This window comes from Parablautia muri (assembly GCF_009917485.1).
In the GTDB taxonomy this organism is placed as follows: Bacteria; Bacillota; Clostridia; order Lachnospirales; family Lachnospiraceae; genus Suilimivivens; species Suilimivivens muri.
This window is the reverse complement of record NZ_QZDT01000007.1, coordinates 115,343-170,447: the sequence shown is the minus strand read 5'-3', so window position 1 is coordinate 170,447 and position 55,105 is coordinate 115,343. Positions and strand designations below refer to the sequence as shown.

Below are 55,105 nucleotides of genomic sequence, written 5' to 3'. Positions count from 1 at the left end.
GGCGTAGACAGCGCACAGGGCGAGAATGATTTTGCGCCCTTGCGTAACATTTTTAACGAATGGCTGGTGAGAGATACGAGCAAGAAAATCAGAGCCGTGAAGCGGTCAAAAGGCATGAGTGGGAAGCCCGTCACAAGCAAGCCCGTGTACGGCTACCTCATGGACGAGGACGAAAATTTCATCATTGACGAGGAAGCCGCCCCCGTGGTAAAGCAGATTTACAGCCTATGCCTTGCCGGGAACGGTCCGACCAAGATAGCCCGTATGCTCACAGAGCAGGAAATCCCCACGCCGGGAACGCTGGAATACCGCCGGACGGGAAGCACACGCCGCTACCACCCCGGCTATGAGTGCAAGTGGGCGGCGAACACCGTGGTGCATATCCTTGAAAACCGGGAATACACGGGCTGCCTTGTGAACTTCAAGACCACCACCCAATCCTACAAATGCAGCAAGATTATCTACAACAGCGAGGACAAACAGGCAATCTTTGAGAACCACCACGAGCAGATAATCGACAGGGACACATGGGAGCGTGTGCAGGAGCTACGCAAGCAGCGCAAACGCCCTAACCGCTATGATGAAGTGGGCTTGTTCTCCGGCATACTCTTTTGTGCCGATTGCGGCAGCGTCATGTACCAGCAGAGATACCAGACGGACAAACGGCGGCAGGACTGCTACATATGCGGCAGCTACAAGAAGCGCACGGCAGACTGTACGGCGCACTTTATCCGCACCGACCTGTTGACCGCCGGAGTGACCGAGAACCTACGGAAAGTCACCAGCTACGCCGCCAAGCACGAAGCCCGGTTTATGAAGCTGTTGACCGAGCAGACCGAGGACGGGAGCAAACGCCGCAACGCCGCCAAGAAGAAAGAACTGGAAGCGGCAGAAAAACGGATTGCGGAACTCTCCGCTATCTTCAAGCGGCTGTATGAGGACAGCGTGACCGGGCGCATATCGGACGAGCGTTTCACGGAATTGTCGGCAGACTACGAAGCCGAGCAAAAGGAACTGAAAGAAAAAGCCGCCGCCTTGCAGAGCGAGCTTTCTAAGACGCTGGAAGCCACGGCAAACGCTGAAAAGTTTATGAAAGTGGTACGCAAGTACACCAGCTTTGAGGAACTTACCCCTACCCTGTTACGGGAGTTTGTGGAGAAAATCGTAATCCACGAATCGGAAGCCCTTGACGGGAAACGCCGGGGGAAGCTCCGCAGACAGGAAATCGAAATCTATTACTCTTTTGTCGGCAAGGTAGAATTGCCCGACTAAAGCCCGACCCGTCCGGCAGTCAGCCGGACAGGGAACGGCAAAATTTTTTACATTTCTTTTACTTCTTTATCTCACATGAGTAAAATAATTGGGCGTCACGTAAAATTCTCCCGCAAGGTTTGCCACCGTCAAATCGTCCGCCAGATTTTCATGAATCCTGCGCTTTACCTTCTTTACCAGCTCGTGCACCTCTCCTTCTTCCCCTGCGAGCAGCCGATCAAAAAACATAGCCGTTACCTTAAGGGCATGTTCACGTTCCGCACCGGAAAGCGCTTTCATCAAAACGCTTAACTGTTCGTTGGCGCTGCCTCCTGTGTCGGTAAAATAAGCAAAGTATACGGAGGATGCCAGCTCAAAGCAGCAGCTTCTGGTATACTTGGCGGAAAGGTTATAGGATTCCACCGCCATGCCAAAACGGTCGAAAATATGAAACAGTTTTTCCCTCTCTCCAATACTGCACACCATAGCCGTGCGGAACTCCTGGAATACCTCCTGAAAGATATCCTCCTGTTTTCTGTTTAGATCCATGGTATAAATCTGCTCAAAAGCCTCTCTTTCATGCTCTAATACAAACACCGCATCATTATAAGAAACAGACAGATTTTCAAAACCGCTTCTGACACTCCCCCAGACAATTCTTGGTTTTACTTCCAGCTCATCGTTTAGAATATCCACAAGCTGCCTTGCAAGTTCTTCCTCCTTCTTTTCCTTATCACAGAAAAAGGAAATCACAATCCGGCTCTTTTCGTCCGTAAAGGTAATTCCCCTTTTTTGTCCATCCACCATCCCTAAGCAAATCTGCCTGATTGTCAGCATACGGAATCTGCTGCTCTCCGCATCCTCCTCCCCATGGACCTCCGGCATCAAAAAACCGATCCGCATATCCTGTTCCCTGTCAAAATGAAATTCCTCCAGAAATTTATCCAGCCCTTCCTTTACTTCCGGCTTGCCCAAAATAAGCCCGCACATAAACTGCTCCAGGGCCATCTGCTGCCTGACTCCCTGGGCGCGGCTGCGGCTCATGTCTTCCTCCTTATGTTTTCTATCCTTTTCCAGGCATTCCACCTGCTTCAAAATACTTTTTTTCAATTCCTTCTCGTCAATGGGTTTTAAAAGAAAATCGTGCACCCTCAGCTGCAGGGCCTGTCTCGCATATTCAAAACGGTCATATCCGGTCAGGACAATGATGCGCATTCCCTCATTCTGCTTTCTGATTTGTTCCACCAGCTCAAGGCCGCTCATTTCCGTCATACTGATATCCGTAATCATGATTTCCGGCTGGTATTCTTTTATCACGGCTGCCGCCTCCATTGCAGAAGCCGCCGTATATACCTTTTCTATATCCATGCTCTCCCAGGGCATGGCATTTTTAATACCCATGCGTATCATTTTTTCATCATCTACAATCAAAATTTTATACTTCACTTCCATCCTCCTGCAATTCTTTTGGAAGACGTATCTCCACACATACTCCGTTTTTCTCATTGGCCCGAAAGGCAAGCCCGTATTCTTCCCCAAACATTAATTCTATCCGTTTATTGATATTGGAAATCCCATATCCCACATCCCAATTATGGCTGGAAATATTCTGATTTACGTAGGCCAGTTCTTCCTGTGTCATGCCAACACCATCATCCTTCACCGTAAGGCAAATACCCCTATCTGTCTCATAAATGGCAATTTCTATGGTTCCCTTTTTCCCTTCCTTAACACGAATTCCATGATAAATACTGTTTTCCACCAGGGGCTGCAGGGTCAGTTTGGGTATCTTAATAGGAAAATACTGCTTTGGCACTTTCACCGTAAAAGCAATAATATTATCATACCGCATATTCTGGATAATCAGATAATTCCGCACATGCGCAATCTCTGTTTCCAGCGTAATGATATCTTTCCCTTCGCTTAAGCAGATTCTGTAATACTGGGCCATTGCCTTCACCATAGTGGAAATTTCCTTATTTCCCTCCGAAAGCGCCTGCCAGTGAATGCATTCCAGGGTATTATAAAGAAAATGGGGCTGTATTTGGGACTGAAGGGCGTAAAGGTGCATTTTGTCAAACTGTCTTTGTTCCTCCTTCACCTGCTCCATAAGGACATCAATCTCATCCATCATGATATTAAAGCCATCCGCAAGCTTTCTCCCATCGCTGTCCATATCCTCCACATGAATACGGGTCCTTAAATTTCCCTTTGATACATCATTCATTTTGGAAACAATTTTATTCATAGGGGAAAACAGCTTTTTAGTAATATTCCGGGCAAGGGCAAGGGCCGTGCCTGTTGCCACCAGCATCACCGCCAGCAGAATCAAAATCGTGCCAAAGCAGTCCTGGTAAAGAGAAAGGGCCTCCACCTCATTCACCATATAAAAATTCCAGTCCCGCACCTTCTGATAGCTGATCAGTCTTCCCCCATGCCAGAACCGGCCCTGGTCTCCTTTGATTTGCCCGGCAAAGGCAATTTTCTCCCCAATCTGGCTTTCATCCTGGGTAGATACAATATTTCCCTCCACATCCGTAAGATAAAGATTGGAGCTGTACATGGAATCTTTCTGATGGAACCTTTTTAAAAGGTCGTCATCCAGATTGACAACGAGCAGCCCCCTGCTGTTTACCATTTTCGTAACCGAATAAACCGGAAAATATAAAGTCAGCGTATATTTCCTGCCGTTATGATAGCGGTTGGAAAAGCTGACCTTAAGGGTTCCCTTCGTTTTTGCCTGCATGCTTTTCTCATAGTCATCCTCATAAACCTTCTCAAAACCGCTTTCATTGATATTGACATTCCCATTGTACAAATAATTCCCCACCCGGTTATTGAGCACTGCAATGAAATTGGCATTGTACTGCATATAAAGCATATTTAAAAAAGAACTATATACATTTCCCATCTCCCCATATAGTTCCTCTTTGCTTGTGCTTTCACAGTATTTCTGTACATGGGAATCCAAGTTACAGGCCGTAATCAGGGACTTATACTGCTCTAAATTATTGGCGCAGTCCTGGGCCATGATAGTAAGCTGATCCGTCACATACTGGCTGTTCTGCTCCGTAATTGACATAACAAAAGAAAAAGTGGAAACTACAATCGCTACAATTGTGATAGCCGCTATCGTCCAGACAATGACCACATTCATCTTCTTTTCGAAATTCCAGCTTTTTTCCCACTTTTCCTTAAAAGACATCATTGCTTTTGCCCCCCGTTTCACACACCCATGCCGCCTTCCGACTGCTCAAATAGTGGTGAAAAACACGCTTTTTGCGTTTTTCTTGTGTGAAGATATTTGCTTCGCAAATCTTAAAAGTTCTTAGATGGCGTTTTTTTGACATCTTAGTACTTTTCTTCACACTAATCCCCATGCATATCGCAAGCCTGCTTGCGATACTGCTTAAATAGAAGATTGATAAAATCAGCCGCCAGTATGATTTTTCAATCTAACCTCCATGATTCCGCTTTGCGGAATCTCAAATCGGTGCGGAGAATGCCCGTATTTTAGGCATTCTCCTGTGTGAGACTTAGTGTATTTCTCCACGAAACAGCCCCTGCTGTGAGTGGCTAGAAGTACTTCTCACACTATTTTCATTAAAACATGACGCGGCACCGGACGCAAGGAGGTTTTTATCCTTTTACCGCCCCTGCCGTCATACCCTTGACCAGCTTATCCTGGGCAAAGATAAACAGGATGATCATGGGCAGAACCGTCAGCGTAAGCACGGCCATAATCATAGGCGTATTCATGGAATACTGCCCCTGAAAATCCCAGACTGCCAGCGGAAGGGTCCTGTTTTTCGGTGACTGTGTAAGCGTGTAGGCAAAACTGAACTCGTTCCAGATGTTCACGCCATTATAAATAGCCAGTGTGGAAAGACCCGGCTTTGCCAAAGGCAGCATAATGGTAAAAAACATTCTGTATTTATTGCAGCCGTCAATTTCCGCCGATTCCTCTATCTCCTTTGGTATGCCCGCCATAAAGCTAGTGAGGATGAAAACCGATATGGGCAGCGCAAAAGCAACGTCCGGCCCTATCATAGCGCCAATGGTATCATACAGCTTTAAGCTCTTTGTCATCTGGAATACCGGAATCAGCGTAATATGTATGGGAATGGCCATACATGCCACAATTGTTGCATAGACAAAACCATTTAACCTGAATTTAAATCGTGCCAAAGGATAGGCCGCACAGGCGGAGATAAATAAAATCAGCAGCAGGGAAACACACAAAACCAGCACACTGTTTCCAAAATACCTTACGAAGCCTCCGCTTAAAACCTCCTGATAATTAGCCGTGTTAAATTTATCAGGCAGTGCAAAAACGCCCTTTGTCAACATCTCAAATTTTCCCTTAAAGGAATTGATCACCATAAAGAAGAAGGGAAGAACCGCTGCGGCCAGGGCTGCAAGCGCCAGCACTATCGCCACGAACCAGCAAATCCTGCTTTTTATTTTGGTAGCTCTGTATTGTTTATCCATTTTCCGGCCCTCCTATTCATCTTCCTTTTTCCCGTTAATCAAACGCATGGTTACAAGCGACAATAAGGTAATTAAAATAAACATTCCCGCTGCAACTGCGGAACCGTATCCCATATTGAACTGTGCAAAGGCATTCTTGTACATATAGGTTGCCATCAGCTCCGTAACCGTTCCCGGACCGCCGCCGGTCATAACGTAAATCAAATCAAAGTATTTCAGGGAGCCCACCATGGACAGTATCGCCGCACTCTTAAGGGTAGGCATTAAAAGCGGCAGAGCAATCTTCCAGAAATACTGGCTCTTAGTGGCCCCGTCAATTAAGGACGCCTCAAAAACATCCTCTGAAATGCTGGTATATCCCGCCATAGCATATACCATATAAAAAGGAATGAACTGCCATGCAATGACAAAAATAACCGTCATAAGCGCCGTATTCTTGTTGCCTAAAAGATCAATATTTCCTCCTCCAAAAAGCTGTGAAACCGCACTGATCATCCCTCCATTGGCCGCCAGGGCATAAGTGAACAAGAATCCAATCGCCACGGAAGACATCAGCATAGGGATAAACCACAAAATCTTGCATATGGTTGCCTTTTTCCCCACAAACTCAATAAAAGTTGCCTCCGCAAGACCAATCGGAATCTGAATGATAATGGACATGATCATAATGACAATATTGTTCCGGAATGCAAACCAGAAATCTCTGTCTCCTATCAGTTTCGTCCAATTGGAAATCCCCACAAAAGTCCTCTCCGATGCTATCCCGTTCCATTTATAAGTACTGATCATGAAGGAATCTACAATGGGATAGAAAATGAAAACCGTCAGAAGCAAAATAACCGGGAGCAGGAAAACGAATGCCGCAATATTCGTGCTTCTCTGCCTGCGCCCACTCAGTGTATTGGATTGATTTTTCATACTAACCTCCATGATTCCGCTTTGCGGAATCTCAAATCAGTGCGGAGAATGCCCTTATTTTAGGCATTCTCCTGTGTGAGACTTAGTACTTCTCACACTAATCCTCCATTCTTGCCATACGAAGCTTTAAAAGTTCTTAGGCGGCGTCTTTTGACACCTTAGAACTTTTCTTCGCACTATCTTCTACTCTGCCAACAGCCCGCAAATTTGGGCGTAAGCACAAATTTGCTGTGCGAAGCTTTAAAAGTTCTTAGGCGGCGTCCTTTGACGCCTTAGAACTTTTCTTCGCACTGTTACAGAAAGAGGGGGAAACCTCCCCCTCTTAATCCCCCGTTTTTATTCAGCAAGATCTTCTTCCATCGCCTGCTGCATCTTCTTATTTGTATCTTCCGGCGTCATTGTAAGGCCAAATACTTCCTGATTTCCATCCAGATGTGCGTTTGCTACAGCCGGACTTAAATACTGGTCATACCACAGCTGTACTGCCGCCGCCTGATTAGAAGCCTCTATCATAGACTTGGAAATAGGGTCTGTTATCAAGTCTTCCACACCTTTAACCGGAGGAATAAGGCTTGCGCCAACCATGTATTCAACTGTCTCATCGCTTGAGAGATAGGTTGCAAACTCGAAAGCCGCGTCTAATTTTTCATCCGTACAGTTAAAGGAAATGAACTGATCTCCCATGGTGCCGCACAGGATAGAAGGATCCGCATCAGAACCGTCCACTGCCGGGAAGGAGAACCAACCAACCTTGTCATAGAAATTGTTGCCCGCTTCATCGCTGTCCGTCTTGAAAGAAGCTGTCTTCCAGGAACCAATCAGGTACATAGCCGCTTCTTCCGTGTAGAAGAACTGGGTTGCCTGACCGTCATCCTCGCTCATGGAGTTAAAGCCTTCCGGGAAGTAACCTTTGTTGACCCATTCCTGAATCTTCTCGCCTGCATAAACAAAGCATTCATCCTCAAAGCTGCCTTCCCCTGACGCTGCCTTCTGGAACGGTTCCAAACCGCCTTTTCTTGCAGCAAGACACTGGAAGTACATAGAACCCGTCCACTTCGGTCCGTTTGCCAATGTAAAGGGCAGGATTCCGTTTGCAAGGAATGTGTCGCATGCGCTTTCTAACTCGGATACCGTTGTAGGCACGCTTACGCCATATTGTTCAAACAAGTCCTTGTTGTAATAAATTCCGGCAATAGAAATATTTTTTACCGGGATGGCATAAATCTTTCCATTGTAGCTTGCCTGTTCAATGGCGCCTTCCATGAACCTGTCTTTCAAATTGTACTTTTCATATAAATCATCCAGCGGCTGCGCATAGCCTGAATATATGTACTCATTCATAGGGCCCCCTGACCAGGAAGTATACATATCCGGGCATTCTCCTGAGCTCATGGCAATGACAAGTTTTTCTTTATATTTGTCATTTTGAGTGGGAATGTTTTCAATTGTATAACCGCTTGTGGAATTTTCTTCAAACTGGCGGATTGCCATTTCGTAGGTTTCCTTATCCGCTCCTTCTGTTCCCACATTCCAGAATGTGATGACCTTATCGCCGGAGGCTCCACTGTCTGCTGAACCGCTGTCCCCTGTACCTGCATCCGCCGTACCTGTATCTGCCGAACCGCTGTCTTCCGCAGCACTGTCAGCTCCTCCATTATCAGTACCTGCCCCTGCGGTATCACCGCCGCCGCAGGCTGCCAGTGACAAACACATAACGGTTGACAGTCCTAAAGCAATAATTGATTTCCATCTTTTTTTCATAGTAACTTCTCCCTTCTTTTTGATAGAAACAGGTAATTACAAAATAATCTCCTTTTGCAATCACCTGTTGATGTAAAAAGCATATCAAAAATTTCTTTTGTTATCTATTTAATAATCTGTCACAATTCTATAAAAATCTTACCAGTTTTATCTTTGTTTTATACATACTTTCCAGAACGATTTAAAAGCAATTACATCATATTTGTATCTATGGACAATCCGGAAATCAATTATCATTTCTTAAATTGACAGACGTTTATAAAAAGGGGATAATCTACTTGTCTTTTTGCGCGCGGGAACAAATCGTGACATAGGGTGTCAGGTTTTGTTTGGTATAATGCCCGTAAGAATTTGAGCGTCTGCAATGCAGACGAAGGAAGGTTTATCAGATTTGTGCTTACGCCCAAATTTGTGGGTTGTTGGCTAGAACGGAGGATTAATATGTTAGAATTACCAGAAAGCTATACCATATCCGGTCAGATACAGGAGCTATTGACAGGAAAAATCATAAGCTATGTTGAGGTATTACATACACCTCACAAACTTGCGTTCCTTCAGGGCGATGTTAAAAGCTATAGAGATTTATTGGAAGGGCAGACTGTCAAAGGTGCCACATATCATGGCGGCCTGATTGAAATGGATACCGAGGATTGTATGATAGCGTTTGGCGATGGCGCGTATCCCAGATATTATGAAGATAAAAAGAAATTTCCTAAAAAGCATCAGTTAGCGATTTATTTTGATGATGAGACAGCTGTTTTTGTGTCTATACAAATGTATGGATTTATCTTTGTATTTCCGAAGGGAAAATGTCCGGAAGACCACTATATATCATCCGCCGGAAAGACAGATCCACTGTGCAATGAATTTACATTTGAATATTTCCGAAGCCTTTATCCGGGTAACCGCAAAAAATTAAGCGCAAAGGCATTTCTTGCCACAGAACAGAGAATACCAGGCCTTGGGAATGGTGTATTACAGGATATTTTGTGGAATGCCGGAATTGATCCGCGCTTTGACATGAGAGAAGCTTCTGAAACTGACTTTATGGCGTTATATACTTCCGTAAAGAAAATCTTAAAGGAAATGTGTGAACAGGGCGGACGGGACACGGAAAAGGACTTATTGGGACAAACCGGGAAATATATTACCCAGTTAAGTAAAAAAACATTGTTTGAGCCATGTATCAAATGCGGGCATGAAATCCATAAAGCAAATTTCATGGGTGGAACCGTGTATTATTGTGAGAATTGTCAAAAGAAGTAAGGAACGGCTAAAAAATTTCGGAGAATACCCGAAATACGGGCATTCTCCGCACAAATCATTGAATCCTTATCCCCACACCTTAATCCGGTTCACACCTTCCTTAAGGTCTGCAAAAGGCCCTGCCAAAGCTGCGCCATCCCATTTACGGCCCCGGTAGTCACTGTCAAAGAAAATTTCCTTTCCATCCGGCGTCTCATAAGCGGCTTCCACAATCCGCACCATGCCAAACGCCCCGGAGCGAAGTTCTCCCTTTGCCGCTTTCAGCATACCAGGCGTTGCCGTCATTTCCAGGTAAGTTCCATCCTCTTCCTCTAAGATACGCACCTTAGGATTTTCAGCGGAAAGGTAATAATTCTCCTCCCTCTCAAAAGGCTTTGCCCCATTTAAATAGCAATTATCGTTAATGTATACCGGCTGTTTCACCAGCAGATACATTTCCAAATCCCCAACGCCCTTTGAGAGCACCTCCTCAATGTATTCTTCCAAAGAAGTGGTACTTCCCGCATAACCTTCCGTTCCGCTGGTTGACTGCTGCGTGTAAGTCTTTACGCCTCCAAGGAAGATATTTCTCTGCAGCCTGTCGTCACCGCCATAAACCACCGTGGTTCCCGCCACTTCAGTCGTGTGAGGATAATGATAAGGGGTCGAGCGGTCCGGCACCGGCTCCCTACGCATGGTTCCGCAGCAAAGATTATGCACATATGCGCCGCCCTGTGCAATATTATCAAAATTATATTCCGATGCAAAAATATTGTTATCCACAATATAAGGGCCGTGGGTCACTTCCACCATCAGATCCCTGTCGTTGTTATAATACAGGTTCTTGCTCACCCTGGCTCCCTGGGCCTGCCAGTCTAACCATGTCCCGAGAGTACAATTATGAATATTATTATGATGTATTTGGACATCAATTGCCGCGTGAAGTTTGATACCTGCAATCTCATAGCCAAAATACTCGTGCTTCACCGCAATGTTGTAAATATGGTTTCCGTAAATCTCACTGAATACACAGCCCATATGTCCCACGATTCCATTCTGTCCGCAGTCATAAATCACATTGTTGCGGACAATGTGGGAGCCAATTGTCTCCTTGCTCCATCCAATATGCCGCGCCCTGAAAACCGCCTCCATCTGGTATTGATAGCCTGGCTTTCTGCGTGTTCTGGTACAAAGGTTGTGCCCGGTGGATTCCTCCTTTCCAAGGCTGATACCGCTACACTTTGCATCGTGGATTATATTATTTTCAATCACCCAGCCCTTGCTCCAATTTGCGCCAAGCAAACCCGGCTGGTCAGCTGTTGGCGGCGTCCATGGACATGCTGCCTGGGCCATCTCAAAGCCTGAAACCGTGATATAATTCCTTCCTGTCTTTACCGGGTAAAAACAGCATTTACGCACGTTTATTTCCGTAAGTTCCCTGTTAGGGTCGGCTCCCTGAAAGTTGGCGTAAATGGTGGTATTTTCCTCATTCGCTTCACAGTACCACTGATAAACGGAATCCTCCGGGTGAAGCAGCGGCTCTGCATGATTTGTCCATGGGGGATTTACGCCCTCTGTGCGCATCACCGGGTTTTTTACCTCCTCAAGGCTCTTTGCCTCATAAAAGGATTTTCCATTCAGGTATACGTCCCCCGTATGTAAAATGTCCCCCTCCGGCGCCACGAACCAATCGCCGCCCAGGATTTCTTTGTAAGGGTTATAGTCTCCAAACATACTGTTAGGCAGCACTGCTTTCCAAACGGTTCCCTCAACCTTTTCCCAATTGGTGATCCGCTCGGAGCCTTTAATCACTACCTTTTCTCCTTCCGCCGCCCGGTACGTGATACGGCAGATTTCACTACTGCCCCCATTTTCCGGTTTCACCCACTCCCGGTATTGGCCGCCATGTACAATGACCGTATCTCCAGGCATTGCCATTTGGGCCGCTCTTTGAATTGTGGCAAAAGGTTCACTGACGTTTCCAGCGCTGTTGTCACAGCCGTTTTTGGCTACATGATATTCTTTTCCCATGGTAATCCTCCATTCCCTGCCGACAGCCCACAAATTTGGGCGCAAGCTTATTGCGTAAAACTTTGTTTTCTTTTTTCAAGTATACTCATCCCTCCGCCTCCTCTCAAGACGATTATTGGGGGATTTTCCTAAAAAAAATGTCCTGTTTTATATCGGCCATTGGCTGATTAAAGTAAATCAAACAGGGAAAGAAGATTGGAGATTTCATCCCGTCCAATTTACACGTTCTATAGGAATGTGTTCTCATAGAATGTGTTCCTATAGGACACATTCCCGCGGGCTTTACAGCAAATGCAAAGCCCTGGGCTGAATAGTTGCTGCTTTAAGATGCAATATTTTATTAAACTATTCCATTAGAAAAATCATTACAGTATAATGGAGTCTAACAAACGCGGTCTCGCTTTGCGAGTCAGCTGATTGAATCGAATGCTGCCATACCTTGTAAGTCAGCTTATGATACAACACTTCCATGCTTCACAAGCCAGCTGATTGTAATAAATCGGAGGTTATAAAATGAAAAGATTTTGTGAAAAGATGAATTGGAAAATATTAAATCTAGCCTTTTGGATTGAAATGATTTTATCCTATCTTTTACCTTTTAGGATAACAGATGGTTCTCAGTACCAAGTGGGGTTTCCCATACCATTTATATTTATAAATACTACAGAATTTCATATAAGTCCTTTTATGTCAATGCATTTTAATCCCTTCGGGCTGTTATTTAATGGAATCATAATTTATCTGTTGATTATCTGTTGTATAAAGGGGTATCAAAAACTCAAAAGTAATTAAGATTCCATCGTCAAACCCCCGCCGCAGAAGGCGGGGCATCCAGCTGTAGCAGTTACTCTCCGGCGCCGCAAGGCAAATACGACAAAGTCAACAATCCTGGCGGCAAGCAACATCGTATTGACCCTCGCGGCAGCCGCCAAATATCTATGAGATGCTTCGCATCTCTATAAGCACGTCTACTTGGCTCGTTGCCCGCGGAAAGAAACACCACAACAGGTTCCCTAACCGTTTGGCCATAGGCGGAACTGCAGTCCTGCTAATCAAACACCACCGGCTTATCAATAAATTCCGTCTTGATCACGATATATGGATAAGAGGGCATATTTTTTTTTGCCACCGCCGTATCCGCCGGGTCAGGTCCTATCAGCGTTGTGTCCACATACATAGCATTTTCCGTAAGATAAAGATCATTGACTGTAATGCTGTAACCGCCGCTCACCTGTTCTCCATATCCGATGCAGATATACAAAAAACCATTGTCCTGATAGGTAACTTTAAAAGCGCTCCCCTTTTTTTCTTCTATAACGTTTTTGAGCTCCTCCGGTATATTTTCCTCTGCCAGTACCGTAAACTCCAAATCTTTTATCTTTTCTAAGGGTTCCTTTTCCTTTGCACATCCTGTCAAAAAGCACAATATAAGTGCCGCCCCTAAAATACCGGCGCTCCATCTCAAACCTACATACCGCCAAAAAATACCTTTTACCGAATTTCCTATATGGCTTTTCTTAAAATTTTTTTTATGCTCTTTCATATGCACCCACAAATATACTCTTTTTCCTTACTAATTTATGAGAACACAGAGGAAAGAATACCACCCTGTTTATATTTACTTTTCTTCCCGCATCCTAATTGAATATGTACATTCTGCGGACAAGCCCTTCGGTGCATTGAACTTCCACATACAGATTGACGGACTCGTACTTTTTAATCAATCCGATATTTTCCATTGGTAACCGTTTAGCATCAAAGTATATGCTTTTTCCCTGAATCATCTTTGTCGTGAAGTCCCAGGATTTTTTTCTCTTTTCTGTCCTCATCTGTGATTCTTAAATATCTCCTGACTACGCACAAAAGAGCCACACTGATTACGGAGACAAAGTCCTGATAAGGTGTGGTATCGCCCACAATCATATGTCGTGCCACTAAGAAAATCAATACTTCTATTACATTTTCGGAGCTTGGCCGGCAAAGCATCTCCAAAAACTCAATGCCAATAACCAACATAAAAATCTGTTCCAGATAATGTTTGAATTCACTGGTATCTGTAAAAAGCTTTTCAAAAGTACCTATATTCCCAACAATACTGCCTATATTGAACACAATACCCACCAGCACCAATGCTGCCGCTATTACATCCAATATTCCACATATGATATGCACATACCTTTTTAACTTTGCCAATCTTCCTGACGATTCCCTCATATAACCCTTTCCTTTACGTTCAATCCCTGGATACAGTTCCTTATCTGTCATGGGCTGACCTTGCAAACAGAAGAAACATAGGGAAAATTTCCAGTCTGCCTGTCAGCATCGCAGCGGATAAAACCACCTTTACCCAATCGGAATAAACGCTGAAATTTGCCATTGGCCCCACACGGTTTAAACCTGGCCCAATGTTGTTAAAACAGGATAATACCGCTGTAAAGTTCGTGGTCAAATCCAGTCCGTCCAAAGAAATAACCAATGTAAATACGCACACCAGTATCATATACGCCGCCGCATAAACCCTGGTGGAACTTAATGTCTTCTTATCAACGGGCTTGCCGTTGTTCCGAACGGTAACAATCTCTCTGGGGTTTATGATCTGCCGTATCTCCGCAAAAAAAGATTTAACCAAAATCAAGACCCTTGATACCTTCATACCGCCGCCTGTTGAACCCGCGCATGCGCCTATGACCATCAATAGTACCAGCAGATGCTTGGAAAACTCCGGCCAATATTCAAAATCTACCGTTGCAAAACCCGATGTCGTGATGATACTTGCCACCTGAAAAAGCGACTGTCTCAGCGCATTCCCAAGCCCTCCTGCATAATGGAAAATATTCCACGCAATAGCCAGCGTAGATACTGCCACTATCCCCAGATAAGTCCTCACTTCCTCATCAAAAAAAGCTTCCTTAAACTTTTTCAGCAAAATCAAATGATATACGCTGAAGTTCACCCCAAACAGCAGCATGAAAATACTGAGTATCATTTCCACCGCCAGGCTGTTATATCCTGCAATCCCGGCGCTGGAAACCGCAAATCCTCCGGTTCCCGCCGTGCCAAAAGCAATACAGAAGCTGTCAAAAGGCTTTAATCCAAATAGAAAAAGCAGTATCGCCAGAACCAGCGTCATGATGCCGTAAATACCATAAAGTATCATGGAAGTTGTTCTCATTCTGGGTACAAGCTTTCCTGCCGTGGGTCCCGGGACCTCCGCCCGCACAAGGTGCATGGAATTGTCATTTTCCATGGGCATAACCATCATTACAAAGACCAGCACGCCCATGCCGCCAATCCAATGGGTAAAGCTTCTCCAAAATAAAACCCCGTGCCCTAAGTCCTCAGGTCTTGCCAGAATAGAAGCGCCGGTGGTTGTGAAACCTGAAACAATCTCAAACAAAGCGCTGGGAAAGCTTTCAAAGCCTCCGCCTATATAAAGCGGTATTGCGCCGATCAAGCTTATGATAATCCATGCCGATGCTACAATAAAGTAACCGTCTCTGCTGCTCATTCTTCCCTCGGACTGCTTTACCCGGGTAAACGCTACCCCCACAATCCCGGCGCCGATTATGGTAAGCAAAAATCCGATTGCATCACCGTCCCCATATATCAATGAAACAAGCAGGGCCGGCAGCATCAGCATAGCCTCTGTTACGATAATTTTTCCTGTTGTCTTTACTATAATTCTTTTATTCATGGAACTTAACGCCTTTCACACTAACCCCATGCCGCTTTTTTGCTGCGGCATAAATCTGTGCGGAGAATCCTCTATTGGAGCATTCTCTTATGCAAGAACACTTTGCTCTGTAATCTTAGAACTTCTTTGCGAAACAGCCTTTGCTGTGTGCAATTAAAAGTTCTTCTCATACTATTCTGCAAATATATCTTCAAGACGCGCTATCTGTCTGTCAATCGTTGCTACAAGCGCTGAATCTCCGGGCAGAAGCATATCATCGCCTCTTGGTATAATGGTTTTTCCATCCCTGATAATACAGCCCAGCAGAATATTTCTCTTAAGCCTCAAATCCTTAAGAGAGATATTCAAATTCTTATCCTTTTCATCTATCTTAAATTCAATAAACTCAATTTTGCCATCCATCAGACGGTAAAGAGATTCCACCGCATCGTTATCCTCCGCATTCAAAAGGGAACGGCTGTAACCCAATATACGGTCCGCCGCTACATCCTCCCTGGAGATGGTACAAATCCTGCTGCCTGTCTGGAACACCTTCAGCCTTGATTTTGCATTGATACGGGAAACCACTTTATTGATTCCCTGGGACTCTGCATACATAGCCGCAATCAGGTTATACTCGTCATTTTCCGTCATGGCAATAAATGCATCCGTATTGGAGACATCGGATTTTGACATTGCGTCAAAATAAGTAAGCGCATCATCGCATATCACAGCCACCCCCGGTACCGCCCCGGAAAACTCCTCAGCCAGCCCGCGGCTTTTCTCCATCACAGTAACCTTCGCACCCTGCCTTAATAAAACCTCGGTCAGGTATCTGGAAATCCTTCCCCCGCCTGCAATCATAACAGACTGCAGGGGCTTGATGGGCAGCTTTAACTTTTTGAAGGACTTGCGAAACTCCTCCGCCGCACCGGTCATATACAGCACATCCCCTGCCTGCAAAACAGTATCGCCATTGGGGACAAATGCCTCTCTGTTCCTGACCACCGCACAAATCAAAAGATTAATGCCCATATTTTTATTAATTTCTATCAGCGATTTTTCGGCCAGCGGAGAGTTCTCACTCACTGACATCTCCACCAGTTCCGCCCTGCCTCCTGCAAAAACCTCCACCCTGGTAGCCAGCGGGAAACGGAGCAGACGGTATATTTCCATTGCTGTTGCCAGCTCCGGGTTAATGATCATCGAAATTCCCAGCTTATCCTTATAAAAACGATTCTGCTTGGCATAGTCCACATCCCTGATACGGGCAATGGTATGCTTAGCTCCCATCATATGCGCTGTCATACAGCTTAATATATTCAGTTCATCCGAATTGGTTACCGCAATGAAGATGTCCGCCTTGTTTGCATTTAACTCCTTTAAAGTGCCAAAAGAAGCTCCGTTTCCCTGAAAGCTTATGACATCCACCGTGTTGCTCATGCTGTCAACCACGCTTTCTTCCCTGTCAATCACGGTAAGCTTATACCCATCCCGGGCCAAATGTACGGTAAGCGCTCTGCCTATTTCCCCTCCGCCTACTATAAAAATTTCCATTTTGCTGCGATTCATCTTAATCCCTCGTACTGTCAATTCCATAAGTTCAAGAACCGGCACAAATTTAAACATTTTTACAGACTTTGCCTCAAGTGCAAAATCCTGGGCTGAACTGTTACTCTTTTCCCCTATTATTCATATGTTTTAAAAATTTTTTAAGTAAAAATGAGAGGCCTCCACCTCCCCTTCAGCTTTATAAAGCAATTACATTGTACCCACTTTTTCACAGGAATACAACCTCTATTTCTAATTTCATCCTAATAATTTAGCAGCAGTTGTTACTTTAAACAGGTCAGGACTGCACAAGGTGCAAAACAGAAAAGAGGCCTTCACCTGACAGATGCCGGCAAAAGCCTCGTAGCTTTATTTTACTGTCGCACTTTTATATGCACTTCTCTAAGCTGCTGCTCCGTCACCACATTCGGCGCGCCGCACATCAAATCCTGGGCTGTTCCGCTCATGGGGAAAGGAATGATCTCTCTGATATTTTCCTCATTTCTAAGCAGCATGATCATTCTGTCCACCCCTGGCGCCATGCCTGCATGTGGGGGCGCTCCGAACTGAAACGCATTGTAAAGGGCGCCAAACTTCTGCTTTAGCACTTCCTCATCATAACCTGCTATCTCAAAGGCTTTCACCATTATATCAAGATTGTGATTGCGCACCGCACCTGAGGATAATTCCACACCATTGCACACAATATCATACTGATATGCCAGTATTTCCAGCGGGTCCTTTGTATTTAACGCCTCTAAGCCTCCCTGGGGCATAGAGAAAGGGTTGTGGGTAAATCCAATCTGTTTGGTCTGCGGATCTCTTTCAAACATGGGAAAATCATTTACAAAACAGAAGCGGTACGCATTTTTTTCACAAATGTCAAGACGCTCTCCTAATTCATTTCGAATCTGACCAGCCAAATTTGCCGCCCTATCCTCCTTATCTGCAATAAAGAAAATGGTGTCTTCTTTTTCCAGGCCCGCAAGCTCTCTCATTTCCGCCTTCAACGCATCCGGAATAAACTTGTCAATAGGGCCCTTGTAGGACAAATCTTCCTGTACCTCCAGATAGCCTAAACCTGCCATACCTATATCCATGGCAAATTTCAGCAGCTTTTCATGGAAACCTTTGGATTGATGACCATGGATCTTGATTGCCCGGACGGTTTTATTCTGAAAAGGCTTAAAACTGCAGCGGCTGAAAAATTCCGATAAATCTATGATGCGAAGCGGATTGCGAAGGTCCGGTTTATCCGTGCCAAATTCCAGCATCGCCTGTTTATAGCTGATGACTGGATAGGGCGCTTTTGTCACTTCGTATCCTTCCGGTGCAAATTTTTCAAATGCTGCAGTAAGCACTTCCTCTCCTGCTTCAAATACATCCTCCTGGGTTGCAAAGCTCATCTCAAAATCCAACTGGTAAAATTCCCCCGGGGAACGGTCCGCCCTTGCATCCTCATCCCGAAAGCAGGGGGCAATCTGGAAATATTTATCCACTCCGGAGACCATAAGCAGCTGCTTATACTGCTGAGGCGCCTGGGGCAGCGCATAAAACTTCCCCTTGTGATGCCTGGACGGCACAATATAATCTCTTGCTCCCTCCGGGGAGGATGCGCACAAAATCGGCGTCTGCACCTCCATAAATCCCATCTCTATCATTTTTTCACGAAGAAACTGGATGACATTGGAGCGGAAAATCATATTATCTATTACTTTCCGGTTTCTAAGATCCAAAAACCGGTATTTAAGACGTAAATCCTCCCTGGTTTCCTTTGATGTGACAATCTCAAAAGGGAGCTGTCCGTACACCTTTCCCAGTATTTCTACGCTATGGGCTTCAAGCTCTATGGTTCCTGTAGGGATTTTAGGATTATATGTCTCCGCATCACGCTTTTCAATTTTTCCCCTGATGCTGACACAATCCTCCTTATTGATGCCTTTTAACAAAGAGGTATCCCTCATAACCACCTGCAGTACGCCATACATATCCCGCAGGTCAATAAAGGAAACGCCGCCATGGTCACGTATATTCTCCACCCAGCCGGCAACCTTCATTTCTCTTCCGATTTCGTTTTCACAAATCCGGTTCAAAGTGCATTCACGGTACAATGTTGATAATTTCATAATCTCCTCCATTTCCAGGGCGCTTTTACCCATAAACTTATTGACAGCTCCTTATATAAACCTTACGTCCTCCTTCCCGTAAAAAACCTTCCATGGGATAAAAACGCGGGCAAGCCCGCCTTACTTTCCATGTTCGTCTGGCGGCGGACGTTCCGATAAGGCAAAAAAAACGTCCCGAATTGATAAAATATCAATTCAGGACGAATCACTCTCTGCTTTCCCATATGGGCCAATTTCGAAATCAATCCGCGGTGCCACCTGATTTACTGCAAGCAGTCTCTCTGCATCATATATAATCCTATTAGGCTGATGGAGCTGTTTTTCACATGGATTCATTCTGCCGGCTTTCCACCATCCCGGCTCTCTGAAAGCGATAATCCACGCTACTGCTCTCCGTCTTCGCCATTTCCTTTGTTATAATAAAGTAGAATATTGCATTTGTCAATTATTAATTTTCGTCAACTTACTTTTCACAGGTTAGCCAATGAACAACATGGAAAAGGCAAATATTTCAAAAGGAACCCTTAGAAAAACGTCACGCATTTATGCGTATGGCTTAGGTGAGGTTCTTTCGAACCTAGCGTCTGCTACGTTTTTACAGAGCGAAAGCGCGGTAACGCCTAAATATTTGTTTTTTCCAAGCGTCCTCTGGCTGACCTGTGAAAAGTAACAACTTTGCCCATAATCGGACAAAGAAAATGAAATTGCACTTGGAAAAATACATCGTCTCATGTATAATATTATAGATAGAATTTATTGTTCTACCCAATACAAATATATAAGGAAAGAAAGTGAGTACAACATGAAAAGTCAAAACAAATGGGTGAGAGCTGCAATCCCCGCACTGTTACTTCACTGCAGCATAGGTACCGTTTACTGCTGGTCAATTTTTAGCCAGGAAATAGCTGATTACATAGGCTTTTCCAAAAGCGCTACCGAGTGGGCATTCAGCTTTGCCATCTTCTTCCTCGGTATGTCAGCTGCTTTTTTGGGCAACATCGTGGAAAAGGATATCCACAAATCATCCCTGATTGCGGCAATCTGTTTTGCATCAGGTATGGCAGGCACAGGTTTATTTATCTGGTACGGCGGGGCGCATCCCGGAAGTATCGTTGCACTGCTTGGTATTTACGTTTGCTACGGTTTTATTATGGGTGTAGGTCTTGGTACAGGCTACCTCTCCCCTGTCAAAACGCTGATGCTCTGGTTTGAAGATCGTAAAGGTCTGGCAACAGGACTTGCGGTAGCCGGTTTTGGCGCAGCCAAAGCAATTGCAAGTCCCATTATGCAAGCCCTGCTGGATTCTTTAGGAGACGGCGGTATTTATAAAATGTTTCTGATTCTTGCAGTTGTTTATTTTGCTATGATGTTTGTAGGCCATTTGCTTTTGGCTAAGCCGGCTGGCTGGCATGAACCTGCTTCTACCGAAAAAGGCGCCCGCGCAATCGATGTCATCAAGGCAAAGCCTACCACTTTCATTGGAATCTGGATTATGTTTTACTTGAATATCACCTGCGGACTTGCTTTGATCTCTCAGGAAAAAATGATTGTTAAATGTATCGGACTGGTTGGAATTGTAGGTATTCTTTCCTCCGTCACCGCTGTTTTCAATGCCGGCGGCCGTCTGGGCTTTTCCGCATGGGCTGATACTTTTAAAGACAGAAATACCATTTACAAAATCATTTTTGTTCTTTCCATTGCAGCTACCGGACTGGTTATCCTTACACGCGGTATCACCAACATGGGCGAAAATACATTCCTGATGATTCTGGTACTGATTCTGCTTTTTGTTGTAAACGCAGGATACGGAGGCGGTTTCAGTAATGTACCCACTTTGCTTTCCGATCATTATGGAATGCAAAATATCAGCGCAATCCATGGCATTACCCTTTCCGCATGGGCCTTTGCAGGTCTTACCGGAAACCAGATGGCTTCCTTTATCGTAAATAAATTTGGAACCGAAGTAGAACTGGCACATCCTCTAGCTGACGGATCCACAGAGATTATTATGGTAAATCCTACCGGCTATCAGACAGTGCTTTATGTGACCATTGTTCTTTATATTATTGCCGGTATTGTATGCTTTACAATGGTTGGGAAGAAATCTGATAAGAGCAAATAAAGCGTGACTTAGGTTTGATATACCCTGACAAATAGCGCCGCATTTATGATTGAATCCATCATAAATGCGGCGTTTCTTTTTTACGCTTTATTCATATTCCGCACGGCTCGGTGTAGACTCAACCGGAAGATTCCCCTTAACTTCCTGCTGCCCTGATGCGGTTGGTATAACCCTGCAGCCCTTTGCAGCAAGTGCAAAGCACTAACCTGAGCGGTTACTTCGTCTTACATAGCCTCATGGAATGTTCTGGAAATAACATCCGCCTGCTGCTCCGGTGTAAGCTTAATAAAGTTTACTGCATAGCCGGATACGCGGATGGTAAGCTGAGGATAGTTTTCGGGATGCTTCTGTGCATCTAAAAGCATATCTCTGTTTAAAACATTGACGTTCAAATGATGACCGCCTTTTCCTGCATACCCATCCAAAAGATTTACTAAATTATCAACCTGTGCTGTGTTTGTTGCCATAATAATTGCTCCTTTCCCCAATATGCTTTGTGGTTATCAATATTATTTATCTGTTGTGGTTCTATCATATGTTTTTTTTCTGAAAAAATCCGTAACCTTAGTTACACTTTTAAAATTTTTATGTATTTTTAGAGAAACAATCTTCCTACGCTAACCATACAGCATTTCCACCGCATCCTTGTCGCAAATCCTGATTTTTCTCCTGTCCACCTCTATCAGACCGTCCTTCTGCATCCGCATAAGCTCTCTGGACAGCGATGGTCTTGCTACTCCCAGAAAATCGGCTAACTGCTCTCTGTTCATGTTTAGCTTCACAACGCATTCTTCATCCATAGAATCAATCAGCCAAATAGCAAGCCTCTCCCGCAGGGATGAAGTGCTTACAATATGCAGTTTCCGCGTAATATTAAAATTATTTTCAGATAAAATTTCCAGCATATTTTGTGTGAGCTGTTTATGGTGGTCACATGCGTTCGAGCAAAAATGATAAAAAAAATCCCATGGCATCTCCATCACCGACACATCTGTAACTGCTACCGCGTCATACCAATAATGTTTTCTGTCCCCAAACAGAAAAATCTCCCCAAACACATTACCGGCCTCCACCAAATACAGCACATCCCTCTTGCCTGAAGTAAAATCTTTACAAATCTGTACCTCTCCTTCCAGAAGTAAAAACAATCTGGAAGGCATTCCTCCCTGCTCAAAAATATAAGTACCGGCAGGGTATTTTTTCATAATGGACTTGGAGCATTTTAAAATACGCTCGGTTTCTTTTTCCGTAATGGAATGAAATAATTTTGAGGATTCAATATTCGCCACTTTATATCACTTCTTTCTACATAAAATAAAATCCTGGTTGCATAAGGCACATATTTTCCAAAGTCCACCTGTTTTTCATCAAAAATCCTTTAAACCGTCACCCAATCATTCTTCCGGAAGTGTCTGTATTTGCCTAAGGCAATCCAGGAACCGCTCCCCATATTTTTCCACCTTATATTCACCTACTCCTGAGACGGTCAGCATTTCTTCCCTTGTTTTGGGCTGAATGATGCTCATGTAGGTTAAAGTCTTATCCGAAAACACAATATAGGGAGGTACCTTTTCCTCCCGGGCAATCTCCATCCGCAGGGCGCGCAGTTTCTCGAATACACTCCGGTCTGCAGCTTCATTTTCAATCCTGGCTTTTCCTGATTTTACTTTTACCTCCGGCTCCTTATCCTTTGCCATCTTCATCACAATAGGCTCGTCTTCCTCAAGCACCGACCTTGATTTTTCTGTGAGTTTAACAATCATATATGCATCATCTGTTACCGCCAGATACTCATGCAATAACAGATAATTCATCACCTTGTGCAGCTTATAAGTGGGCACTTTTGAAAGCATTCCATAGTAAAAGTTTTCGTTCATGTGGTAGTTGCGGATTTTTGCTGTAGACGCCCCGTGAACCGTATCAATAATCACGCTCGCTCCATAACGCTGACGCGTGCTTCTCACACATCCAATCAGGGCCTTCGCCCAGTCCGTCACTTCCACTTTTTCAAACTGTGTCAAACAATTTGAACAGTTTGAGCAATAATTCTCTCCATATTCTCCAAAATATCTTAAAATATAATCCCTCAGGCACTCATTGGTGAAACAGTAAAAAGTCATCCTCCGAAGTCTTTCCCGATCCCTCTCCATAACGGTCTGCCTTACCATCTCATCCAATTCCTGATTATCCTGATTGTTCTCAATGAAAAACTGATTGGTAACCACATCCTGCCCGCTGTACAGTAAGATACACTCTGCCGGCTCTCCATCCCGTCCTGCGCGCCCGGCCTCCTGATAATAAGACTCTAAATTCTTGGGCATCCCATAATGAAGCACAAATCGGACATTCGATTTATCGATCCCCATGCCAAAGGCATTGGTGGCTACCATCAAAGGTTTCCTGTCGTAAATAAAATCTTCCTGGCTATTCTTTCTCTCCCTGTCGCTGAGCCCGGCATGATACTTTGCCGCCCAAAAGCCGTCCTGCACAAGCTTTTCCCAGACCTCCTCCACCGCCTTTCTGGTCAGGCAATAAATAATTCCGCTGCTTTGAGGATGATTTTCAAGATAGTTTTTCACTGTCCCATACCGGTTCTTAGGCGCCATTACGCCAAAATACAAATTCTTTCTGTCAAACCCGGTTGTCACAAGCGCCGGATTTTGGAGTAGCAGAATATCAATGATATCCTCCTTTACCTCCCTTGTCGCCGTGGCCGTAAAAGCGGCCACCACCGGCCGCGCCGGAAGCTTTTCAATAAACTCCGTAATTTTTAAATAACTTGGGCGGAAATCCTGGCCCCACTGGGAAACGCAGTGGGCCTCATCCACTGCCACCATAACAATGGATGTATGCAATGCAAAATCTAAAAATTCCTCCGTCAAAAGCCGCTCCGGCGCTACATAAATAATAGGATATCTTCCCTCCTTCGCATAAGCAAGGGCTTTCCTGTACTGTCCCATGGTGAGGGAGCTGTTTAAATATGCCGCATGGAGCCCCGCCTGGTTTAAACCTTCTACCTGATCTTTCATCAGCGAAATAAGCGGCGAAATCACCAGCGTAATTCCATCCATCAAAAGAGCCGGAATTTGATAGCATATGGATTTCCCTGCTCCGGTAGGCATAATGCCAAGCACGTCCCTTCCCTCTAAAATACTGTCAATCAGATACTCCTGCCCTTCCCGGAAGGTATCATACCCAAAATATTGTTTTAACAGCTGTTGCTTATTCAAATTAAATTTCATCTTCCGTGCCTATTCCTCCATGTCACTGCTTTGTAGCATTAAATCCAACTGAACATGCCCTATTGCCTGTTTCCTGCAAATCTCACAAAGTAGCTCTCCGCTTGCTCCTGTGTTAATCCGAACCGCCGTGCCAGCTTTAAAAGAATTCTGTCTTTCAGGATTCCTTCTTCCAGATTGTCTAAAATCAATGCTTCAATTCCTTTCTCAATTCCTTTCTTCTCTCCATCATGCCATATCATTTCACCCAGCACAGTCATACGAAACACCTCCTTAATCTCACTAAGCTCATTCTCCTTAAGGAACTTACAGGCAAAGGCATACAAAACTGATTCCATACACTGCTTCTCCTCTTTAGACAATCCTTTTCCAGCTATATTGAGAAACTGTCTATATTATATGTCAAAAGCAAATTTCAGGCAATGTACTGCCGTTTTTTTTACCGCAAATACTTTTCAAAAAAACATAAGCTATAATTTATTTTAAATGGAATTACTGTCCGAAACAGACAATTTGATTATAAAACATACTTGATAGAATTATGATAGAAAATATAGACAGATTTCTCATTTCCATCGCCTGATGCAAAGTTATTTTAGCAAAAAATGAAAGAAATGGCAACTTTAAAAATTCGTGGAGGCCTTGCCCCCCTCCCCACCCTATTGTATAATAAAACAGGTGTCGGTTCCGGGAGGAGTGCGGCTTAGACCGTATTGCCGGTGTCTCGGTTCACTTTTATGTCTATCCCGGAGGAACACGCGGCAGCCGGCGCCTTTCAAGTATATCATTTTTACTGCCAAATAATTTTCCCCTCATTTCAAGCGCATTATTTGGCAAGATTCCCGATTTTACCAGTCTATCACTACTTTAAATAAATCCCCGTCTATTTCCACCTTCATCACGCCTCCCTGCAGCTCTACAAAGCATTTGGCAATCGCCAGTCCAAGGCCGCTCCCTTCCGTATTTCTGGAGCTGTCCCCACGCACAAACCGTTCTGTCAGATCCTGGGGCGGAATGTTAAGCTCCGCCGCGGACATATTCTTTAATTCGATATGGATTCCCGCTTCTGTTTTTTGGGCGCTGACATAGACCCTTGTGTGGGGCATTGCATATTTTAGGATATTCACATAGAGATTCTCAAATACACGGTAAGTTTTCTGGCTGTCAAGCTGCAAAATCACTTTTTCCTCAGGCATCCGGAACCGGAAAAACAAATCCGCATCTTCCACCTTGTCTTCATATTCCAAATAAACCTGCCGCATCAGATGACAAATGTCCACGTCCACAGGATTGAGCGTGACATTTCCGCTGCTTGCCTTGCTCACCTCAAACAAATCCTCTATCAGAAATTTCAGCCGGTCAGATTTTTTGGAAAGTACCTGTAAGTATTCCTTTCTTTGCTCTGGCGTAATGTTTTCTTCTCCTAAAAGCTCAATATATGTGGTGATAGCCGTAAGGGGCGTTTTCAGGTCATGGGATACATTTGTAATCAGATCCGTTTTCATTTTCTGGCTCTTTACCTCCTCATCCACCGCCGCCCTAAAGCCATTCTGGATTTTGGAAAGTTCTTCCTTGTAGGATTCAAACACCCCCCAGTCATCCTCGAACTTTGTTTGCAAATTGCCGTTTGCAACAGACCTGGCAGCCGTAAGAAGTTTTCCGTACTGTTCCTGTATTTTGTTTACATATTTTTTCAGTCCAATATAAAGGACTGCCGTATAAATCACCAGCACAATCCAGCCGAACATCCACATCACGCACATTACGGCCAGAAGCAGGAAATTGATCAAAACCAGCTTTCTGACAGTTCCCTCTGTCTCTCCTCCCAAATCCACATGCAAAACTTCTTCCTTGAACTGATTTGCTTTTTTCCTGGTTTTGCCAATCAACCAACCTATTATATGAATAAGCAAGGAGCGCTCCTTTATAAATTCCCTAAGCCCCAGATCAAAGACCTCGCCAAAGGTGGTAATCAGATAAAACCAGGCTCCAAAAATCAGCGTAAGCGCAAACACATTGATGCATCCGCCCAGCATAAGCATACTTTCTTCCGTCACAAAATCAAGATATTCGGCTAATATTCCTGTAAAAAATCCATTGTTGGAGAAATATACCAGTTCCATGATTAAGAATTCCAATCCCCAGATCATACAGCTTATCGCCGGCAGACTGATCTCCAAGTGCATCTGCGCTCCTGACATCCGATGAAGGCAGTACCCCTTTATTCTACTCAGGAAAAGAGCTGTAATTGCAAGCACGGCAAGGATAATCTGGTATATATTTACCGCACCTGCCTGGACGTATGCCCACCACATTTCGTTCCGGTATGTCCGCAAAAAGCTGTCATCCTTCCATATGGCCATAAGGTCGTCCTTCTGCTGCTGCGTGCAGGCATAAATAAAGGTCATATCCCTAGGCCTTTCGTCAATGCGGTAAGTCAGCTTTTCCTGTCCCACATTAAAGTAAACCGTATTGGCATTCACCAGATTGTAACGATAGCCATACTCCGACAAATAATTTGCAAGCCATTTACCTGACATAATGCTCTGCGTGTTTTTTAAAAGCTCGTCAGGTTTTTCATCTCTCACGAAAATATCTTTAAGATTTCCCGCTTCGTCATAAGCCATCATCACATAGTAGACGTAAGGTACATCCTCGTCCTCACGGCTTTTATCTTTATAAAGGGCTTCAATACTTCTGCCCGTATTTTTTATAATCTCCCCTGTTTTATGGTCCACCACACAGTAATCTATATTCTTGAAAATGACATTCATAGCATGGCTTTCCCATTCTTCCATTATAGCGTCTACGGCTCTTGCCAAAGCATCCTTATACTCCTCAATCGTCCTTTCTCCCAAAACCTCATAAATATCGCCGGCTTCCTCCCCTGAAAATTCTTCCTCCTCGGGAAATTTTTCTTCCTCCGTTTTGAGATACAAGTCTGCAAAGCTAACTTCCTCTTTCCGCACCTTATCCAGCATATTTTTATAAAGGACAAGGTTACCCCTATAAAAATACTGCAGCAATTCTCCACTTCTTGAAGGAGCCGTATAATTATTAGCCGCCTGTTTTTCAAAAACAGGGTAACAAGCCATAAACCCTGCCACAGCCAGCATCACCGCTACCCCTGCTGCAAGAAAACTAAATTTTTTACTGCTTTTCGATTTTGTATCCAACGCCCCACACCACCTTTAAGTATTTTGGTTCCTTCGGATTGATTTCTATCTTTTCCCGAATTTTCCTGATATGCACCATAATAGTATCCGTATTGATTGCCTGCTCATTCCATACCCTCTCATAGATTTCCTCGGCGCTAAATACCCTGCCCGGATTTTTCATAAGCAGCATCAAAATTTTAAATTCAAGAGGCGTTAGTTTCACGGGCCTGCCATCCACGCTGACCTCCACGCTCTCCTCATTTAACTCCAGTCCTCCAATCACATGAACCTTCTTATTCTGGCTTTTCTCCCCCACCGCCTCCAAAAATTTCCCATACCTTCGCAAATGGGAGTTGACCCTGGCAAGCAGCTCCATGGTGGTAAAGGGCTTGGTCACATAATCATCCGCCCCCATATTCAATCCCATGATTTTATCCACTTCCTCAGACTTGGCTGAGAGCATGATAACCGGAAATTCGTATCTTAACTCCCGCACCTTCATCATCATGGTAATCCCGTCCATTCTAGGCATCATAACATCCACAATGGCAAGATGTATCTCCTCCTGTTTGATTTTTTCAAGTCCCTCCACTCCGTCTGCGGCCTGAAATACAATGTATCCCTGGTTTTTTAAATAAATCTCAATTCCTTCCCTGATTTCCTTATCATCCTCCACAATTAAAATATGATATGTTTCCATTCTCCCTTGCCCCATTTCCGTTGTTTGTAAATTTGATTTCAATGTCTTAACTCCATGAAAAATGCCGCATTTAAGGCGCTTTCAAGGTATCCTTAGTGTGAAGCTTTCGTTGTTCTTAGGCGGCGTTCTTTGACGCCTTAGCGTTTTTAATCTTTTCTTCACACTAACCAGAGTATACCATATTTCTGCTTCTTCCTCCAAATCTCCTTCTCTCTTTCAGCGCCCTTCCATAAATAGCCTCGGTGTAAGCCGCCACTGCCGCCCTGGCAATCCTTGCGCTGCTGTAATGTGCTGCTGTCCTGACAGCTCCCTGCCGCAAAAAGTCAATTTCCTTCTTTTCCAGAATATCCATCAGCTTACCTGCAAACTCTGCCTCAAAAGCCTCTGTCATATACCCGTTTTGCCCGTTTACCACCACGTCTGTTGTGCCGCTGCCGCGCAGCGCAAGCACCGGCGTCCCCGCCGCCATGGACTCTAGCAATACAATCCCCTGTGTTTCCGACAAGGAGGAAAACAAAAATAAATCCGATGCATGACAATAATTTTTCACATCCTCATTGGGTATCTTTCCTAAAAAGATGATTTCCTCCAAAAGCCCCAGGGCAGCCGCTCTTTTTTCCAGATTTCTTTTCTCCGGGCCATCTCCGATAAACGCCAGGCGGAAGCTGCTCCCACAAGCCTCCTTAAACAGTCTCATGCTCTCAAGCAGAAATTCCAGGTTCTTTTCCTTCGCAAGCCTTGCCACAGTGCAAAACAGATACTTTTTATCTCCTGCCAGCTGCTGCCTTATCTCCCAAGCCCGGTGCCCATCCGGATAAAAACTGTCCTCTTGAAGGCCGGTAGGCACCACCTTTACCGGCGCCTCTAACCTGATTTGCTCCAAATATTCTTTCATCATAGGCGTTGGCGCAAAAACCATATCGCAGCGCCTTCCATAGCTCCTCACATATGCCGGCATTATCCTTTTTAAACCGGAAAGACCCACATAATGCAGATATTGTTCATATCGGGTGTGATAAGTAAACACCAGCGGTACATGATATTTCCAGGATAAATACCGCGCGGTGCGTCCAATCAGCATAGGGTGATGTACATGAATCACATCAAAGTTTCCCTCCCTGAAGCTGCGCTCTATTTTCAAATCCAGACTGTCCGGCACGGAAAACCCACATACCACGCCCTGCAAAAGTGCTCTATACCTTACCACATCTTCTTCTTCCTCCTGCTCCTCATAAGATGGGGCAAAAACCACTACCTCATGCCCCAGCGCCCGCAGGCTTTTCGTCAGTCTTTCTATGGAAACAGGCACCCCTGCTATAAACGGTTTATAATTGTTTGTCATCATTGCGATTTTCATGTTAACACCATGCTCCCTTCTCCACCTAAAATTTATACTCATAGCGTGTGTTTGAAAATTTTTACATGAAGTAATTTAAAACGGCATCTCCCATAAAATACCCTGCCCCTACAAAAAACAGATTCCATACCAATATGCCCAGCGTGGAGCTCACCGTATACTGGACCAGATTCATCTTTGATACCCCTGCCGGTATGGAAACCAATGTCCTTACCATGGGAATCAGCTTACTGCAAAAAATACCAACGCTCCCTTTTTTTCGTATCCATGCAAGCTTTTCCTCTATCATCGGCCTTTGCTTTGGAAATTTGTTTAAGTATTTTTGTAAAAACAGTTCGCCGCCTTTGTATCCCAGATAATACAAAATCAGGCTGCCGGTAAGTCCTGCCGCCACTGTGATAATAAGCGCCGGTATAAACGCTATATTCCCCTTAGCCGCCCATATGCCTGCAAGCGGCATGATAACGCCTGCAGGAAATCCCGGCAAGTTCAAATACTCCAACAATACGATCACGAAAATTGCAATTCCTCCATATCTTGTAAAATATTGCATGATTACATCCAGCGTCATTTCACTCCTCCATTCTGTCAAACATCTTGACCTTAAGCATTCGTTCAAATATGATGCACTATAACCATCAAGCCAGGTCCCACACAACGGTCTGTCTGCCCTTCACAGAACCTTTACCGGCCGGACAAAATGATTACCATTTGCTCTCTATAACGGATTATGAAAAGAGATTACCTCAAAAACCTAAATAACTTCCTGCATCATTTCTTAAGAACTTCTAAATTTTGCAGAAAGAACAATGGAACAGGCAGGGGGGCTTACCATATTTCAGTTGTGGAAAATGACAAAGTATGCCACACTTCGCGGAACATCTTTATGTGAACAAGCGCTATCATGCTTGTACGTCAGCTTATTGTAAAAAGAACGGACAGCCGGTAAAACCGGCTGTCCGCTTATATCGCCTATCCTTTCACACTTCCGCTTGTCAGTCCTGCTACAAAAAACTTCTGGCAAAAAATAAAAACAGCTAATATAGGCAGCAGACTAAAAACTGACAGCGCAAATACATATCCCCATTGGGTAAATTGATGTTGTCCAAAAAAACCGGATATTGCAATCGGAATGGTGCGTTTTATATTATCATTGATTACCGTATTGGCCCATGGAAATTCTTCCCAGGCCGTAAGGAAATTAAAAATTGATACGGAGGCAATCCCAGGTTTCGCCAAGGGAATAATAATCCTCCCAAACACTGTAAGAACACTGCCGCCGTCCATATAGGTCGCTTCGTCTAATTCCCTTGGAATGTTTTCCACAAAGCCTTTGATCATAAAGGTGGAATAAGGAATCGTCCATGCCGTATAAAAAGGAATCAGTCCTGCCAGTGAATTAATCGTTTTTAGTTTTACCGCTAACTGATATTGGGGAATGATAAGCGTGAGCCCGGGAATAATCATCGTAAGTACAATAAAGGAAAACAAAAAATTCTTTCCCGGAAATGCAAAACGGGCAATTACATATCCCAATGCCGAAGCAATCAGTGCGGCCAGCAAAACTGTACAGACCGCCACAAAAATACTGTTGAAAAAGTTGATATAAAATTTCCCCTGTCCAAGAACATAGAGATAATTTTCAATCGTAATTTCATCAAAGCCAGGAAGGAACCGGGGCGGATATTCATATAGCGCACCATTTGGCTTTAGGGATGTACTTACCATATAAACCATTGGCAGCACAACAACTATGAGCGCACCGACCAAAAAAAGATGCAGAATAACCTGGATAATGTTTTTCTTTTTCATACTCGCCTCCTAACTTTTTTGCCGCATCATCCGAAACTGGACCAGCGCCAGCGCCGCCAGCACAACGGTTATAATAAATGACAGCGCTGCGGCATAGCCAAACGCCCCTGTACTGAATGCTTTATAATACATCCATGTAAGAACCACATCCGTTTTATGCCCCGGCTCTCCTCCTGTTATCATTTTTATGGAGGTAAATACATTAAAACCTCCTATGGTCAGCATCACAAGGGCAAACAGTATTGTTCCTTTAATGCAGGGAAGGGTCACATGAAAAAGTTTCTCCAGCGCATTTGCCCCATCAATGGCAGCAGCCTCGTATAAATCTGTTGGTACTGTCTGAAGGGCTGCAAGAAACACAACCATATTCCAGCCAATGCCTTTCCAGATGCCAAGGAACATAGAGATCCAAAGTCCGCTCCACCTGGTATCCAGCCAGCGGATATTTTTTGCGGTCACATGGATTACATTGACAAGAAAACAGTTAAGCAGGCCTTCCGTGTTAAAAACATATTTAAATACCAGCGAGGCGATTACCCATGATGTAATCACCGGAAGATAATATAACACCCGGTAGCCTACTTTAAAACGAGTGACCTGATGAATCAGAAAAGCAGTTAAAAATCCAAGAATCATCTGACCTGGTACGGTCACAAAGGTATAGACAATTGAATTGATAAATGCGGTTCGGAAATAACTGTCTTGAATCACTTCTTTATAATTTTCAAGGCCAATAAACTTCTGGCCGGAAATACTCCCAAAATCCCACTCAAAAAAACTCATAACAAAAAGCTTAATAATAGGATATACCGTAAAAATGCCGAATATCAGCAGCCCTGGTAAAAGCAGCAGTCCAATTTGAAATTTCCCTTTCCTGGAAGTTTGCATATAGATCCTTTCTTTATGGGGCGTAACAGTTCAGTCTGGCTGAATCGTTACTATGGGGCCCTTAGCCGGCCCCATTTGACTTTTAAACTTGCATCTTATATAATTATTTTAAGTTATTCGGCCAACATCCCATCGAATTTCACAGCCAATTCATCCATTGCTTCTTTTGCAGTTTTTTCTCCATTCATGACTGCTGTTACGGCAACGGAAAGCTCGCTGTCCATTTCTGACCAGCATGCGGTGGTCGGACGGGATTTGGCTGTAGTGATAGCATCGACAAACGGTGCAAAATCGGCTTCTTTAACGGTGTCAGATTCCAGAGCCTCTTTATTGACCGGAATCTGTCCGCATTTAGCCATTTCTTCCTGAGCAAAGGGGCTGGTCATGAATTTCATAAATTTCCATGCGGCATCTTTATTTGCACTGTTGAACATGGAGATATCTTCACCGCCAAGGACTGATATGGAGCCGCTTTTGCCAGCCGGAATTGGGGCGGTTGCATATTCAAACTCAGGGTATGCGCCTTCCATTTCAGCAATTTTCCATGGTCCTTCCAGCAGCATCATGTATCTGCCGGTACCGAAGCCATCTGTCATAGGGATATCTCCGCTGTTCCATCCGGTGATAGTTTCCTCCGCATAGAGGTCTGCCAGCGTCTGGATTGCTTCTATTGTTTCAGGGCTGTTGATATAACCGGATGCTTTTGTTTCGTCCTCATTGGTAATGGCTCCGCCCATACTCCAAATAAAGGGGCATAAGTTCCACCCGGCTAAGGCCGGTTCATTATAGCCCCACACCTGTTGGCCGTTTTCATTGGTGCCGGACAGCGCTTTTACAGCTGCTGCAAATTCATCCATGGTCTTAGGAACATCAATTCCAGCGTCATTCAGCGCCTGTACATTGTAAAATAAAATTTTAGAATTCGTATTGAGAGCTAAACCATAGGAATGTCCGCCAATGCTTGCGGTGCTCATTGCGCTGTCAAGTAACCCGGCAGCCGTATCACTATAATCGGGCATTTCCTCATCAAGGGCAACTAAGATACCCATTTTTTCAAATTCAGGTATCCATGCACTGTCTAATCGGCCCACATCGGGAAGGGTATCGGACTGTGCGCTTATCAGTATTTTCTCATGAAGGTCGCCCCATTCGTGGGATACTGCATTTACTTTAATGCCGGGGTTTTCTTCCTCAAATTGGGGAATCAGCACATTCATCAGCGTATCATTTTCAGCAGACTGTGCGCTGTAATGATGCCAGAAGTCGATAGTTACTTCTTTTTCCTCCCCATCGGATGGATCTGGAGCAGATGTATCTGTGTTTGACATCACCTGGTCTGTTACATTGGTAGTTTCCTGACTTTCAGAGTCGTTTTCCGTTTGTACTGGCGCAGAATTACCGCATCCTGCCAACGCCGCCAAGCAAGTCGCAGTTGTGAGTAAAACCGCCAGTACTTTTTTGCCTTTCTTCATTGATTAGTACCCTCCTTTTTCTTTATTACCTTAACAGCATATGGCTGCATTTCCACAAAAATTGCCGCCTTATAAGCTGTTATGTCCTGATTGTAAAAGCGCCCGGTCAAAGGCTTTGCCTGATATAACTCCTCTCCGGTCGATAACAGCTCCACATATTCCCCGGTTTCCAGCATGGGGCAGAAAATTTTCTTTTGTCCGGAGCTGTTGTTAAACAAGGCATAGATTATTTCACTAGTTCCTTTTTCCTCATAATATCTGATAAATGCAAAAACCGATTCCTCAGAATCCGCCAAAATTGTCCGGTATGAACCTTCTCTGATGCAGCAATAGGTTTTTCGAAAAGAAATTATTTTCTGATACCATTGAAAAAGATCTTGATCCGCCTGTCCGTCCCATATCATACACCTTCGGCAATCCGGATCGTTTTCGCCGGTTATTCCGGCCTCATCACCGTAATAGATTGCAGGCGAACCCACAAACAGCATCTGGAATGCTGCGGCCATCTTTAAGATTCTTTTATCTCCTCCGCAAATATGTAAAAATCTTTCCGTATCATGGCTGTCCAGGAGATTGTACAAAAGCTGACAGGTTTCCTCCTTATACAAAGCAATTATGGTGTTGATGCGGTTGTCAAAAACTTCTGTAGAGATTTCTTTTCTGCCGAAATAATCCCAAAGAGCATCACGGAACAAATAATTCATCACACTATCCAGCTGGTTTCCTTTCAGCTGTCTGCCGCCATATCCCCAAGTCTCTCCAATTAATATACATTCAGGATATTTTTCCTTTAAGGCCAGCCGCGCCGTTTCCCAGACACCAATGTCCACCTCGTCCGCCACATCCAGCCGCCATCCATCAATCTGATACTCCCTGAGCCAGTAATCCATTACATCTATAATATAGTTTCGGACTTCCGGATTTGCCGTATTTAATTTAGGCATATAAGGATAGGCGCCCACACATTCATAGCGATCCTTGGAAATGGTTACAGGGAATTTTTCTATCAAAAACCAGTCCAAATAATTTGATTGCTCCTGATTTTTCAGGATATCCTGAAAGATGGGGAAATTCACTCCCGTGTGGTTAAAAACACCATCCAATAAAACTCTGATCCCCTGTAAATGGCACTGCCTGACCAGTTCCTTAAATTCCTCATTTGTTCCAAACATTGGGTCGATACGGAAATAATTCGTGGTTGCATACTTATGGTTAAAATCCCCCTCAAAGACAGGATTCAGGTAAATGCATTCCACGCCCAACTCTTTCAAGTAAGGGAGTTTTTGACTGATTCCAGCCAAATCACCTCCCATATAGTTTTCTCTGGTTGGCACAGTGCCCCATGTTTCTGAATTTACCGGGTCGTTGCCATAATCTCCGTTATAAAAACGTTCCGGAAATATTTGATAATAGATTGTGCCTCTGGCCCAACCGGGAGTTGCGATTACGTCATTTCCATTTGCATACAGATATTCAAAAAATCCGCTTTGCGGTGGCATATTCCCGATTCCATAAGTTGAAAAATACCATATTTCCCCATGAATATCTTCTAAATAAAAATAGTATTTCTGATATCTGGCAACTTTCTTAAAAGTAATTTTGCCCTGGAAATAATCAAATAATCCGTCTCTGGCATAGCATTCCATGCTCTGTTCTTTTGTAATTCCATCGTCCCTGTTCCAATAAATAATCTTGCATTCCCGTAACTCTTTTTTGGCAGTTCGTATCCTGAAAACCAATTGATTTCTGGCCGTTGGATAAACAAAATCCTCTGTATTGCCATGCAAAACTGCCTCTTTGTTCACACGTTACCACCTCTTTCCCGTAGATTTCCTTGCAATAATTTTGGTTTCGATTAAAATAGATTCCTCCTTTCTGTCCTGATGTTTAATCATATCAAATAATGTACTGGCCGCCCGCTCCCCCAGAAGATAAGTATCAATATCCACAGCAGTGAGAGGCGGGTCAAGGTATTCGGCCAAAGGGTAATTGTCAAAAGTGATTATACCAATCTGTTCCGGTACGGATATATTTTTTTGTTTCAATTTTTGCAGTACATGATATGCAACCATATTATTCGTACAAATTATACTGTCAGTTTCCCGGTATGTTTCTAAAAGTAATTTTATCTTATCTGCAATCTCCGTCCTGTTTACGCCGCTTTCTATAATGTCGTTTTTGGATGGGGATAATCCGTTAATCCGAAGTTCTTCCAAAAATCCCCGGATTCGCTTTTGCTCAAAAATGGTACCTTTGTTTTCTACAAAAAGGACCGGATGACGATAACCGCATTGCAAAAGATGATTTACTGCAAGCCGTCCGCCTTCTTCGTTGTCCATATCTACCCAATTACGACCTATATAGGATTCATCCGGCTCGCCCATAACGACAAAAGGAAAATGGTTTGCAGTCAAAAGGCTTATTAAATCTTCCGTAATTCCGGATACAGGTAAGATAATTCCGTCTATCTTGTGTTCCAGAACCAGATTTCTAACCGCATTACCTTTTTCACGCTCCGTATGATTGGTAATCAGAAGGTTATACCCCAGGCGCTGGGTCACCTCCTCAATAGCGGTGACGGATTTAATAAAAAAGGTATTGGCATAAGCATCACTGTTTCCTGCATCCATTACAAGGCCTATCGTAAAAGTACTGCCATTGACAAGGCTCCTTGCCTGAATATTGGGGTGGTAGTCCAGCTCTTTCATAGCCGCCGTGATTTTCTTTTTCGTTTCTTCGGATATGGCGGCCGTTCCGTTAATCACTCTAGATACGGTAGATGGGTTTACGCCTACTTTTTTTGCAATGTCTTTAATTGTAACTGCCATAAAATTCTCCATACTGCCAACCTCCCGCATATTAGAGTATTGGCACAAATTTGTCCGTAAAATTTTTTCACAGCAATCTTTTTACGCAAACGTTTGCGTTGGACTGTAAAAATATAAATGCAAACGTTTGCATTTATGTAATATACTATACCTGATAAAATGACATTTGTCAATGAAAAATCTTTACTGAAGTGGAAATATATAAACATTTGCGATAATGCCTTAATAAACCACAAATGAAAATGTCTCAAAAAATGGTAAAATATCCTCCATAAAAGATAAAAAATTGGATAAGCCTATGACAACAGCAGATTCATTTATCAAAATTTATAATATTTTAAAGTCTAATAGATTGAATTTAAGGAGCGTGAATTACACCATTGAAAAATCTACACATATGCCTTTAACGACTACTGAGTATGGTATTAAAAGTCATTTGGATTATGGCGCCAATGAAGGGATTTATTTGGATTTGTGGATCCTAATACATACAGACAGTGATGTAAAGGAGCAAAAACTGGGAACCTTCAATACGCTTGGCTGCGCACGTAAAACATGATTCGGTAATTGTATGTGAAAAGCAACGAACTGTTACGAGTAATCATCCTTTGTAAGCAGGAACCATTGATAATATCTCGCAATTCAAGTATAATATAAACAGTGCAACAGGAATTTCTACGATTTGAGAAAATCTTGCTATGATAAACGTATACAGAGGAAAGAAATAAAGATGGAAGACACTAATTTAGCACAGGCGGTTAAGGCAACACATGACTCAAGTTCCTATGATACAAATGTTAAGTTCCTGCTTGCAGATAAGCAAATACTGTCACGGATATTAAAATATGCTGTTCAGGAATTTAAAGATATTTCCATGCTGGAGAAACTACTTTCCCAGACAAGCGCGGGTGAAAAGAAACGCATTCTTACAGAGGAATACGGAATGATAATGACAACCGAACTGGAAGGGAGAATACAAACTATGTGCAATTTATCTGAAAATATCAAAGGGCAGAGTATTAAAACGGAACGGCTTAATGCCATTGAAAGGATGATTAAAGCCGATGCTACAAAAGAACAGATCATTTCTTTCGGCTATACTGAAGAAGATTTTGCGGAAGCAGAAAGTCTTTTATGCACAAATGCATAGGAAATATGCAGTCTGCCAAAAATAATCCTTGCTTTTTCTCAGGTTTGTGCATATAATCATCTACAGAAACTTAACAACCTCACAATACTGCCAGGCAGACAAAAATCTTTTGATTTCCCAACATGTCAGGCATATTGTGACCAATACGAAAACATGCAGAGTAGATTTGTGTGCGTTAAGTGCCGGTTGAACAGGGAGTTGTCAGCCGGACGAAAAGAATGGTCAGAATCGTCCAGTTCTTGCGGTACACAGGTCGCATCCCGCTGCAATTTGAGATGTTATCTCCTATTGTAGTAGTATGAGTTCTGCAAAGGAGGTAATTTTTTATGCAAAAATTAGCAACTTTGTTCACTCAGTCTTACCAGGAAATAAAACAGCTCCGCACAGTGACTATCTGCGGGCTGATGGCTGCAATTGCCATTGCGCTGAGCGCTTTTACTTCTATTGAGATTGGGAACTACATTAAGATTGGCTTTTCCGGTATTCCTAACCGGATAGTGGACTGCCTTTTCGGCCCTGTGGTGGGAGGATGCTTTGGCGGCGCGCTGGATATCATCAAATATCTGGTGAAGCCCACAGGCGTATTTTTCCCCGGCTTTACCTTTGACGCCATATTGGCCGGTCTTATTTTCGGCAGTTTTATGTACAAAAAGCCTTTATCCCTGCCAAGAATTTTAATCGCCAAGCTAACGGTAGTACTTGTCTGTAATATATTCTTTAATACGCTGTGGATATCGCTTTTGTATGGAAAAGCATTTATGGCTCTTTTACCTGCCCGTCTGCTTAAGAATGCCGTGATGTGGCCCATTGATTCCCTGATTCTTTTTATGGTCATTCAGATGCTTCATGCATCAGGAATCTTTAAGATTATTCGTCATGAACGCCCATGATGAACGAGAAATGAAATGATTACATATTGTAATTGGGGAGCTGATAAAAACAAAAAAACTTACAAATTTTACTTAACAAACCCTTAATTCATATCAAAAGCCGGAAACTACAAGATAGTTTCCGGCTTTTTTCTTTTCTCTTTTCCCCTGCTATCCTTCCAAACCGGAACCCGCATATTTCCCGGTGGCCGCTTTGTCATTTATGAAAGCTTCGTTTCCCGTATATTCTTCCGAACCGGCAGTACAAAGGAAGGAGACACGGACAGCTCATCAATTCCCATCCTGATAAATGTCTTTGTCAAGGACAGATCCGCCCCAAGCTCTCCGCAGATTCCTACCCAGCACCCATGTTTATGCCCGTTCTCTATAGTCATCTGAATCATGCGCAGCACCGCCGGATGGTGAGAATCATATATGTTATCCAGCTTCATATTCTGCCTGTCAATGGCCAGCGTATACTGTGTCAGATCATTTGTCCCAATACTGAAGAAATCCACTTCCTCCGCCAGCAAATCGCTGATCATGACCGCGGCAGGGGTTTCTATCATAATGCCCTGTTCAAATTCTCCGTAGGGAACCCCTTGTACATCCAGCTCCTTTTTAACATATTCCACGATTTCCTTTATCTGGCGCACCTCGTTTACCGAAATAATCATGGGATACATAATAGCAATGTTGCCGAATGCACTGGCCCGCAGCAGCGCACGCAGCTGAGTTTTAAATATTTCGATACGGTCTAAGCAGATACGGATTGCACGGTATCCCATTGCCGGATTGTCCTCATGGTCCAGATTGAAATATCCAATCTGCTTATCGACGCCAATATCCAGGGTCCTTACAATTACTTTCTTCCCGGCCATATTCTGAGCAACCGTCTTGTATGCCTGGAACTGACTTTCCTCGCTTGGATAATCCTCGGCCTCCAGATACAAAAACTCACTTCTAAATAACCCGATACCGGCCGCATCATTTGCAAGTACACTTGCCACATCCTTAACGCCGCCAATATTGGCATACAGCTTTATCTTTTTTCCATCCAGGGTAATGTCTTCTTTGCCCTTTAAGCTCTGGAGCATTTCTTTGCTTTTTTCTTCTTCTTCCTTAAGCGCCTTAAGCTGCTCTAAAGTTTTCTCGTCAGGTTCAATATACATCACCCCTTCGTTTCCGTCCACAATAGCCAGCTTGTCGTTCCATTCTTCCTTAATATCCACACCAATCAGGGTCGGAATATTCATAGTCCTTGCCAAAATTGCCGTATGGGAATTGGAAGAACCATAGCGGGTGACGAATCCCAGCAGTTTATCTTTGTCCATTTGCACGGTTTCGCTTGGCGCCAAATCATCCGCAACCACAATCACAGGGTCTTTTCCTAAATCGCCGCTGCTTTCCTGACCGGCCAGTGCATTGATGATTCGTTCGGAAATATCCTTAACATCCGCTGCCCTGGCCTTAAAATAGTCGTCTTCCATTTCGGCAAACATTTTGGCAAAATTGTCTCCTGTAGTGGCCACCGCATACTCTGCGTTTACCTGCTCCGATTCAATGATATTCAGAATGGAACCCACGTAATCCCCATCCTCCACCATCATTGCCTGCACTTCAAAAACACCGGCGTTTACTTCCCCCACTTCCTTTACCGCTTTCTGGTAAAGTACATTTAACTGACTGACTGCTTTCCTTTTTGCTTCCTCATAACGCACTTTCTGCGCGGCAACATCCTCCACCTTCTCACGCTTTACCAGCAGCTGTCCTTTCCGGTAAAACAAGATTTTACCGATTGCGATTCCTTTTAAAATAGATTTACCTGCTACCTTCTCCATGCCAACCTCCGCATTGCTTTTTATTTACTATCTTACAAATAGCTTTTAAAAGGCTCCAAAGAGGCGGCTAGCGAAATCTTTGCCCCAATCGCATCCGCAATCACCTTACCGCCCGCCTCGTTTGGATGCAGGCCGTCTCCCAAATGCAGTCCGCCTTTCATGAAATGTGTATTCTCCGGCCTTCTGACCACCTCGTCCAAATCCACAAATCCCTCCGCCAAATCCTTATGGGCGCGAATCAAAGCATTCAGCTCCTGCCTGATGCTTTCCGGCCGTCCCATGGCCTTTTCACTGTCATTTGCAAAGGGCATGACCGTACTGATACAGACCTTGCTGTTTTTCTCATGGGCCAGCTTGATCATGGACTTAAGCCCTTCAAAAATCATTGCCCCGGTAGGCCTCTGCCCTTCCAGGCCAAAATCCATCCAATGGGTACAGTCATTTATCCCCTCCATCAAAAACACAAGCTCAGGTACCATATCCCCATATACGTCTTCTTCAAATCTGGTCCGCCCCGCTTTTCCAAAGCATCTTCCACAGCCCGGCATATCTTTTACATAACTGGCGTCATACAGAACCCGGTTTCCTCCGATTCCGCAGTTAACCAGCGCAATCTTCCCCGGATACTTTTGGTAAAGAATGTCCTGCAGGGGGTCAAAATAATAGGACATATGGGTTATGGAATCTCCAAAACATGCTGCCACCGCCAAATCCTCCTTTGTCAAAATCTGCACACCGCTTATGCCAAAGGCCCCGTTGCAGACATGCTCATCATAAGCAAAAAAGGGGAACATCTCCAAGGTTGACCTTCCTGACAGCTCCGTATCTTCCGCCCGGTTTCCCTGAAAGAAGCTGCTCTGCCACCCCTTAGCGCTCCAGGTCTGGCATAAGCTATAAATCTCATGTCTCCCCTTAAGGTAAACAGACACCGCCAAATCCTCGTTTGCTTCTATGGAAAACGGGATGCTGTCACTGTAAAATGCCTGTCCGGCAGGCACCTTGATCTGTGTATTTCCCTGGTAAGTCACCTTTACACTTTCGGTAATCTGACCACTTTTTTTATCAACCCTTCCTACATTGACCTGTTCTAACAAAAGCGCATACTGGTCATACAGATTGGAAAATTTAATTTTAACCGCACTACCACCCACATTATTTTTAATACGGATTTTCTGGGTAATATCTTCCGCCGCGCCTATCCGGGCGCCAAAATCAATTGGGATGTAACCCCATATTTTCTTCCAACTTTCCATTTTTCCTCCATTTCCAAATGCTCCCTAAACGTTTCCTTATTTCTTATCCCTTACTCATTATCCCCGCAGAGAACCACGGTGCTTAACGTCTCCCCAGGCAGTGTAATTTTCCATAAATACCCCTGCATGCGAAGCGCTACAGGCAGCTGGCTCTTTTGCTGATTCAGCAACACGATTCCCACTGTGCCGTCCGGATTTTTTACAGCTGTGCCTTCTACCTCATGTCCATACACACTGATTCCCATACGCCTTGCGCCAGGCCGGATGGTTTGTGCAATCTGGCGAATGTACTCATAGCTTACCGTGCAAGTATAGCTTCCGTCCTCCTCCGCAATCATCGGCGCGGCAAAACCTCCGGGCACATGCCTTGGTCCCCCTGTTCGGTCCACAATCATATTCCAGTCGATCCACCGGTTCATTCCATGATTGATATCCCCGATGATATCATGGGCATAGTTTTTTGCATCCTGGAAATCCACTTCCAGGGGCGTTAATTTTAAAAGCTCCTGCACTTCCGGCGGCAGTCCCGCCCATTCTTCCCTGGGTAAGTCAAAAGCAATTACTTTGCCCGGAATATGCAGTCCACAGCTTTCCGAGTGCATCAAAACCTTGTCCGGATACCTTCCCCCAAGCAAAGACAGGGCCTCGAAATGGTCTCCCGTATACCAATGATAGGCAAAGCCTTCAATCATATCTGCGGCCTCTCCTTTCATCACCTCGTCAATATGTTCAACCATTCTCTCCTTATTGTGATCCCAAATATAAAGGCCTATCTTTTTATCCAGCCCGGCTTCTTTCATAGCCGGATACAGATGGCCTTCCAGAAATTCCCTTTCCTCCTCCCCCGTCCAGACACAGCTGTCCCAGCTGGTGACGGCATTGGCTTCGTTCTGGATGGAAAGCATCGTCACATTCAGTCCCTCCGCCAGATAAGCTTGTATAAATTTTACCAGATATTTTGCCCATGAAGCATAATACTCCGGTTTTAACCGCCCGCCAAAGCAGCGGTTAGGTTTGGTCAAATCTACGCTGCTTTCTTTTCCGCCATAAACGGCAGCATCATTTTTCTTGATTTCCGGGGGCGTCTTCCACTGTACCGGAGGCGACCAGGGGCTCAGCAAAATAGAAACCGGTTCCTTAGAGAGCTCCATTGCCTCCTTCACCACAGGAATAATATGCTTTTTATCCCGGCTGATAGAGAAGGTAGTAAGCACAGGGTCCTTAAGGGGATCTTTCACCGCCTGGTATTCCTCCAGGGAATAATCACAGCTGTCAATGTGGATTCTCACAAATTTTGCATTCACTCCTATATCTCCAAACCAGCGCTCTAAGGCTTCTTTTCTGATTTCCGGCGTCATCTTAGATAAAAGATAGCAGGCCGTTTCTGTCATAGCACAGCCAAATCCGTCTATTTCCTGAAAAAGATAATCCGGGTACAGACCAACTACATTAGATTCGATCTGACTGTCTAATGCCGCCTCATAAAGCGCCTCCGGCCGTTTTTCTTCCCATGAAACTTTTCCCGTTTCCTTATCGTAATACGTTATTTTCTGCACCGCATTCATTTTGATCCTCCATTCTTTCCTGCTTGATCCATTTGAAAATGATTCCTGTTAGCTGCCACATCATCTTTTCAGAGGGCATTTGTTATAATTATATATCAGCTTATACGGCATATCAACGTGCGATTGACGAACCAAACGTAAAAATGCTATGATTATAGAACAATGGATGCCAGGCTTTATCGGCCATCCTTATAGGAACAAACGCTGCCGTGCTTCACGATCCAGCTTATTGTAATAGTAATCACGTTCCACAACATGCGCCATCATGCGCATTTTAGGCCGTGAATCGCAACCGGTTTTCCGTATGGAGGGATGAGTAAATCTATGACAAACGATTTTTCTAAGGGGAAGGTATGGCGCAACATTATCAGTCAGTCCATTCCTCTTATGCTTGCACAACTGGTACAGCTTTTATATAACGTGGTGGACCGTATTTACATCGGCCACCTGCCGGGAGCGGACAGCCTGGCTTTGACCGGCATTGGCCTTGCCTTTCCCCTGACTACTCTGATTGCCGCTTTCACCAACCTTTTTAGCACAGGCGGAACTCCGCTTTTTTCCATTGCCAGAGGCGCCAAAGAAGAAACGCGGGCGGAAAAGATACTGGGAAATGTTTTTTCCCTCCTGCTGCTTTCTTCTCTGATTATTCTGCTTTTCTGCTATTTGCTGAGCAGACCCATTCTATACTTATTCGGTGCCAGCGATGCATCTTACATATATGCGGACGCATACCTGAAAATTTATCTGCTGGGCACTTCCTTTTCCATGCTCTCAACCGGCCTGAACGGCTTTATCAATGCCCAAGGATTTCCTAAAATTGGCATGATGACAACCCTTATAGGCGCTTTGTTAAATTTAATCTTAGATCCTCTGTTTATTTTTTATTTCCGGATGGGCGTTTCCGGAGCAGCCCTTGCCACCGTACTGAGTCAAATCGTATCCTGTATTTGGGTCCTGCGCTTTCTGACCAAAAAAGCGGATAATCCGCCCATCAGACGCAGCCATGCTCCACAAGCCGGTTTATTAATTAGAAAGCAGAATCTAAAGATAGATTTAAAATTGATGCGGGAAATTATTCCCTTAGGTATGTCAGGCTTTATCATGCAGGCTACCAACTGCCTGGTACAGGTGGTCTGCAATGCCACCTTAAAAATATATGGCGGAGATTTATACGTAGGCATCATGACCGTCATTAATTCCGTACGGGAAATCCTCTCCCTTCCGGTCGGCGGTCTTACCAGCGGCTCCCAGCCGGTATTGGGATATAATTATGGCGCAAAGCAATATGACCGAGTCTGCCAGGGGATTCGTTTTACCTCCATAATCGGTATTTTATATACAATGGCTGCATGGCTGGTTGTCATATGCTCCCCCCACCTTCTGCTCTCCGTTTTTACCACAGATGCAGCTATGCTGGATGCCGGAACCGGTGCACTACGGCTATACTTTTTTGGTTTCTTTTTCATGTCCTTCCAATTTTCCGGCCAGGCAGCTTTTACGGCCCTTGGCTATTCCAAACAAGCGGTTTTCTTTTCTCTGCTCCGCAAAGCGGTAATCGTGGCTCCTTTGACTGTTTTTTTGCCAACGCTCGGCTTCGGCGTGGACGGAGTCTTTCTGGCGGAACCCATATCCAATGCCATTGGCGGACTAGCTTGTTTTATTACTATGTACTTTACTTTGTACCGGAAACTAAAAAAATGCAGGAATAGATGAAAGCGAATATCCTATCCCTACATAACGATAATTTGAATCATATTCTCACGCAATACACAGCTGCTGCATATCACAAAATCCAGCGCCCCACTGCAAGCATGCCCTTTGGCTTGCTGCCCGCGGGAATCAATTTCAAGGGACGCTGTGTGCCGGCAAAGCCTTGAGCAGTAACAATTTTTACTTTCGTTGGGAACTAAATGCATTGGCAATTTTTTTCAAGGTACTGTTAAGCCCTAAAAGTACGAAAACATCGTTCTTTTTCGTTGGCTCATCCGCCGGCGGGTTGATAATCAATGCCCCTCCCCGTTTAATGGCAATTACATTCACCCCATATTTTTCACGAATCTTCAATTCCTTAAGGCTCTTGCCCGTCCAGCTGTCCAGGGTTCCCACATCCGCAATGGAATACTCCGATGTCAATTCAATTGCATCAAACAGATTGTTGAAGGCAAGATTATTGGCCAGATGCACTCCCATTTCTCTCTCCGGATAAACAATTTCATCTACGCCTATTTTGGTCAGAATTTTTCCCTGCATATCGTCATAAGCCTTGGCAATAATTTGTTTGATCCCCTGCTCCTTGGCCCAGATAGCAGCCAGCACCGAAGCGTCCAGACTATGCCCAATGGAGATAACTGCCCCATCAAAGTTTCTCCCTCCCAGCTCCTTTAAAACTTCCTCGTTTTTCACATCCACACACATGGCAAGGGTTACATAATCTGCAATCTGCCCTATCCTGTTTTCATTTTTATCAATGGCAAGCACTCTACACCCATTGGCTTCCAACTGCTTTGCCACATTACTGCCAAATCTTCCAAGTCCGATTACTATGTACTCTTTCTGTACGCTTTTTTTCATACTTTTACCCCCCGAATCCTTCTTACCCTATGATGACCTTACTTCCCGCGTAGGAAAAATCCTTCCCCGTGTGATTGCTGTTAAATGCCAGCGCCAGGGTGATAGGCCCAATCCGACCCAGAAACATGGTCAGGGTGACAATCAGCTTACCCACAGAATTCAGGCTGCCGGTCAGCCCCCTTGACAATCCCACCGTTGCAATTGCCGAAGTCATCTCATATACAGTATCCAAAAAATTGCTGTTCTGAACTGCTAGAAGCGCCGTTGTCAGCACCAACAGCACAGAAAAACTGAAAGTGACAATCGCCACACATCTCCTGATGGTCTCGTCCGCAACTTTTCTGTGCATGATACTCACATCCCTTTTTCCGCTGATATTGGCAAACATAGATGCAAGCAAAAGAACAATGGTCACTGTTTTAACGCCCCCCGCTGTTCCTGCCGGCGAACCTCCGATAAACATTAAAACCAGATATACCAGGCTGGACGCCGGTCTGAAAGCCTCCTGTCCAATTGTTGCAAATCCGGCTGTGCGGAGCGTAACCGATTGGAACAGCGCCGCCATCACCTTTTGGCCCCATCCCATTTTTCCCAATGTATCCGGATTATTGTATTCAAAAAGAAGAGTCAATATAGTGCCTGACAAAATCAGAGAAAAGGTGGTTACAAGAACAATCTTTGCCTGCAGGTTCATTTTGCGGCTATATATATGGCCGTCCGTATTTTTGTGCGGACACAGCACCCTTAGGATCTCCCAATAAACCGGAAAACCAAGGCCGCTGACAATAATTAAAAAAATAGTAACCAGATTCACCATACCATTGTCCACATAATTGCAAAAACTGTTTCCTCCTAAAAGGTCAATTCCCGCGTTGCAAAAAGCGGACACCGCATGAAAAATACTGTACCAGATTCCCTTTACCCCATATTCCGGAATAAATACCAGGGCATAGCCCACGGCGCCCAGTCCTTCCAGCCCAAGCGTCACCTTGAAAATCCGCATGGTCAGCCGCACCAGCCCCGATAAAGTGTCCAGATTATAGGCATTTTGAATCACCATCCTGTCCGCCAAAGTGATTTTTCGATGAAACAGACACAGCACCAGTGTTGTGAAGGTGACTATCCCCAGTCCTCCAAACTGAATCAAAAACAGCAGGACCACCTGGCCAAAAGCTGAAAAGGTTTGTCCCACATTGACAGTTGACAGTCCTGTGACACAGACACTTGACATGGCAACAAATAAAGCGTCAAAAAAATCAACCTTACAGCCCGGCTTTAAACTGATTGGAAGTAAAAGGCAGATCGTACCTGCCGCAGCCCCTAGAAGAAATCCCAACATAATAATTCCGGTTGTTGTATGCCTGTGCCTTTTCATCCTAATCCCCCATAATTGTATGTATATTCGTCCGGGCAGCTGCCGTAAAGTGGCAGCTGTCCGCACAAATCTATGCCAGATATTCTAATACCGAAGTAACCGCATTCGCTCCGTCCGCTGCTGCCGTTATAATCTGCCGCAATTTTTTCCTGCGCACATCGCCTGCCGCAAAAAGCCCCGGCACGCTTGTGATACAGTCCTCTCCGGCTATCAGATAGCCTTTTTCATCACACACGGCCATATTGCCCAGCGCGTTACTGGAAGGGATAATGCCCACAGCCACAAAAACACCGTCCACTGCAAGCTCCTGCTCCCTGCCGGTCTTTACATTTTTGACCAGAAGGCTTTGTACCCCTTCTTCCCCGGCAATCTCCTTTGCAACCGTATCCCAGAGAATTTCCACATTGGGCAGCGCCATCATCTCTTTTTGCAGAATCGCCGCCGCACGCAGCTCATTGCGTCTGTGAATCAGGTACACCTTTTCACAGCCTCTTGCCAAAAAAATTGCATCCTCCACCGCAACATCACCGCCGCCTATTACTGCCGTCACCTTTCCTCTGAAAAAGGCGCCGTCACAGGTAGCGCAATAGGATACGCCTTTGCCTGCAAGTTTCTCCTCACCCGGTATATGCAGCTTTGCATGTGTGGCTCCCATAGCTGCTATCACTGCCTTTGTTTTGATTTCCCCCTGGCTTGTGAGCACCACAAAACCAGTATTTTCTTCCTGTGCTCTTTCTTTCAGGGAGGCCGCCTGTATTTCGCTGCCCTTAGCCCCATAAGCTTCTGTCAGCCGTTTAACGCCAAGAACTGCCGCCTCCTTAAATTCACATTCCAGTTTATCCGCATGCTCCCGAAACTTCATGCCAAGTTCAAATCCGTTGATACCCGGCAGTCCCGGATAATTGTCCACTTCATAAGTGTTTAAAACCTGACCTCCGCTCATAGGGTTCTGTTCTAACGTCACTGCTTTAAGTCCGGCTCTTTTTGCATATATAGATGCGGATAATCCCGCAGGACCGGAACCAATTATTACAACATCATACATAATTTTCCCGCCTTTCAAACACCCTCCGACTGATATTTTTACAGGGATTTCCGATACGCTATATCGGCTGCTAGATGTACCCTCCATCCATGGTGATGATCTGCCCTGTCAAATAGGACGGGGCATTCACAAGCAGCCGTATTATTTCCCCGGCCTCTTTGGTACTTCCAAGTCTGTCCGCCGGGATATCTTCCCTGAGCGCTTCTATCTCCTCTTTGGAAAAGCATTCATTCATGCTTGTGTCAATCACTCCAAATGCAACACCGTTTACCTGAACGTTACTGGGCGCAAGCTCCTTGGCAAGGGCACGGGTAAAGCTGTTTACCCCTCCCTTAGATGCGCTGTAGGCCACCTCCATGGACGCGCCTACATTTCCCCAAACAGAAGAAACATTGATAATTTTTCCCTCTTTGCGCCGTACCATCTGAGGCACAACAAGCCGGCAGGTATAAAACATGGCATTTAAATTGGTGTCCATCACCTGATGCCACTGCTGTATGGACATATCTGTCAAAAGTCCTACAAAAGATATCCCCGCATTGTTTACAAGCACGTGAATTTCTCCTACCTGCATCATCATTGTCTCCACCTGCACCGGATCTGATACGTCACAAAGTGCAGTTTCACAATGAATCTGATAGGTTTCCTCCAATTCCATCCCCAGCCTCATAATATCCCGGCCGGATGATTTGCATACCAATAATAAATCATAGCCTTCTTTTGCAAGCGCTCTTGCCACGGCCGCCCCGATGCCCCGGGAGGCTCCCGTAATCAGTGCTTTCTTTTTCATATGCGCCATCCCTAAATAAGGTTCCTGATTCCATCACAGATTCTTCCGGCCACTTTGACATTATTCATTGTATAAATGTGAATGCCATCCACATCATTGGCAATCAAATCCACAATCTGATTAATCGCATAAGCCATCCCCGCGTCCAAAAGAGCCTCCTTGTTATACTCATATTTCCTAAGGATTTTTTCAAATTTCTCCGGCAGTGATGCCCCGCATAAGTTTACCATCCTTTCAATGTTCGCTCTGTTTGTAACCGGCATAATCCCTGCTTCAACAGGCGTGCTTATCCCTGCAATCCTGGTCTTCTCATAAAAACGGTAAAAGGCTTCATTATCAAAAAACAGCTGTGACACCAGATGGGTCACTCCTGCATCCACCTTTCTTTTCAAGTTATGGATGTCTGTTATAGCGTCTTTTGCCTCCAAATGCGTCTCCGGATAGCAGGCCCCGCTGATATGAAAATCCCCCTGGGTCTTTATAAATTCCACCAGTTCATTGGCATATTTAAAATCATGCTTCACCGGAACATTGGGATTAACATCTCCTCTCAGCGCAAGTACATTTTCAATGCCGGCCTCCTTAAGCTGTTTTAAAATCTCACTGATTTCTTCCTTTCCATAATGAAGGCAGGTCAGATGCACAATAGGCTCCACACCATATGTATTTTTAATTTTCTTCGCTATTTCCACAGTCTGGTTGTCCACCGTACTTCCGCCTGCGCCGAAAGTAACGCTGATGAAATCCGGATGCAGATCGCAAAGCCGCTCCAGCGTAGCGTCTATATTTTTAAGCGCTTCTTCCTTCTTAGGCGGAAATATCTCAAAGGATAAAACCGGCTTTCCTGTTTTCTTTTTTGCTTCAAATATTTCTGTAACTCTCATTTTTCCCTCGTTTCTACACAGTCTTTTATGTGCCAGTGTTGTTTTAATGGTATTTATTGGGGACTCTGCCGCCAGAAGTCCGGACATGCTTCTTCTCATGCCTGTTATTTGACTTTTGTGAAAAAGGTACAAGCCCACATTTGCATTCACGCAGTTTCTGTACAGCCGTACTTATTATACTTGATATTCTCTAACTTTACCAGAGCTTTGTTGTCGTTGCCTCTCACACTAACCTCCATGATTTCAGGACATTTTCTTTACGCTGTCTCTGACTACCAAGTCTATTCCGATTCTCATACACACCGGCGGTAACAGCTCCTCGCTTTCCATCCGCCTAACCAGTAGCTCCACCGCTTCGGCGTCCAGTCTCTGCCTGGGTTATCGCACGGCGTAAGCCTTCGTAGCGTTCCGTAAAATTATTGATATGTACATTAGCATGGATATAACCCAGCCTGGTATGTCCGCATGCAATCAAATAACGGGGTGCCAGAAAAGTTCCCTGCATATTGTTGATTGCCACACAGTCCTTTGTGGAACCGTCATAGCTGCTATCCAAAATTACAATTGGTTTTCTTATATTATTACACAGCTCAATATCCCGATCGGACATCTCCGTAGCCAAAAGAACGATGCCGGCGCAGTCCGACTCACACAATTCCTCTATCTTTTCTTCGAGATTTTGATTCCCATAGATATAGGACATTTGCATCTTATAACCCGCCCTGGTTATGCCGGTATTCACGCCCTCTGTCACAGAGGAAAAAAGGGCGTATCCCCAAAAACTTGTCCATGTTCCTTAAAAATCACAAAACTGATATAGTTCGATACAGACGGTTTCTGGTGGCTGCACTCCACCCCATAAAATTCGGCCGCCTTAAGAATCCTGTCCCTGGTTTTATCACTTATTCCCTTTCTTCCATTAAAAGCAATGGAAACTGCTGACGGTGAAACATCAAGAAGCGTGGCAAGTTCTTTTTTATTCATATCGCAATACCTTTCTCCTACCTGCAACAGTCCATCCAAGGACCGAACTAATTATTACATAAAGGTTCAATCTGCATCCACGCGATGCGCGCACAGTGCGATATACTGTTTCCCCGGAAGGTCAATATGGGAAAAACCCTTAAAAACTCCGGCGCAAGTAATTGTCATATCCCACGTATCAATAATATCAATCTGATAGCTGCCTTCCGGAAGGGTCCATAGCCGAAAGGAAGGGCGGTTGAATCCAAGGTACATCAATATAAGAGAAGGGCTCTCCTGTCCGGTCATCATTTCTCCCTCCGGCACCGCACAGGACGCATCCCAGGCCATTTTAACCGGCTTAAGTCCACCCTCCGGCAAAGTTTTTGCAAACTCCGCCAAAAATTTTAGACGTTCATTTGAAGTGCCGTGCAGTTTTCCTCCATGAGACCACCAGAGAATATCCTCAGGATCTATGTAAGTCTCTCCGTGGCCTACATATCCGCCGTTGCAGATACCTTCCCAGAAACGCCTGATCATTTCTTCTCCTGTGATATTTCCCCATCCCTGTTCAATATTCCCCTCATAAGCCACCTCGTCCATCACTATCGGCTTTCCATATCTGACACGATACTCGCCTGCTAATTCTGTGGTCTTATAAAGGTCGGTCCTCTGCATACTGCAATGTGTGATCCAGGGCCTTGTATGGTCATACACCTGTATACAATTATGAATGCTCCTCAGATGTCTGTAAGGGTCTTTGTCTATTAAAATCTGCGCATAATGTTCCCAGTCGTCCACCGTCTTTTCCCTTAAAAGATCCCACTCATTTGCCAGCGACCACCACACATTGCGGTAGGCTGCAAAACGGGCGACCACATAATTCCAATAAAGGTCATCCTGCTGCCTGGTCATCTTTGAAAAGCCCCAGCAGTCATAGGGATGCATCACAATCAAATCCGCCTCAATTCCCAATTCCCCCAGCGAGGCAATGGCCTCGTCTAACAGTCTGAAATGTTCCGGATTTAGTCTCGTATAATCAAAGTGATTGTCGTAATCATAGGGCCAATTGCCTGTCATAAAATTTTCTTCTGTGATATGGGAACGGTCAATGGGCGTTCCCTCATAAGGAAAAGTGACAGGGTCAACCAGATTGTGGATATAGTGCTTCGGCATCAGACAAAAGCGGATTTTGTTGAAGGCGCTGTCTTTGAGCTGTTCCAGCGTCTGTCTGCGCAGTTCTTCTTTTTGAAATACCCATGCATAGCAGGTGGTTCCAATGGAAAAGTACGGCGTCCCATCCTCATAAACAAAATGATAATTATTCGTCACCCGCATGGGCCCGTGGTTTCCCTCCTGGGGCGCCGTAACGTGAAATCCCACTCGGAGCTCCTCTCCAAAATCGGAAGTAATGACCGCCGTATATGCTCCCTCAAAGGACGGCATAAAACGCACTTTATAGATACCTTCCCCGTCATAAAACCCATCTACCGTCACCTTTTCATTCTCACCTGCAAAATCAGCCCTCACCCAATGGTCCAAAAAGGGATTTCCATCTGCCGGCCCGGCAACCGACAATTCATATACCCCCCATTTTGCAATCGTTTCCGGACAATTCAATAATTTCATTCTTATCCCCTCCCTCGCATATTGCGAGCTTTGCTTGCGATGCTTCCACCAATAAAGTTTTCTCCATTCCGAAGCGTTTCACGTTTCTCAAAAGATTTGCAGACCATGTTCATCCTGCTGGTTTATTGACATTTCTCCATATGCCTTCACTAAATTTATTTACTAATTTAGTAATAAAATAGTACCATACTCTAGTTATGTCAAGGATACTATTTGCTATTCTATATTACATAATTATAATTATTTATTATGTTTTATACAATTTATACTATAAATTTCTTTTCCTTAATTTCCAAGACATATTGATAAATTTTTATATATTTTAAGTTTATTAAGCTTTTTAAAATTAGTTATAACTAAATTTTAGTTCATTTTAGTTTTTATTATTCCATAAAGAAGGGATGAAAAGCTTTCAAATCAAATCAAAAAAATCCAACTGTCCATTTTTCCAGGATTTTTGTTCCGCCTGTTTTATTACGTCATTCTCCGACACCTCACCAACCAGCAACGGAGAAAACGGATTATGTAATTTTCTGTTTTTCAAAACCGTCTCCCTGTCATAGTTTGCATAACAATACAGACAGCCGCAAAGACAGGTATTATATGCCCCAATGTCCGTTCCAAGCAGACAGGAGCACTCATTTCGCGCCGCTTTTTTCTTAGGTACATTCAGCCTTGCCCCCAGCGCCTTCTCCAAAACAGCCCTTGACATACACCCATCCGCATCCACATTTTCCCGGATAAGCTCTGTGCTTTCACAGCAAAGGTGTATTTGCAGTCCCCATTTCTTCGCAATTTTAGAAAATGCGTCTATCAGCTTTTCCTGTTCTTCCTTTGTAACCCTGCGTACTCCCTGAAAATTCCGCTTTGTTTTTTCGTACAAGTCAATAAAGCTTACCACACATTGCTCCGTATAATCTGAAAGCTCCTCCGCCATATGCTCAAACTGCCGTATATGATAGCCCACCGAGTACCGGTTCGTAATAAAAACAGGGTCATACCGCCAGCTTACTCGTCCTTTTCCAATTTTCCCCGAAAGCTCCTGAAAGTACTTGATCACCAGTTCTTTAGGCGGCACATAGGGTTCGATCTCCTTTCCATATGGCGTGATCGTCACAAACCAAAACATATCAAAGGCCTTCAGCATTGACAATCCATCAAGCATAGGAGACGGATTTTTTGTACAAAACACCATCATATCTATCACTTCCGGATTCAACCTATATTGGGTAATCTGAATTGGATTATAGGGGTTACGGGAGAGCACATACCCCTCCTTGATGCGGTTATAAAACCAATCGCTGTAAAATGCAGGTATATCTGTCCTGCTCCCTGTATTTAATACCATTTCAACCACCTGCCTTTCCCTTTGTTTCGAAACAACAGTTCCTGTATCCTTATTGACGAATTACAAATTCTTATTGATGATTTACAAACTCTCAAGTCCGGAAGACAGGTAACGATTTCCCCTGACACTTTTTACCCTCTGCGTTCTTGATTCCTGCTAGAAACGGATCAAGGAGGCATGCTTGTACGAACATTGGCGACTGCGCGAGGGTCACATTAAAATTACGGTCCGCTGATTTTTACCAGCGGACCGTAATATTTTTAAAAATCAGCCTATATTCTGCTCTGCAAGCAGCCCTTCAATTTCTCCGGGCGATGAAACGGAATTTACAATTTTAGCTACCTCATCATTGGATTTTGCATCTTTACACCGTAAAATAATTTCTTCCTTCTCTGCCTCGCTTAAGCTCTCATACCTACGCTTTCCACGATCGTCCGCCACAAGCTCCATACCAAATCCCAGAGGCAGATTGGCATATCCATCATTCATCATCTGTCCTCACCTCCAAGATTATTATGAGGACACAGACAAATTTTTATGCCAAATTAAAATTTGTAAATATTGGACGAATTTAATTCATTTTCCTCCAGTATCCTACTTGCCGTTCATTGATTTCTCTGATGGTTTCAGGCTCCACCTTATAATTTCTATCTATATCCATTAAGCCATTTATTTCCTGCTGTACATCTGTAACCTGTGTGTAACAGTAACCGCATACATAGGGAATTTCTTTTATTGCAGTTGTTATTTTATCAAAGCGTCCGATAAAGTCTTCCTTTGTGTTCACTTTATCGCCATATCCCCAGCCGGTATCATTGTCAAAAGCAATTCCGCCAAACTCGCTGATGATAACAGGCTGCCCTATATACTCATAGCCATTTGCCATCGCCGATTTAAAGCCACAATGATATATTTCTGATGAAAGAATTTCTTCCTTCAAATTCACATACCGGTCCTTCAAAACCTCTCCCGCTTCTTCATAGTCATGTAAGGTAATAATGTCAGAAATCGTATGCTCCCACCCGTCATTTACGACAACCGGACGATATGGGTCAACACTTTTTGTCAAATAATAGATTGCTTCTGTAAAGTGCTGCTGTGCCTGCCTGGTCTTCACCTGACTGATTCCCCAGGATTCATTAAAAGGCGTCCAGGTGATGATACAAGGATGATTATAATTTTGGTCTACAATCTCCATC

45 protein-coding genes and 1 riboswitch (1 of these 46 only partly in view) are annotated in these 55,105 nt (G+C 44.3%); of the genes, 7 read left to right on the top strand and 38 right to left on the bottom strand.

Annotated features, from left to right (window positions below; genetic code table 11):
- Window positions 1-1,272 (top strand): recombinase family protein (locus D5281_RS07090; RefSeq protein ID WP_277935219.1); only part of this gene is annotated, 1,272 nt, incomplete at its 5' end.
- Window positions 1,273-1,338: 66 nt separating this feature from the next.
- Here the strand turns inward: D5281_RS07090 and D5281_RS07085 are convergent.
- From D5281_RS07085 to D5281_RS07065, 5 genes are all read right to left on the bottom strand, one after another.
- Entirely contained in the window at window positions 1,339-2,697 is a 1,359-nt protein-coding gene (locus D5281_RS07085) for a response regulator (protein ID WP_160559468.1), read from the bottom strand.
- Window positions 2,687-4,459, bottom strand: a complete 1,773-nt coding sequence (locus tag D5281_RS07080) for a sensor histidine kinase (RefSeq protein ID WP_160559467.1) — start codon at window positions 4,457-4,459, stop codon at window positions 2,687-2,689. Before D5281_RS07080 ends, D5281_RS07085 begins: the two co-directional genes overlap by 11 nt.
- A gap of 431 nt (window positions 4,460-4,890) precedes the next feature.
- Window positions 4,891-5,742 carry a carbohydrate ABC transporter permease gene (locus tag D5281_RS07075; RefSeq protein ID WP_160559466.1) on the bottom strand — a complete coding sequence of 284 codons (852 nt, stop codon included), beginning with the start codon at window positions 5,740-5,742 and terminating at the stop codon, window positions 4,891-4,893.
- 12 nt (window positions 5,743-5,754) lie between these two features.
- Entirely contained in the window at window positions 5,755-6,660 is a 906-nt protein-coding gene (locus D5281_RS07070) for a carbohydrate ABC transporter permease (protein WP_160559465.1), read from the bottom strand.
- Window positions 6,661-6,996: 336 nt separating this feature from the next.
- On the bottom strand, window positions 6,997-8,421 hold the full coding sequence (locus D5281_RS07065; RefSeq protein ID WP_160559464.1) for an extracellular solute-binding protein: 1,425 nt from the start codon (window positions 8,419-8,421) through the stop codon (window positions 6,997-6,999).
- A gap of 441 nt (window positions 8,422-8,862) precedes the next feature.
- Between D5281_RS07065 and D5281_RS07060 the strand changes: the two genes are divergently transcribed.
- Window positions 8,863-9,687, top strand: coding sequence for a zinc finger domain-containing protein (locus tag D5281_RS07060; protein WP_160559463.1), 825 nt, complete (start codon window positions 8,863-8,865; stop codon window positions 9,685-9,687).
- Window positions 9,688-9,753: 66 nt separating this feature from the next.
- Here D5281_RS07060 and D5281_RS07055 read toward each other — a convergent pair whose 3' ends face one another.
- The 6 genes from D5281_RS07055 to aspS form a co-directional block, all read right to left on the bottom strand.
- On the bottom strand, window positions 9,754-11,697 hold the full coding sequence (locus D5281_RS07055; RefSeq protein WP_160559462.1) for a right-handed parallel beta-helix repeat-containing protein: 1,944 nt from the start codon (window positions 11,695-11,697) through the stop codon (window positions 9,754-9,756).
- Between the two features lie 1,048 nt (window positions 11,698-12,745).
- The gene (locus tag D5281_RS07050) at window positions 12,746-13,240 is read right to left on the bottom strand and encodes a protease complex subunit PrcB family protein (protein WP_160559461.1); all 495 of its coding nucleotides are present in this window, start codon (window positions 13,238-13,240) and stop codon (window positions 12,746-12,748) included.
- A 212-nt stretch (window positions 13,241-13,452) separates the two neighbouring features.
- Entirely contained in the window at window positions 13,453-13,962 is a 510-nt protein-coding gene (locus D5281_RS07045; protein ID WP_160559460.1) for a hypothetical protein, read from the bottom strand.
- Complete coding sequence (locus D5281_RS07040; protein WP_160559459.1) at window positions 13,952-15,391, bottom strand: TrkH family potassium uptake protein; 1,440 nt, start codon at window positions 15,389-15,391, stop codon at window positions 13,952-13,954. Before D5281_RS07040 ends, D5281_RS07045 begins: the two co-directional genes overlap by 11 nt.
- A gap of 171 nt (window positions 15,392-15,562) precedes the next feature.
- Window positions 15,563-16,999, bottom strand: a complete 1,437-nt coding sequence (gene trkA, locus D5281_RS07035) for a Trk system potassium transporter TrkA (RefSeq protein ID WP_160559458.1) — start codon at window positions 16,997-16,999, stop codon at window positions 15,563-15,565.
- 296 nt (window positions 17,000-17,295) lie between these two features.
- The gene (gene aspS, locus D5281_RS07030) at window positions 17,296-19,047 is read right to left on the bottom strand and encodes an aspartate--tRNA ligase (RefSeq protein ID WP_160559457.1); all 1,752 of its coding nucleotides are present in this window, start codon (window positions 19,045-19,047) and stop codon (window positions 17,296-17,298) included.
- Window positions 19,048-19,849: 802 nt separating this feature from the next.
- Here aspS and D5281_RS07025 point away from each other — a divergent pair.
- Window positions 19,850-21,169, top strand: a complete 1,320-nt coding sequence (locus D5281_RS07025; protein WP_160559456.1) for an MFS transporter — start codon at window positions 19,850-19,852, stop codon at window positions 21,167-21,169.
- A gap of 224 nt (window positions 21,170-21,393) precedes the next feature.
- Here D5281_RS07025 and grcA3 read toward each other — a convergent pair whose 3' ends face one another.
- From grcA3 to D5281_RS06960, 13 genes are all read right to left on the bottom strand, one after another.
- Window positions 21,394-21,636: an autonomous glycyl radical cofactor GrcA3 gene (grcA3, locus tag D5281_RS07020; RefSeq protein ID WP_120471397.1), complete on the bottom strand. Its 243-nt coding sequence runs from the start codon at window positions 21,634-21,636 to the stop codon at window positions 21,394-21,396.
- A gap of 150 nt (window positions 21,637-21,786) precedes the next feature.
- Window positions 21,787-22,458 (bottom strand): Crp/Fnr family transcriptional regulator, encoded by a 672-nt coding sequence (locus D5281_RS07015; RefSeq protein ID WP_160559455.1) that lies wholly within the window; start codon window positions 22,456-22,458, stop codon window positions 21,787-21,789.
- A 105-nt stretch (window positions 22,459-22,563) separates the two neighbouring features.
- A complete protein-coding gene (gene recQ / locus D5281_RS07010) occupies window positions 22,564-24,399 on the bottom strand; it encodes a DNA helicase RecQ (protein ID WP_160559474.1) in 1,836 nt (611 codons plus the stop codon).
- Window positions 24,400-24,470: 71 nt separating this feature from the next.
- Window positions 24,471-24,746: a hypothetical protein gene (locus tag D5281_RS07005; RefSeq protein WP_160559454.1), complete on the bottom strand. Its 276-nt coding sequence runs from the start codon at window positions 24,744-24,746 to the stop codon at window positions 24,471-24,473.
- Between the two features lie 510 nt (window positions 24,747-25,256).
- Entirely contained in the window at window positions 25,257-27,584 is a 2,328-nt protein-coding gene (locus D5281_RS07000) for a sensor histidine kinase (protein ID WP_160559453.1), read from the bottom strand.
- Entirely contained in the window at window positions 27,559-28,266 is a 708-nt protein-coding gene (locus D5281_RS06995) for a response regulator transcription factor (RefSeq protein ID WP_160559452.1), read from the bottom strand. The genes D5281_RS07000 and D5281_RS06995 overlap by 26 nt, the downstream gene beginning before the upstream one ends.
- A gap of 163 nt (window positions 28,267-28,429) precedes the next feature.
- The gene (locus tag D5281_RS06990; RefSeq protein WP_160559451.1) at window positions 28,430-29,623 is read right to left on the bottom strand and encodes a glycosyltransferase; all 1,194 of its coding nucleotides are present in this window, start codon (window positions 29,621-29,623) and stop codon (window positions 28,430-28,432) included.
- 61 nt (window positions 29,624-29,684) lie between these two features.
- A complete protein-coding gene (locus D5281_RS06985; protein WP_160559450.1) occupies window positions 29,685-30,194 on the bottom strand; it encodes a DedA family protein in 510 nt (169 codons plus the stop codon).
- 401 nt (window positions 30,195-30,595) lie between these two features.
- Complete coding sequence (locus tag D5281_RS06980) at window positions 30,596-31,435, bottom strand: carbohydrate ABC transporter permease (RefSeq protein ID WP_160559449.1); 840 nt, start codon at window positions 31,433-31,435, stop codon at window positions 30,596-30,598.
- Between the two features lie 9 nt (window positions 31,436-31,444).
- Window positions 31,445-32,323 carry a carbohydrate ABC transporter permease gene (locus D5281_RS06975; RefSeq protein WP_160559448.1) on the bottom strand — a complete coding sequence of 293 codons (879 nt, stop codon included), beginning with the start codon at window positions 32,321-32,323 and terminating at the stop codon, window positions 31,445-31,447.
- Between the two features lie 113 nt (window positions 32,324-32,436).
- Entirely contained in the window at window positions 32,437-33,795 is a 1,359-nt protein-coding gene (locus D5281_RS06970) for an extracellular solute-binding protein (RefSeq protein WP_160559447.1), read from the bottom strand.
- Entirely contained in the window at window positions 33,792-35,600 is a 1,809-nt protein-coding gene (locus tag D5281_RS06965) for an alpha-glycosidase (RefSeq protein ID WP_160559446.1), read from the bottom strand. The genes D5281_RS06970 and D5281_RS06965 overlap by 4 nt, the downstream gene beginning before the upstream one ends.
- A 3-nt stretch (window positions 35,601-35,603) precedes the next feature.
- Window positions 35,604-36,635, bottom strand: coding sequence for a LacI family DNA-binding transcriptional regulator (locus D5281_RS06960; RefSeq protein WP_160559445.1), 1,032 nt, complete (start codon window positions 36,633-36,635; stop codon window positions 35,604-35,606).
- Window positions 36,636-36,921: 286 nt separating this feature from the next.
- Between D5281_RS06960 and D5281_RS06955 the strand changes: the two genes are divergently transcribed.
- The 3 genes from D5281_RS06955 (at window position 36,922) to D5281_RS06945 (ending at window position 38,663) form a co-directional block, all read left to right on the top strand.
- Entirely contained in the window at window positions 36,922-37,182 is a 261-nt protein-coding gene (locus D5281_RS06955; RefSeq protein ID WP_160559444.1) for a hypothetical protein, read from the top strand.
- Window positions 37,183-37,353: 171 nt separating this feature from the next.
- Window positions 37,354-37,773, top strand: coding sequence for a hypothetical protein (locus D5281_RS06950; protein ID WP_277935216.1), 420 nt, complete (start codon window positions 37,354-37,356; stop codon window positions 37,771-37,773).
- A 154-nt stretch (window positions 37,774-37,927) separates the two neighbouring features.
- Window positions 37,928-38,041: riboswitch (THF riboswitch) on the top strand.
- Between the two features lie 58 nt (window positions 38,042-38,099).
- Window positions 38,100-38,663 (top strand): folate family ECF transporter S component, encoded by a 564-nt coding sequence (locus D5281_RS06945; protein ID WP_160559443.1) that lies wholly within the window; start codon window positions 38,100-38,102, stop codon window positions 38,661-38,663.
- Window positions 38,664-38,863: 200 nt separating this feature from the next.
- Here D5281_RS06945 and ptsP read toward each other — a convergent pair whose 3' ends face one another.
- The 3 genes from ptsP to D5281_RS06930 are packed head-to-tail and all read right to left on the bottom strand — an operon-like array spanning window position 38,864 to window position 43,301.
- Window positions 38,864-40,483 carry a phosphoenolpyruvate--protein phosphotransferase gene (gene ptsP, locus D5281_RS06940; RefSeq protein ID WP_160559442.1) on the bottom strand — a complete coding sequence of 540 codons (1,620 nt, stop codon included), beginning with the start codon at window positions 40,481-40,483 and terminating at the stop codon, window positions 38,864-38,866.
- Between the two features lie 32 nt (window positions 40,484-40,515).
- A complete protein-coding gene (locus tag D5281_RS06935; RefSeq protein WP_160559441.1) occupies window positions 40,516-41,736 on the bottom strand; it encodes a GDSL-type esterase/lipase family protein in 1,221 nt (406 codons plus the stop codon).
- Between the two features lie 50 nt (window positions 41,737-41,786).
- Window positions 41,787-43,301 carry a glycoside hydrolase family 30 protein gene (locus tag D5281_RS06930; protein WP_160559440.1) on the bottom strand — a complete coding sequence of 505 codons (1,515 nt, stop codon included), beginning with the start codon at window positions 43,299-43,301 and terminating at the stop codon, window positions 41,787-41,789.
- A 324-nt stretch (window positions 43,302-43,625) separates the two neighbouring features.
- Here D5281_RS06930 and D5281_RS06925 point away from each other — a divergent pair, with 324 nt between their 5' ends.
- Entirely contained in the window at window positions 43,626-45,014 is a 1,389-nt protein-coding gene (locus D5281_RS06925; protein ID WP_160559439.1) for an MATE family efflux transporter, read from the top strand.
- A gap of 177 nt (window positions 45,015-45,191) precedes the next feature.
- On the opposite strand, the gene D5281_RS06920 is transcribed toward D5281_RS06925, so the two are convergent.
- The 11 genes from D5281_RS06920 to D5281_RS06870 form a co-directional block, all read right to left on the bottom strand.
- Entirely contained in the window at window positions 45,192-45,872 is a 681-nt protein-coding gene (locus tag D5281_RS06920) for a potassium channel family protein (protein WP_160559438.1), read from the bottom strand.
- A 22-nt stretch (window positions 45,873-45,894) separates the two neighbouring features.
- A complete protein-coding gene (locus tag D5281_RS06915) occupies window positions 45,895-47,247 on the bottom strand; it encodes a TrkH family potassium uptake protein (RefSeq protein WP_160559437.1) in 1,353 nt (450 codons plus the stop codon).
- A 70-nt stretch (window positions 47,248-47,317) separates the two neighbouring features.
- Window positions 47,318-48,292, bottom strand: coding sequence for an NAD(P)/FAD-dependent oxidoreductase (locus D5281_RS06910; protein ID WP_160559436.1), 975 nt, complete (start codon window positions 48,290-48,292; stop codon window positions 47,318-47,320).
- A 70-nt stretch (window positions 48,293-48,362) separates the two neighbouring features.
- The gene (gene ymfI, locus D5281_RS06905; protein ID WP_160559435.1) at window positions 48,363-49,082 is read right to left on the bottom strand and encodes an elongation factor P 5-aminopentanone reductase; all 720 of its coding nucleotides are present in this window, start codon (window positions 49,080-49,082) and stop codon (window positions 48,363-48,365) included.
- An 11-nt stretch (window positions 49,083-49,093) separates the two neighbouring features.
- Complete coding sequence (metF, locus tag D5281_RS06900) at window positions 49,094-49,966, bottom strand: methylenetetrahydrofolate reductase [NAD(P)H] (protein WP_160559434.1); 873 nt, start codon at window positions 49,964-49,966, stop codon at window positions 49,094-49,096.
- Window positions 49,967-50,300: 334 nt separating this feature from the next.
- Window positions 50,301-50,675 carry a type 1 periplasmic-binding domain-containing protein gene (locus D5281_RS06895; RefSeq protein ID WP_160559433.1) on the bottom strand — a complete coding sequence of 125 codons (375 nt, stop codon included), beginning with the start codon at window positions 50,673-50,675 and terminating at the stop codon, window positions 50,301-50,303.
- 41 nt (window positions 50,676-50,716) lie between these two features.
- Window positions 50,717-50,950, bottom strand: coding sequence for a helix-turn-helix domain-containing protein (locus D5281_RS06890; RefSeq protein WP_160559432.1), 234 nt, complete (start codon window positions 50,948-50,950; stop codon window positions 50,717-50,719).
- Between the two features lie 66 nt (window positions 50,951-51,016).
- Window positions 51,017-52,558, bottom strand: coding sequence for a DUF5605 domain-containing protein (locus D5281_RS06885; RefSeq protein WP_277935215.1), 1,542 nt, complete (start codon window positions 52,556-52,558; stop codon window positions 51,017-51,019).
- 412 nt (window positions 52,559-52,970) lie between these two features.
- On the bottom strand, window positions 52,971-53,906 hold the full coding sequence (locus D5281_RS06880) for a DUF1848 domain-containing protein (RefSeq protein ID WP_160559431.1): 936 nt from the start codon (window positions 53,904-53,906) through the stop codon (window positions 52,971-52,973).
- A 267-nt stretch (window positions 53,907-54,173) separates the two neighbouring features.
- The gene (locus tag D5281_RS06875; RefSeq protein WP_160559430.1) at window positions 54,174-54,398 is read right to left on the bottom strand and encodes a hypothetical protein; all 225 of its coding nucleotides are present in this window, start codon (window positions 54,396-54,398) and stop codon (window positions 54,174-54,176) included.
- 79 nt (window positions 54,399-54,477) lie between these two features.
- On the bottom strand, window positions 54,478-55,105 hold the end of the coding sequence (locus D5281_RS06870) for a glycoside hydrolase family 2 protein (protein ID WP_160559429.1). Its footprint extends 1,166 nt past the window's final position; 628 of the gene's 1,794 nt are visible here — the last part of the coding sequence; the start codon falls outside the window, past its right edge; it ends in the stop codon at window positions 54,478-54,480.

Excerpts from the sequence above, each read along its gene's own strand:
- D5281_RS06930 (WP_160559440.1), bottom strand. The coding sequence starts at position 43,301 with ATGAATGCGGTGCAGAAAATAACGTATTACGATAAGGAAACGGGAAAA.
- D5281_RS06895 (WP_160559433.1), bottom strand. The coding sequence starts at position 50,675 with ATGCAAATGTCCTATATCTATGGGAATCAAAATCTCGAAGAAAAGATA.
- D5281_RS07040 (WP_160559459.1), bottom strand. The coding sequence starts at position 15,391 with ATGAATAAAAGAATTATAGTAAAGACAACAGGAAAAATTATCGTAACA.
- D5281_RS06915 (WP_160559437.1), bottom strand. The coding sequence starts at position 47,247 with ATGAAAAGGCACAGGCATACAACAACCGGAATTATTATGTTGGGATTT.
- D5281_RS06960 (WP_160559445.1), bottom strand. The coding sequence starts at position 36,635 with ATGGAGAATTTTATGGCAGTTACAATTAAAGACATTGCAAAAAAAGTA.
- D5281_RS06880 (WP_160559431.1), bottom strand. The coding sequence starts at position 53,906 with ATGGTATTAAATACAGGGAGCAGGACAGATATACCTGCATTTTACAGC.
- D5281_RS06945 (WP_160559443.1), top strand. The coding sequence starts at position 38,100 with ATGCAAAAATTAGCAACTTTGTTCACTCAGTCTTACCAGGAAATAAAA.
- D5281_RS07065 (WP_160559464.1), bottom strand. The coding sequence starts at position 8,421 with ATGAAAAAAAGATGGAAATCAATTATTGCTTTAGGACTGTCAACCGTT.
- metF (WP_160559434.1), bottom strand. The coding sequence starts at position 49,966 with ATGAGAGTTACAGAAATATTTGAAGCAAAAAAGAAAACAGGAAAGCCG.
- D5281_RS06875 (WP_160559430.1), bottom strand. The coding sequence starts at position 54,398 with ATGATGAATGATGGATATGCCAATCTGCCTCTGGGATTTGGTATGGAG.
- D5281_RS07050 (WP_160559461.1), bottom strand. The coding sequence starts at position 13,240 with ATGAAAGAGCATAAAAAAAATTTTAAGAAAAGCCATATAGGAAATTCG.
- trkA (WP_160559458.1), bottom strand. The coding sequence starts at position 16,999 with ATGTTTAAATTTGTGCCGGTTCTTGAACTTATGGAATTGACAGTACGA.
- D5281_RS07080 (WP_160559467.1), bottom strand. The coding sequence starts at position 4,459 with ATGATGTCTTTTAAGGAAAAGTGGGAAAAAAGCTGGAATTTCGAAAAG.
- D5281_RS06935 (WP_160559441.1), bottom strand. The coding sequence starts at position 41,736 with ATGGAAAGTTGGAAGAAAATATGGGGTTACATCCCAATTGATTTTGGC.
- D5281_RS06980 (WP_160559449.1), bottom strand. The coding sequence starts at position 31,435 with ATGAAAAAGAAAAACATTATCCAGGTTATTCTGCATCTTTTTTTGGTC.
- D5281_RS07025 (WP_160559456.1), top strand. The coding sequence starts at position 19,850 with ATGAAAAGTCAAAACAAATGGGTGAGAGCTGCAATCCCCGCACTGTTA.
- D5281_RS06925 (WP_160559439.1), top strand. The coding sequence starts at position 43,626 with ATGACAAACGATTTTTCTAAGGGGAAGGTATGGCGCAACATTATCAGT.
- D5281_RS06920 (WP_160559438.1), bottom strand. The coding sequence starts at position 45,872 with ATGAAAAAAAGCGTACAGAAAGAGTACATAGTAATCGGACTTGGAAGA.
- D5281_RS06885 (WP_277935215.1), bottom strand. The coding sequence starts at position 52,558 with ATGAAATTATTGAATTGTCCGGAAACGATTGCAAAATGGGGGGTATAT.
- D5281_RS06890 (WP_160559432.1), bottom strand. The coding sequence starts at position 50,950 with ATGAATAAAAAAGAACTTGCCACGCTTCTTGATGTTTCACCGTCAGCA.
- D5281_RS06985 (WP_160559450.1), bottom strand. The coding sequence starts at position 30,194 with ATGACGCTGGATGTAATCATGCAATATTTTACAAGATATGGAGGAATT.
- grcA3 (WP_120471397.1), bottom strand. The coding sequence starts at position 21,636 with ATGGCAACAAACACAGCACAGGTTGATAATTTAGTAAATCTTTTGGAT.
- D5281_RS06950 (WP_277935216.1), top strand. The coding sequence starts at position 37,354 with ATGGAAGACACTAATTTAGCACAGGCGGTTAAGGCAACACATGACTCA.
- D5281_RS07045 (WP_160559460.1), bottom strand. The coding sequence starts at position 13,962 with ATGACAGATAAGGAACTGTATCCAGGGATTGAACGTAAAGGAAAGGGT.
- D5281_RS07070 (WP_160559465.1), bottom strand. The coding sequence starts at position 6,660 with ATGAAAAATCAATCCAATACACTGAGTGGGCGCAGGCAGAGAAGCACG.
- ptsP (WP_160559442.1), bottom strand. The coding sequence starts at position 40,483 with ATGGAGAAGGTAGCAGGTAAATCTATTTTAAAAGGAATCGCAATCGGT.
- D5281_RS07060 (WP_160559463.1), top strand. The coding sequence starts at position 8,863 with ATGTTAGAATTACCAGAAAGCTATACCATATCCGGTCAGATACAGGAG.
- D5281_RS06955 (WP_160559444.1), top strand. The coding sequence starts at position 36,922 with ATGACAACAGCAGATTCATTTATCAAAATTTATAATATTTTAAAGTCT.
- D5281_RS07075 (WP_160559466.1), bottom strand. The coding sequence starts at position 5,742 with ATGGATAAACAATACAGAGCTACCAAAATAAAAAGCAGGATTTGCTGG.
- D5281_RS06975 (WP_160559448.1), bottom strand. The coding sequence starts at position 32,323 with ATGCAAACTTCCAGGAAAGGGAAATTTCAAATTGGACTGCTGCTTTTA.
- aspS (WP_160559457.1), bottom strand. The coding sequence starts at position 19,047 with ATGAAATTATCAACATTGTACCGTGAATGCACTTTGAACCGGATTTGT.
- D5281_RS06910 (WP_160559436.1), bottom strand. The coding sequence starts at position 48,292 with ATGTATGATGTTGTAATAATTGGTTCCGGTCCTGCGGGATTATCCGCA.
- D5281_RS07005 (WP_160559454.1), bottom strand. The coding sequence starts at position 24,746 with ATGGAATCAGTTTTGTATGCCTTTGCCTGTAAGTTCCTTAAGGAGAAT.
- D5281_RS06990 (WP_160559451.1), bottom strand. The coding sequence starts at position 29,623 with ATGAAAATCGCAATGATGACAAACAATTATAAACCGTTTATAGCAGGG.
- D5281_RS06995 (WP_160559452.1), bottom strand. The coding sequence starts at position 28,266 with ATGGAAACATATCATATTTTAATTGTGGAGGATGATAAGGAAATCAGG.
- D5281_RS07055 (WP_160559462.1), bottom strand. The coding sequence starts at position 11,697 with ATGGGAAAAGAATATCATGTAGCCAAAAACGGCTGTGACAACAGCGCT.
- ymfI (WP_160559435.1), bottom strand. The coding sequence starts at position 49,082 with ATGAAAAAGAAAGCACTGATTACGGGAGCCTCCCGGGGCATCGGGGCG.
- D5281_RS06970 (WP_160559447.1), bottom strand. The coding sequence starts at position 33,795 with ATGAAGAAAGGCAAAAAAGTACTGGCGGTTTTACTCACAACTGCGACT.